At 66.6% G+C, this 56,537-nt stretch carries 50 protein-coding genes (2 of these 50 only partly in view); 23 read left to right on the plus strand and 27 right to left on the minus strand.

Translation table 11 applies throughout. The features are described 5' to 3' along the window. Together BLR75_RS20760 and BLR75_RS20765 are read left to right on the plus strand one after the other, a co-directional pair. Positions 1-110: the 3' portion of a PilC/PilY family type IV pilus protein gene (locus BLR75_RS20760; RefSeq protein ID WP_084313559.1), read on the plus strand. The gene continues 4,543 nt to the left of window position 1, outside the view; the window shows 110 of its 4,653 coding nt (coding positions 4,544-4,653); the start codon falls outside the window, past its left edge; the stop codon is at positions 108-110. 66 nt (positions 111-176) lie between these two features. After that, positions 177-590 (plus strand): type IV pilin protein, encoded by a 414-nt coding sequence (locus tag BLR75_RS20765; RefSeq protein ID WP_084313557.1) that lies wholly within the window; start codon positions 177-179, stop codon positions 588-590. 51 nt (positions 591-641) lie between these two features. Here the strand turns inward: BLR75_RS20765 and ispH are convergent, their stop codons facing one another. The 6 genes from ispH to murJ form a co-directional block, all read right to left on the minus strand. Continuing rightward, positions 642-1,586, minus strand: coding sequence for a 4-hydroxy-3-methylbut-2-enyl diphosphate reductase (gene ispH, locus BLR75_RS20770; protein WP_084313555.1), 945 nt, complete (start codon positions 1,584-1,586; stop codon positions 642-644). Positions 1,587-1,679: 93 nt separating this feature from the next. Continuing rightward, positions 1,680-2,132, minus strand: a complete 453-nt coding sequence (gene fkpB, locus BLR75_RS20775; RefSeq protein WP_084313553.1) for an FKBP-type peptidyl-prolyl cis-trans isomerase — start codon at positions 2,130-2,132, stop codon at positions 1,680-1,682. Then, positions 2,125-2,634 (minus strand): signal peptidase II, encoded by a 510-nt coding sequence (gene lspA, locus BLR75_RS20780; protein ID WP_084313551.1) that lies wholly within the window; start codon positions 2,632-2,634, stop codon positions 2,125-2,127. Before lspA ends, fkpB begins: the two co-directional genes overlap by 8 nt. Next, the gene (gene ileS / locus BLR75_RS20785; protein WP_084313550.1) at positions 2,627-5,461 is read right to left on the minus strand and encodes an isoleucine--tRNA ligase; all 2,835 of its coding nucleotides are present in this window, start codon (positions 5,459-5,461) and stop codon (positions 2,627-2,629) included. The genes lspA and ileS overlap by 8 nt, the downstream gene beginning before the upstream one ends. Positions 5,462-5,484: 23 nt before the next feature. Beyond that, positions 5,485-6,423, minus strand: coding sequence for a bifunctional riboflavin kinase/FAD synthetase (ribF, locus tag BLR75_RS20790; RefSeq protein ID WP_084313548.1), 939 nt, complete (start codon positions 6,421-6,423; stop codon positions 5,485-5,487). Positions 6,424-6,507: 84 nt separating this feature from the next. Then, positions 6,508-8,046: a murein biosynthesis integral membrane protein MurJ gene (gene murJ, locus BLR75_RS20795; RefSeq protein ID WP_084313546.1), complete on the minus strand. Its 1,539-nt coding sequence runs from the start codon at positions 8,044-8,046 to the stop codon at positions 6,508-6,510. 240 nt (positions 8,047-8,286) lie between these two features. Between murJ and rpsT the strand changes: the two genes are divergently transcribed. Further along, the gene (gene rpsT, locus BLR75_RS20800; protein ID WP_009617555.1) at positions 8,287-8,556 is read left to right on the plus strand and encodes a 30S ribosomal protein S20; all 270 of its coding nucleotides are present in this window, start codon (positions 8,287-8,289) and stop codon (positions 8,554-8,556) included. A gap of 168 nt (positions 8,557-8,724) precedes the next feature. On the opposite strand, the gene BLR75_RS20805 is transcribed toward rpsT, so the two are convergent. The 5 genes from BLR75_RS20805 to rplU all read right to left on the minus strand — a co-directional run bounded on the left by BLR75_RS20805 (position 8,725) and on the right by rplU (position 12,338). Then, the gene (locus BLR75_RS20805) at positions 8,725-9,186 is read right to left on the minus strand and encodes a CreA family protein (RefSeq protein ID WP_084313544.1); all 462 of its coding nucleotides are present in this window, start codon (positions 9,184-9,186) and stop codon (positions 8,725-8,727) included. 12 nt (positions 9,187-9,198) lie between these two features. Beyond that, positions 9,199-10,317, minus strand: a complete 1,119-nt coding sequence (gene proB / locus BLR75_RS20810) for a glutamate 5-kinase (RefSeq protein WP_084313542.1) — start codon at positions 10,315-10,317, stop codon at positions 9,199-9,201. A gap of 53 nt (positions 10,318-10,370) precedes the next feature. Further along, a complete protein-coding gene (gene cgtA / locus BLR75_RS20815; RefSeq protein WP_084313540.1) occupies positions 10,371-11,591 on the minus strand; it encodes an Obg family GTPase CgtA in 1,221 nt (406 codons plus the stop codon). Between the two features lie 153 nt (positions 11,592-11,744). Further along, positions 11,745-12,002 carry a 50S ribosomal protein L27 gene (rpmA, locus tag BLR75_RS20820; RefSeq protein ID WP_009617551.1) on the minus strand — a complete coding sequence of 86 codons (258 nt, stop codon included), beginning with the start codon at positions 12,000-12,002 and terminating at the stop codon, positions 11,745-11,747. A 24-nt stretch (positions 12,003-12,026) separates the two neighbouring features. Further along, positions 12,027-12,338 carry a 50S ribosomal protein L21 gene (gene rplU, locus BLR75_RS20825; protein WP_084313538.1) on the minus strand — a complete coding sequence of 104 codons (312 nt, stop codon included), beginning with the start codon at positions 12,336-12,338 and terminating at the stop codon, positions 12,027-12,029. A 242-nt stretch (positions 12,339-12,580) separates the two neighbouring features. Here rplU and BLR75_RS20830 point away from each other — a divergent pair, with 242 nt between their 5' ends. Both BLR75_RS20830 and BLR75_RS20835 read left to right on the plus strand, forming a co-directional pair. Then, entirely contained in the window at positions 12,581-13,549 is a 969-nt protein-coding gene (locus tag BLR75_RS20830; protein ID WP_084313536.1) for a polyprenyl synthetase family protein, read from the plus strand. A 175-nt stretch (positions 13,550-13,724) separates the two neighbouring features. Then, positions 13,725-13,949 (plus strand): PA4570 family protein, encoded by a 225-nt coding sequence (locus BLR75_RS20835; RefSeq protein ID WP_084313535.1) that lies wholly within the window; start codon positions 13,725-13,727, stop codon positions 13,947-13,949. Positions 13,950-14,269: 320 nt separating this feature from the next. On the opposite strand, the gene bamJ is transcribed toward BLR75_RS20835, so the two are convergent. The 6 genes from bamJ to BLR75_RS20865 form a co-directional block, all read right to left on the minus strand. Then, positions 14,270-14,887, minus strand: coding sequence for a BamJ family beta-barrel-assembly machinery protein (gene bamJ, locus BLR75_RS20840; RefSeq protein WP_084313533.1), 618 nt, complete (start codon positions 14,885-14,887; stop codon positions 14,270-14,272). Positions 14,888-14,960: 73 nt separating this feature from the next. Further along, positions 14,961-15,254, minus strand: a complete 294-nt coding sequence (locus BLR75_RS20845) for a DUF6482 family protein (protein WP_084313531.1) — start codon at positions 15,252-15,254, stop codon at positions 14,961-14,963. A gap of 104 nt (positions 15,255-15,358) precedes the next feature. After that, positions 15,359-15,853, minus strand: a complete 495-nt coding sequence (locus BLR75_RS20850; RefSeq protein WP_084313529.1) for a TIGR00645 family protein — start codon at positions 15,851-15,853, stop codon at positions 15,359-15,361. Between the two features lie 164 nt (positions 15,854-16,017). Then, positions 16,018-16,359: a PA4575 family protein gene (locus BLR75_RS20855; RefSeq protein WP_084313527.1), complete on the minus strand. Its 342-nt coding sequence runs from the start codon at positions 16,357-16,359 to the stop codon at positions 16,018-16,020. Positions 16,360-16,547: 188 nt separating this feature from the next. Then, positions 16,548-19,025: a Lon protease family protein gene (locus tag BLR75_RS20860; RefSeq protein ID WP_084313525.1), complete on the minus strand. Its 2,478-nt coding sequence runs from the start codon at positions 19,023-19,025 to the stop codon at positions 16,548-16,550. A gap of 99 nt (positions 19,026-19,124) precedes the next feature. After that, positions 19,125-19,448 (minus strand): TraR/DksA family transcriptional regulator, encoded by a 324-nt coding sequence (locus BLR75_RS20865; RefSeq protein ID WP_084313523.1) that lies wholly within the window; start codon positions 19,446-19,448, stop codon positions 19,125-19,127. 227 nt (positions 19,449-19,675) lie between these two features. Here BLR75_RS20865 and BLR75_RS20870 point away from each other — a divergent pair, with 227 nt between their 5' ends. The 3 genes from BLR75_RS20870 to BLR75_RS20880 all read left to right on the plus strand — a co-directional run bounded on the left by BLR75_RS20870 (position 19,676) and on the right by BLR75_RS20880 (position 23,353). After that, positions 19,676-20,164 (plus strand): DUF3015 domain-containing protein, encoded by a 489-nt coding sequence (locus BLR75_RS20870; protein WP_084313521.1) that lies wholly within the window; start codon positions 19,676-19,678, stop codon positions 20,162-20,164. A gap of 64 nt (positions 20,165-20,228) precedes the next feature. After that, entirely contained in the window at positions 20,229-22,094 is a 1,866-nt protein-coding gene (locus tag BLR75_RS20875; protein WP_084313519.1) for an Lnb N-terminal periplasmic domain-containing protein, read from the plus strand. 44 nt (positions 22,095-22,138) lie between these two features. After that, complete coding sequence (locus BLR75_RS20880) at positions 22,139-23,353, plus strand: RtcB family protein (RefSeq protein ID WP_084313517.1); 1,215 nt, start codon at positions 22,139-22,141, stop codon at positions 23,351-23,353. Positions 23,354-23,538: 185 nt separating this feature from the next. On the opposite strand, the gene gdhA is transcribed toward BLR75_RS20880, so the two are convergent. Then, positions 23,539-24,876 carry an NADP-specific glutamate dehydrogenase gene (gene gdhA / locus BLR75_RS20885; RefSeq protein WP_084313515.1) on the minus strand — a complete coding sequence of 446 codons (1,338 nt, stop codon included), beginning with the start codon at positions 24,874-24,876 and terminating at the stop codon, positions 23,539-23,541. A 243-nt stretch (positions 24,877-25,119) separates the two neighbouring features. Further along, entirely contained in the window at positions 25,120-26,784 is a 1,665-nt protein-coding gene (ettA, locus tag BLR75_RS20890) for an energy-dependent translational throttle protein EttA (protein WP_084313513.1), read from the minus strand. A 284-nt stretch (positions 26,785-27,068) separates the two neighbouring features. On the opposite strand from ettA, the gene BLR75_RS20895 reads away from it, so the two are divergent. The 4 genes from BLR75_RS20895 (at position 27,069) to trmA (ending at position 35,155) form a co-directional block, all read left to right on the plus strand. Continuing rightward, positions 27,069-30,932 (plus strand): bifunctional diguanylate cyclase/phosphodiesterase, encoded by a 3,864-nt coding sequence (locus tag BLR75_RS20895; protein WP_084313511.1) that lies wholly within the window; start codon positions 27,069-27,071, stop codon positions 30,930-30,932. Positions 30,933-31,059: 127 nt separating this feature from the next. Continuing rightward, positions 31,060-32,313, plus strand: a complete 1,254-nt coding sequence (gene glyA / locus BLR75_RS20900; protein WP_084313509.1) for a serine hydroxymethyltransferase — start codon at positions 31,060-31,062, stop codon at positions 32,311-32,313. 330 nt (positions 32,314-32,643) lie between these two features. Continuing rightward, a complete protein-coding gene (locus BLR75_RS20905; RefSeq protein ID WP_084313508.1) occupies positions 32,644-33,939 on the plus strand; it encodes an NCS2 family permease in 1,296 nt (431 codons plus the stop codon). A gap of 130 nt (positions 33,940-34,069) precedes the next feature. Next, the gene (gene trmA / locus BLR75_RS20910) at positions 34,070-35,155 is read left to right on the plus strand and encodes a tRNA (uridine(54)-C5)-methyltransferase TrmA (protein ID WP_084313507.1); all 1,086 of its coding nucleotides are present in this window, start codon (positions 34,070-34,072) and stop codon (positions 35,153-35,155) included. Between the two features lie 147 nt (positions 35,156-35,302). On the opposite strand, the gene BLR75_RS20915 is transcribed toward trmA, so the two are convergent. Both BLR75_RS20915 and norR read right to left on the minus strand, forming a co-directional pair. Then, a complete protein-coding gene (locus tag BLR75_RS20915) occupies positions 35,303-35,587 on the minus strand; it encodes a DUF1883 domain-containing protein (protein ID WP_084313505.1) in 285 nt (94 codons plus the stop codon). 53 nt (positions 35,588-35,640) lie between these two features. Beyond that, complete coding sequence (gene norR / locus BLR75_RS20920) at positions 35,641-37,164, minus strand: nitric oxide reductase transcriptional regulator NorR (RefSeq protein ID WP_084313503.1); 1,524 nt, start codon at positions 37,162-37,164, stop codon at positions 35,641-35,643. A 151-nt stretch (positions 37,165-37,315) separates the two neighbouring features. On the opposite strand from norR, the gene ytfE reads away from it, so the two are divergent. After that, positions 37,316-38,002, plus strand: a complete 687-nt coding sequence (gene ytfE, locus BLR75_RS20925; protein WP_084313501.1) for an iron-sulfur cluster repair protein YtfE — start codon at positions 37,316-37,318, stop codon at positions 38,000-38,002. Next, positions 37,995-40,274 (plus strand): nitric-oxide reductase large subunit, encoded by a 2,280-nt coding sequence (locus BLR75_RS20930; RefSeq protein ID WP_084313499.1) that lies wholly within the window; start codon positions 37,995-37,997, stop codon positions 40,272-40,274. Before ytfE ends, BLR75_RS20930 begins: the two co-directional genes overlap by 8 nt. Positions 40,275-40,797: 523 nt before the next feature. Here the strand turns inward: BLR75_RS20930 and BLR75_RS20935 are convergent. Together BLR75_RS20935 and BLR75_RS20940 are read right to left on the minus strand one after the other, a co-directional pair. Next, positions 40,798-41,148 carry a hypothetical protein gene (locus BLR75_RS20935; RefSeq protein ID WP_084313497.1) on the minus strand — a complete coding sequence of 117 codons (351 nt, stop codon included), beginning with the start codon at positions 41,146-41,148 and terminating at the stop codon, positions 40,798-40,800. 157 nt (positions 41,149-41,305) lie between these two features. Further along, a complete protein-coding gene (locus BLR75_RS20940) occupies positions 41,306-41,758 on the minus strand; it encodes a DUF4345 family protein (RefSeq protein ID WP_084313495.1) in 453 nt (150 codons plus the stop codon). A 218-nt stretch (positions 41,759-41,976) separates the two neighbouring features. Here BLR75_RS20940 and BLR75_RS20945 point away from each other — a divergent pair, with 218 nt between their 5' ends. Next, entirely contained in the window at positions 41,977-42,411 is a 435-nt protein-coding gene (locus BLR75_RS20945; protein ID WP_084313493.1) for a DUF411 domain-containing protein, read from the plus strand. Positions 42,412-42,587: 176 nt separating this feature from the next. Here the strand turns inward: BLR75_RS20945 and alaC are convergent, their stop codons facing one another. Next, positions 42,588-43,805: an alanine transaminase gene (gene alaC, locus BLR75_RS20950; RefSeq protein WP_084313491.1), complete on the minus strand. Its 1,218-nt coding sequence runs from the start codon at positions 43,803-43,805 to the stop codon at positions 42,588-42,590. A gap of 215 nt (positions 43,806-44,020) precedes the next feature. Here alaC and ypfJ point away from each other — a divergent pair, with 215 nt between their 5' ends. From ypfJ to BLR75_RS20965, 3 genes are all read left to right on the plus strand, one after another. Then, a complete protein-coding gene (ypfJ, locus tag BLR75_RS20955; protein WP_084313489.1) occupies positions 44,021-44,923 on the plus strand; it encodes a KPN_02809 family neutral zinc metallopeptidase in 903 nt (300 codons plus the stop codon). A gap of 103 nt (positions 44,924-45,026) precedes the next feature. After that, a complete protein-coding gene (locus BLR75_RS20960; protein ID WP_084313487.1) occupies positions 45,027-45,650 on the plus strand; it encodes a Crp/Fnr family transcriptional regulator in 624 nt (207 codons plus the stop codon). A gap of 68 nt (positions 45,651-45,718) precedes the next feature. Next, entirely contained in the window at positions 45,719-45,907 is a 189-nt protein-coding gene (locus BLR75_RS20965) for a YgaP family membrane protein (RefSeq protein WP_174688576.1), read from the plus strand. A 114-nt stretch (positions 45,908-46,021) separates the two neighbouring features. Here BLR75_RS20965 and BLR75_RS20970 read toward each other — a convergent pair whose 3' ends face one another. Beyond that, positions 46,022-47,917 (minus strand): propionyl-CoA synthetase, encoded by a 1,896-nt coding sequence (locus BLR75_RS20970; RefSeq protein ID WP_084313485.1) that lies wholly within the window; start codon positions 47,915-47,917, stop codon positions 46,022-46,024. A gap of 251 nt (positions 47,918-48,168) precedes the next feature. On the opposite strand from BLR75_RS20970, the gene BLR75_RS20975 reads away from it, so the two are divergent. Next, positions 48,169-49,053, plus strand: a complete 885-nt coding sequence (locus BLR75_RS20975) for an AraC family transcriptional regulator (RefSeq protein WP_084313483.1) — start codon at positions 48,169-48,171, stop codon at positions 49,051-49,053. 118 nt (positions 49,054-49,171) lie between these two features. Beyond that, positions 49,172-49,351 carry a hypothetical protein gene (locus BLR75_RS20980; protein ID WP_084313481.1) on the plus strand — a complete coding sequence of 60 codons (180 nt, stop codon included), beginning with the start codon at positions 49,172-49,174 and terminating at the stop codon, positions 49,349-49,351. A gap of 5 nt (positions 49,352-49,356) precedes the next feature. Here the strand turns inward: BLR75_RS20980 and BLR75_RS20985 are convergent, their stop codons facing one another. Next, positions 49,357-50,532, minus strand: a complete 1,176-nt coding sequence (locus tag BLR75_RS20985; RefSeq protein WP_084313479.1) for a multidrug effflux MFS transporter — start codon at positions 50,530-50,532, stop codon at positions 49,357-49,359. A gap of 269 nt (positions 50,533-50,801) precedes the next feature. Between BLR75_RS20985 and BLR75_RS20990 the strand changes: the two genes are divergently transcribed. The 3 genes from BLR75_RS20990 to BLR75_RS21000 are packed head-to-tail and all read left to right on the plus strand — an operon-like array spanning position 50,802 to position 53,662. Then, entirely contained in the window at positions 50,802-52,280 is a 1,479-nt protein-coding gene (locus BLR75_RS20990; protein ID WP_084313478.1) for a glucosyltransferase domain-containing protein, read from the plus strand. Continuing rightward, entirely contained in the window at positions 52,267-53,259 is a 993-nt protein-coding gene (locus BLR75_RS20995; RefSeq protein ID WP_084313476.1) for a glycosyltransferase family 2 protein, read from the plus strand. Before BLR75_RS20990 ends, BLR75_RS20995 begins: the two co-directional genes overlap by 14 nt. Beyond that, positions 53,246-53,662, plus strand: a complete 417-nt coding sequence (locus BLR75_RS21000; RefSeq protein ID WP_084313474.1) for a GtrA family protein — start codon at positions 53,246-53,248, stop codon at positions 53,660-53,662. The genes BLR75_RS20995 and BLR75_RS21000 overlap by 14 nt, the downstream gene beginning before the upstream one ends. Positions 53,663-53,708: 46 nt before the next feature. Here BLR75_RS21000 and BLR75_RS21005 read toward each other — a convergent pair whose 3' ends face one another. Beyond that, positions 53,709-56,537: the 3' portion of an efflux RND transporter permease subunit gene (locus BLR75_RS21005; RefSeq protein ID WP_084313472.1), read on the minus strand. 318 nt of this gene lie beyond the right edge of the window; the window shows 2,829 of its 3,147 coding nt (coding positions 319-3,147); the start codon falls outside the window, past its right edge; the stop codon is at positions 53,709-53,711.

Here is a 56,537-nt window from a genome sequence, read left to right on the forward strand (position 1 = left end):
GTACCGGCGACAATTGCTGGATATTGCCGGACCCGGCAATCGACCCTGTGCGGGCAGAAAGTCCACCGCTTGGAAAAACATACTGGATAGACAGCCCCGACGCCGACTGAGCGGGGGGAACAGAAGAAAGGCGGGGTCTACCTGCCTTTCCAAACGATGCCAAGAGTCAGAACCACATGGAAAGACAGACCGGTTTTACGCTGCTCGAACTGATGATCACGGTAGTGATCGTCGGCATACTCGCCGCCATCGCCATACCGAGTTACCAATCCTACGTCCGCCGCTCCGCCTGCGAGGACGCCAAGGCGGTGCTGGTCGGCGCGGCCAATGTGATGGAGCGCTTCCGCGCGCAGAACAACACCTACGAAGACGCATCGCTGGGCGCCTACGACGCCAGCCCGGTCGATGGCGCCAGCAAGCAGACGGACATCGCAATCAGCGCTTCCACCGCCACCACCTACACGCTGACAGCGACGCCTCGTGATAGCGGCCTGCTCAAGGGCAAGGGCACCCTGACCCTGGATTCCACCGGTGCACGCGGCGGCACTGGCGCGCTGGCCAACGCCTGGGACAGTTGCAGCGGTATCTGAAAACGAAAAAGCCCGATCGACCGATCGGGCTTTTTCATTACCGGGGCAGGCTCAGACCGCCTTCACCCGCAGTTCCTTCGGCATCGAGAAGGTGATGTTCTCTTCCCGGCCATCCAGCTCGACTTCCGGCTTCGCGCCCCATTTGCGCAGTTGTTCGATCACGCCGCGCACCAGCACTTCCGGGGCGGAGGCGCCGGCGGTGATGCCGATGCTGCGCACGCCGTCGAACCACTCGCGGCGCATGTCTTCGGCGCCGTCGATCAGGTAGCCGGGGGTGCCCATGCGTTCGGCCAGTTCGCGCAGGCGGTTGGAGTTGGAGCTGTTCGGGCTGCCCACCACCAGCACCAGGTCGCACTGGTCGGCCAGTTCCTTCACCGCGTCCTGGCGGTTCTGGGTGGCATAGCAGATGTCGTTCTTGCGCGGGCCTTTGATGTGCGGGAACTTGGCGCGCAGGGCGTCGATCACCTTGGAGGTGTCGTCCATCGACAGGGTAGTCTGGGTCACGTAGTGCAGCTTCTCGGGGTTGCGTACCTCGAGGGCGGCGACGTCTTCCTCGTCTTCAACCAGGTAGATGTCGCCGCCATTGGCCGTGTTGTACTGGCCCATGGTGCCTTCCACTTCCGGGTGACCTTCGTGGCCGATGAGGATGCACTCGTCGCCGTCGCGGCTGTAGCGCACCACTTCCATGTGCACCTTGGTCACCAGCGGGCAGGTGGCGTCGAACACCTTGAGGCCGCGGTTCTCGGCCTCCGTGCGTACCGCCTGGGACACGCCATGGGCGCTGAAGATGACGATGGTGTCGTCCGGCACCTGGTCCAGCTCTTCGACGAAGATGGCGCCACGGTTGCGCAGGTTCTCCACCACGAACTTGTTGTGCACCACTTCATGGCGCACGTAGATCGGCGGGCCGAACACGTCCAGCGCGCGGTTGACGATCTCGATCGCGCGGTCGACGCCGGCGCAGAAGCCGCGGGGGTTGGCGAGTTTGATTTGCATGGCGGGGAATCTCGACGCGCGAAAACAGGGGCCAATGGGCTGCAGGGAGACGATGGGTATCGCTGCGCTCAACCCATCCTACGCCCCACGCTCCTAGAGCGCTTTAACTTCGATGATGTCGACTTCGAAGGCCAGGCTCTTGCCGGCCAGCGGGTGGTTGAAGTCGATGGTGACGTGCTGGTCGTCGAACGCCTTGACGATGCCGGGCAGCTCGGTTTTGGCGGCGTCGTTGAAGATCACCAGCAGGCCCTCGGCGAGCTCCATGTCCTGGAACTGCTCGCGCGGCATCACCTGCACGTTGGCCGGGTTCGGCTGGCCGAAGCCCTGCTCCGGCTCGATCTGCAGGGTGCGCTTGTCGCCGGCCTTGAGACCGAACAGCGCCTGCTCGAAGCCCGGCAGCAGGTTGCCGTCGCCGACCCTGAAGGTGGCCGGCTGCTTGTCGAGGGTGCTGTCGACGACGCTGCCGTCTTCCAGCTTGAGGGTGAAGTGCAGGGTGACTTCCGTATCCGCGCCGATGCGCTGCATGTTTTCAGAAGACTCAGCCATGGGCGGTCTCTCCGGATTTTTTCGATTTGAACATGTCCAGCGCCAGCATGATGGCACCGACGGTGATGGCGCTGTCGGCCAGGTTGAACGCCGGGAAGTACCAGCGGTTCTGCCAGTGCACCAGGATGAAGTCGACCACGTGGCCGAGCACGATGCGGTCGTACAGGTTGCCCAGCGCCCCGCCCAGGACCAGGGCGAGGGCGATGGCCAGCCAGGTTTCGCTGGCCTTCAGACGCTTCAGCCAGACTACCAGCACGACGCTGACGACGATGGCGATCAGGGCGAACAGCCAGCGCTGCCAGCCCGAGCCGTCCGCCAGGAAGCTGAACGCCGCGCCAGTGTTGTAGGCCAGCGTCCAGCTGAACAGATCGGGGATCACCACGATCTGCTGGTACAGCGTCAGCTCGCTCTGGAAGAACGCCTTGCTGGCCTGGTCGAGGACGAACACCAGCACGGTGAGCCACAACCAGGCCAGGCGGCCAAGACGACCGGCGTCAGGCATAGTGACGAACCTCGCCAGCGCCTTCGATGTTTTCCACGCAACGACCGCACAGCTCCGGATGCGCAGCATTGCTGCCGACATCGGCGCGGTGGTGCCAGCAGCGGCCGCACTTGGCATCGGCGGTCTTCACCACCTTCAGCTTGAGCCCCGGCAGCTCGCTGTCAACCGCTTCGGCCGGCGCTTCGGCCAGCGGTGCGACCCTGGCGCTGGAGGTGATCAGCACGAAGCGCAGCTCGTTGCCCAGCTTGTTCAGGCGTGCGGACAGGGAATCGTCGGCGAACAGGGTGACTTCGGCCTGCAGGTTGCCGCCGATGGCCTTGGCGGCGCGCTGGTTCTCCAGCTCCTTGTTGACCGCGGCCTTGGCCGCCATCACGTCGTCCCAGTAGGCGCGATCCAGCTCGGCGTCAGCCGGCAGTTCGGAAAGGCCGTCGTACCAGGTGCTCAGCATCACCGACTCGGCGCGCTCGCCCGGCAGGTACTTCCAGATTTCCTCGGCGGTGAACGCCAGGATCGGCGCGATCCAGCGCACCAGCGCCTCGGCGATGTGGAACAGCGCAGTCTGGCAGGAACGGCGGGCGACGCTGTCGGCCTGGGTGGTGTACTGGCGGTCCTTGATGATGTCGAGGTAGAAGCCGCCCAGCTCCTGCACGCAGAAGTTGTGCACGCGGGAGTAGACGTTCCAGAAGCGGTAGTCGCGGTAGGCTTCTTCCAGCTCGCGCTGCAGCTGCAGGGCGCGGTCGATGGCCCAGCGGTCCAGGGCCAGCAGCTGGTCGTTCGGCAGCAGGTCCTTCGCCGGGTCGAAGCCGCTCAGGTTGGAGAGCAGGAAGCGCGCGGTGTTGCGGATGCGGCGGTAGGCATCGGCGCTGCGCTGCAGGATGGTCTGGGAAACGGCCATCTCGCCGGAGTAGTCGGTGGCGGCGACCCACAGGCGCAGGATGTCGGCGCCGAGGCTGTCGGTGACCTGCTGCGGGGCGATCACGTTGCCGAGCGACTTGGACATCTTGCGGCCGGACTCGTCCACGGTGAAGCCGTGGGTCAGCAGCTGGCGGTACGGCGCGTGGCCGTCGATGGCGCAGCCGGTCAGCAGCGAGGAGTGGAACCAGCCGCGGTGCTGGTCGGAGCCTTCCAGGTAGAGGTCGGCGGCCGGGCCGCTGGCGTGGCCCAGTTCGGCGTGGGAGCCGCGCAGCACGTGCCAGTGGGTGGTGCCGGAGTCGAACCAGACGTCCAGGGTGTCGCTGATCTTGTCGTACTGCGCGGCCTCGTCACCGAGCAGCTCGGCGGCGTCCAGCTTGAACCAGGCTTCGATGCCTTCCTTCTCGACGCGCTGGGCGACGGCTTCCATCAGCTCGACGGTGCGCGGGTGCAGATCGCCGCTTTCCCTGTTCAGGAAGAACGGGATCGGTACGCCCCAGTTGCGCTGGCGCGAGATGCACCAGTCCGGACGGCCGGCGATCATGCCGTGCAGGCGCGCCTGGCCCCAGGCCGGGACGAAATCGGTCTGCTCGATGGCGGAGACGGCGCGCTCGCGCAGGGTGGCGCCCTGCTCCGGCTGCTTGTCCATGCCGACGAACCACTGCGCGGTGGCGCGGTAGATCAGCGGGGTCTTGTGCCGCCAGCAGTGCATGTAGCTGTGGTTGACCGACTCGTGGGCGAGCAGGCAGCCGACTTCTTCCAGCTTGGCGACGATGTTCGGGTTGGCCTTCCAGATGAACTGGCCGCCGAAGAACGGCAGCGACTCGACGTACACCCCGTTGCTCTGCACCGGAGTGAGGATCTCGTCGTTGTGCATGCCGTAGCGCTTGCAGGTGTGGAAGTCGTCCTCACCGTAGGCCGGGGCCGAGTGGACCACACCGGTACCGGCGTCCAGCGCCACGTAGTCGGCCAGGTACACCGGCGAGAAGCGCTCGTAGAACGGATGGCGGAAGCGGATGTGCTCCAGCGCCTCACCCTTGGCGGTGGCGACCACCTGGCCTTCCAGCTTGTAGCGGGCCAGGCAGGACTCGGCCAGGGCCTCGGCGACCAGCAGCAGCTTGTCGCCCACGTCGACCAGCACGTAGTCGATTTCCGGATGGACGTTCAGCGCCTGGTTGGCCGGGATGGTCCAGGGGGTGGTGGTCCAGATGACGATGTAGGCGGTCTTCGCCAGGCCCGGCAGGCCGAAGGCGGCGGCCAGCTTGTCGGCGTCCTCGATGGGGAAACCGACGTCGATGGTCGGCGACTTCTTGTCGGCGTACTCGACTTCCGCCTCGGCCAGCGCCGAGCCGCAGTCGAAGCACCAGTTCACCGGCTTCAGGCCCTTGAACACGAAGCCCTGCTTGACCATTTCGGCCAGGGCGCGGATCTCGCCGGCCTCGTTGGCGAACTCCATGGTCTTGTACGGGTTGTCCCATTCGCCGAGCACGCCCAGGCGGATGAAGTCGGCCTTCTGCCCTTCGATCTGCTCGGCCGCGTATTCACGGCACAGCTCGCGGGTCTTGTCCGCCGGCAGGTTCTTGCCGTGGGTGGTCTCGACCTTGTGCTCGATCGGCAGGCCGTGGCAGTCCCAGCCCGGCACGTAGGGGGCGTCGTAGCCGGCCAGGGTCTTGGAACGGACGATGATGTCCTTGAGAATCTTGTTGACCGCGTGACCGATGTGAATGCTGCCGTTGGCGTAGGGCGGGCCGTCGTGCAGGATGAATTTCGGGCGACCTTCGCCAATCTTCCGCAGCTTCTGGTACAGGCCGATGTCGTTCCAGAATTTCAGGGTTTCCGGCTCGCGCTGCGGCAGGCCGGCTTTCATCGGGAAGTCGGTTTCGGGAAGGTTCAGCGTCGGTTTGTAGTCGGTCATCTCAGGGCCTGTTCAGGATCTCTTCAATCAAGCGGTTGGCCCAGCCAGTAGGCCCGGGCGGCGGCGATGTCCGCGAGGATCGCCGCCTTCAGCTCCTCGAGGGAAGCGAAGCGCTGCTCATCACGCAGCTTGTGGTGGAAGGTCACATCCAGGTGGCGGCCATACAGGTCGCCGGAAAACTCCAGCAGATGCACTTCCAGGTGGGGGCGGCCGTCGCCTTTCACCGACGGTCGCGTGCCGATATTGGCGACGCCGGGGCAGCGCTGGCCATCGACCAGGGTGCTGACCAGGAATACGCCATTCAGCGGCGCCTTGCGGCGCTTCAATTGGATGTTCGCGGTGGGCGAACCGAGCGTGCGGCCCAGCTTCTGCCCGTGCAGCACGCGGCCGCTCAGACTGAAGGGGCGTCCGAGCAGGCGCCCGGCGGTATGCAGGTCGCCCTCGGCCAGCACTTCGCGGATGCGCGAACTGCTCACCCGGATGCCGTCGATCTCCACCGTGGTGGCGGCTTCGACGCTGAAACCCTGGGCCTCGCCGGCGACGGCGAGGAAGGCGAAGTCGCCGGAACGGTCGCAGCCGAAGCGGAAATCGTCGCCGACCTCCAGATGCTGCACCTTCAGCCCGTCCACCAGCACCTGGCGGACGAACTCGTCGGCGGACAGCTCACGCAGCCGGCGGTTGAACGGCAGGCAGAGGACGAAGTCGACGCCCTGCTCGCGCAGCAGTTCGAGCTTCTCGCGCAGGCGGGTCAGGCGCACCGGCGCGGCGTCCGGGGCGAAGAACTCGCGCGGCTGCGGCTCGAAGATCACCACGCAGCTCGGCACGCCGAGCTCCAGCGAGCGCTCGTGCAGACGCCCCAGGATCGCCTGGTGGCCAAGATGGACGCCGTCGAAATTGCCGATGGTGGCGACGCAGCCCCCGGAGAAGGGCCGCAGGTTATGTAAGCCTCGAAGCAGCTGCATGGTGCGCGTATTGCTCAGAAAGTGGTCGATTATACCTGTACCCGCCGTCCTGCGACAGGCTCAAACCCCGACCGCGACGGCGGATCAGGATATCGAGCGCCGTGAAAAGTCGCGGATGCGGAAGCCCAGCAGCGCCAGCATGCCGAAGTAGGCGATCACCCCGGCCATCACCAGCAGCCCCAGGCGCGTCAGCCTGATCGGCATCTCGCCCTGGTCCCAGGCCGGCATGTAATGCATCAGCGCCAGCAGCACCGCGGCCATCACCAGCACGGCGGCGACCAGCTTGGCGAGGAACTTCAGCCAGCCCGGCTGCGGCTCGAACAGGCGCTTGCTGCGCAGCTGCCAGTACAGCAGCCCGGCGTTCAGGCAGGCGGCAAGGCTGATGGCGAGGGCCAGGCCGACGTGCTTGAGCGGGCCGATGAAGGCGATGTTCATCAACTGGGTCGAAGCCAGGGTGAACAGCGCGATCTTCACCGGCGTCCTGATGTTCTGCCGCGCGTAGAAGCCCGGCGCCAGCACCTTCACCAGGATGATGCCGAGCAGGCCGACGGCGTAGGCGATCAGCGCGCGCTGGGTCATCAGCGCGTCATGGGCGCCGAACTTGCCGTACTGGAACAGGGAAACCGTCAGCGGCTCGGAAATCAGCGCCAGCGCCAGCGAACAGGGCAGCGCCAGCATGAAGCACAGGCGCAGCCCCCAGTCCATCAGGCGCGAATACTCGTGGCGATCGTCGCTGGCGTAGGTCTTGGCCAGCGACGGCAGCAGGATGGTGCCCAGCGCCACGCCGAGCACGCCGGACGGCAGCTCCATCAGGCGGTCGGCGTAGTACATCCAGGACACCGAGCCGGCGACCAGGAAGGAGGCGAAGATGGTGTTGATGATCAGCGAGATCTGGCTCACCGAGACCCCGAGGATCGCCGGCCCCATCTGCTTCAGCACGCGCCAGACGCCGGTGTCGCGCAGGTTCAGGCGCGGCAGCACGAGCATGCCGATCTTCTTCAGGTGCGGCAGCTGGTAGAGCAGCTGCGCCAGGCCGCCGACCAGCACCGCCCAGCCCAGCGCCATTACCGGCGGGTCGAAGTACGGGGTGAGGAACAGCGAGAACACGATCATGCTGACGTTCAGCAGGGTCGGCACGAAGGCCGGCACCGAGAAGCGATTCCAGGTATTGAGGATCGCCCCGGCCAGCGAGGCCAGCGAGATCAGCAGGATGTAGGGGAAGGTCACCCGCAGCAGGTCGGCGGTGAGGTCGAACTTCTCCGGCGTGTCGGCGAAGCCCGGCGCGGTCACCCAGATCACCCAGGGCGCGGCGAGGATGCCCAGCGCGGTGACCACGGCGAGGACCAGGGTCAGCAGGCCGGAAACGTAGGCGATGAAGGTGCGCGTGGCCTCCTCGCCCTGCTGGGTCTTGTACTCCGCCAGGATCGGCACGAACGCCTGGGAAAAGGCGCCCTCGGCGAAGATGCGGCGCAGCAGGTTGGGCAGCTTGAAGGCCACGAAGAAGGCGTCGGTGGCCATGCCCGCGCCGAACATGCGCGCCACGATGGTGTCCCGGACGAAGCCGAGCACACGCGAAATCATGGTCATGGAACTGACCGCAGCCAGTGACTTGAGTAGATTCATACCGTCCGTACGTCCGCTTCCTGTGGGCGCCGCCGCCCGGACGCGCGCCTCGCCGCCATGCCCGGCGGCAAACGAAAGCCGTGGAGTTTAGGGCTGCGGCGCGAATAAATCATCCTGTCGCAGGCCGCGGCGCCGCTCGTCGGCGGGCGCGTATACGCTTGACAAGCCCCCCATGCGACGGCATCATTCGCGGCCTTAATTTATTCGCTACATCCCAAGTTTTTCTCGAGGAGCTCGACGGTGGCCAACACACCTTCCGCCAAAAAACGCGCCAAACAGGCTGAGAAGCGTCGCAGCCACAACGCCAGCCTGCGTTCCATGGTTCGCACCTACATCAAGAACGTAGTCAAGGCTGTCGATGCCAAAGACCTGCCGAAAGCCCAGGCCGCCCTGGTTGCTGCCGTACCGGTCATCGATCGCATGGCTGACAAAGGCATCATCCACAAGAACAAGGCCGCTCGTCACAAGAGCCGCCTGAACGCCCACGTGAAGGCCCTGGCCACCGCATAAGCGTTCCGTTCTTGAAAAACCGGCCCCAGGGCCGGTTTTTTATTGCCCGCGAAACACGCTCTTCGTAGGAGCGAGCTTGCTCGCGAATGGTGCCTTCCGTCAGTCGAAAGGTGTCCGGAGGCTTTTTTCGCGAGCAAGCTCGCTCCTACAGAAAAGCTTCCAGAAGGCTTATTTCACCGGCCACGGCATAATCGGAATGGCCGTCACCGCATTCTGCGGACTGCCCTCGATCACCCGGTCGCTGTAGACCAGATAGACCAGCGAATTGCGCTTCTCGTCGAAGAAGCGCACCACCTGCATGGTCTTGAACACCAGCGAGGTGCGCTGCTGGAACACTTCCTCGCCATCCTTCAGCTCGCGCTTGAAGCGGATCGGCCCGATCTGGCGACAGGCGATGGAAGCCTCGGCGCGATCCTCGGCCAGGCCCAACCCGCCCTTCACGCCGCCGGTCTTGGCCCGCGACAGGTAGCAGGTCACGCCTTCCACCTGCGGATCATCGAAAGCCTCGACGACTATCTTGTCGTTCGGCCCGACCCACTTGAACACAGTGGAAACCTCGCCGATCTCCTCCGCCCCGGCCAGCGCCGGAAGCAGCAGCAACGCCCCGACCAGTCCCTTGAATGCACGCATCGCCGCCCTCCCCTACACCAAAACCAGATTGTCGCGATGCACCAGCTCGGGCCCGTCGACATAGCCGAGCAGACTGGCGATGGCGTCGGTCGGCTGACCGATGATCTTCTGCGCCTCGGCCGCGCTGTAGTTGGCCAGGCCGCGGGCGACCTCGCGCCCCTGCAGGTCGACGCAGACCACCATCTCGCCGCGGCGGAAGCTGCCCTGCAGCGCCTTCACACCCACCGGCAGCAGGCTCTTGTGAGACTGCACCAGCGCCTTGACCGCGCCATCGTCCAGCACCAGGGTGCCGCGCATCTGCAGGTGACCGGCCAGCCACTGCTTGCGCGCGGCCTTGCGGCTCCGCTCGGGGGTCAGCAGGGTGCCGAGGCGCTCGCCGGCGCGCAGACGGTCGAGCACGCGCTCGATGCGTCCGCCCACGATCACCGTGTGCGCACCGGAACGCGCCGCCAGCCGCGCCGCGCGCAGCTTGGTCTGCATGCCGCCGCGACCGAGCGCACCGGCGCTGCCGCCAGCCACTTCGTCCAGCTGCGGGTCGTCGGCACGGGCTTCGTAGATCAGCTGGGCATCGGGATTGTTGCGCGGGTCGGCGTCGAACATGCCATCGCGATCGGTGAGGATCACCAGCAGGTCCGCCTCCACCAGGTTGGCGACCAGCGCCGCCAGGGTATCGTTGTCGCCGAAGCGGATCTCGTCGGTGACCACGGTGTCGTTCTCGTTGATCACCGGGATCACGCCGAGATCGACCAGGGTGCGCAGGGTATTGCGGGCGTTCAGGTAGCGCTTGCGGTCGGAGAGGTCGTCATGGGTCAGCAGCACCTGGGCGGTCTGCAGGCCGTGGGTCGCGAAGCTGGACTCCCACGCCTGCACCAGCCCCATCTGCCCGACCGCCGCGGCAGCCTGCAGCTCGTGCATGTCGCCCGGCCGGGAAACCCAGCCCAGGCGGCTCATGCCCGCCGCCACCGCGCCGGAGGACACCAGCACCAGCTCGACGCCGGCGCAGTGCAGGGCGACCATCTGCTCGACCCATACCGCCATCGCATCGCGATCCAGCCCCCGGCCGTCGGCCGTGAGCAGGGCGCTGCCGATCTTCACCACCCAGCGCCGCGCGCCGGTCACTTTCTCACGCATACATCAACCTTACGAAGTCAGCTGTTGCATCGGACCGGCGCCCGCAGCGCCGATCAGGGTACGTAGAAGATTTCCGGCCCGTCGCCGTCGTCCTCGTCGTCGAAATCATCGTCGTCGTCGAGGTCGTCGGCACTCTTCAGACCGGCACGGCGCAACGCGCGCGCGTCATCCAGGGCCTGCAGGCGCGCCCGCGCCTCATCCTCGATGCGCTGATCCAGCTCGGCCAGCGCCTCGGCATATGCCGGGTCCTCTTCCATGCGCAGCGCACGCTCGTCCAGGTACTTCATGATGTCCTGGCTGAGCGCCTCGGTGCCTTCGCGCTCCAGGGCGGAGATCACGTAGACCGGGCCTTCCCAGCCCAGGCGCTCGATCACCGCCCGCTTGCGCCGCTCGCACTCTTCCGGCTCGAGGATCTGGTCCATCTTGTTCAGCACCAGCCAGCGGTCGCGATCGGCCAGCGCCGGGCTGAACTTGCCCAGCTCGTTGACGATGGTTTCCGCCGCATCGGCCGGATCGCTCTCGTCCAGCGGCGCCATGTCCACGAGGTGCAGCAGCAGGCGGGTGCGCGCCAGGTGCTTGAGGAAGCGGATGCCGAGGCCGGCGCCTTCCGAGGCCCCCTCGATCAGACCGGGAATGTCCGCGACCACGAAGCTCTTGAAGCGGCCGACGCTGACCACGCCAAGGTTCGGCACCAGGGTGGTGAAGGGATAGTCCGCCACCTTCGGCTTGGCCGCCGAGACCGCGCGGATGAAGGTGCTCTTGCCGGCATTCGGCAGGCCGAGCAGGCCGACGTCGGCCAGCACCTTCAGCTCCAGCTTGAGGTCGCGCGCCTCGCCCGGCTTGCCCGGGGTGGTCTGGCGCGGCGCACGGTTGGTGCTGGACTTGAAGCGGGTGTTGCCGAGACCGTGCCAGCCGCCCTGGGCGACCATCAGGCGCTGCCCCGGCCGGGTCAGGTCACCGATGATTTCCTGGGTAGCGGCATCGATAATCGTGGTTCCGACCGGCACCGGCAGGACCAGGTCATCGCCCTTGGCGCCGGTGCAGTCCTTGCTGCCGCCGTTCTGGCCGCGCTGCGCATCGAAGCGGCGGGTATAGCGATAGTCCACCAGGGTGTTCAGGTTCTCGTCGGCCTCGAGGAATATCGAGCCGCCGTCGCCACCGTCACCGCCGTTGGGGCCACCTTTTTCGATGAACTTCTCGCGGCGAAAGCTCATGAGGCCATTGCCGCCGTCACCGGCTTTCACGTGAATGGATACTTCATCGACGAATTTCATGGGAACGCCTCCCGCCGCACGGCGGGTTGAATAAGAAAAGGAGCATAGGATACAGGCAAGGCCGCGCAAACGCAGTTCTCTGCGGCCCGCCGAATAAACGCCAGAAACAAAAAAGCCCTGTCGCGAGACAGGGCTTCTTCGGTGAACGCTCGCTTAGGCAGCGACGACGCTTACATAGCGACGGCCAAAGGCGCCTTTCACTTCGAACTTGATCACGCCGTCGATCTTGGCGAACAGGGTGTGATCCTTGCCCATGCCAACGCCGTAGCCAGCGTGGAACTGGGTGCCGCGCTGACGCACGATGATGTTGCCTGCTTTAACAGCCTGGCTGCCGAACAGTTTCACGCCAAGGCGTTTACTTTCGGAATCGCGGCCGTTGCGGGTACTACCGCCAGCTTTCTTGTGTGCCATGAGTCAAATCCTCCAAAAAAGGAATTAGGCCTGGATGCCGGTGATCTTGATTTCAGTGAACCACTGGCGGTGGCCCTGACGCTTCATGTGGTGCTTACGACGGCGGAACTTGATGATGCTCACTTTGTCGTGACGGCCGTGGGATACCACTTCAGCGGTCACTTTCGCACCTTCTACCACCGGCAGGCCGATCTTGACGTCGTCGCCATTGGCAACCAGCAGAACGCGGTCGAAGTCGATGGCTTCGCCGGTCGCTACGTCGAGCTTCTCGACCTTGAGGAATTCGCCTTCGGTGACTTTGTGCTGCTTGCCACCGGTAACAATAACTGCGTACATCTGGATGTCTCCGTTAGACCTGCTCACCCGACGCTTTATAGGAAGAGGAATCGGTCGGCATGGCTGCTCGGGGCCGGAAGCGGACGCCCTTGCAATTGCGTAAGGCAGGATGTGCCATGGAAGTTCGGGGCCGCGATTGTACGGAAAGCGCCGGCCCGAGGCAAGGCCCCGCGGGGCTTTCCTTGACAGCCCACCCCCTGCCACCTAGCATGCCGCGCAATCTAAGAGGAGCGCTGTCCTTGATGCAACCCCAGGCTTTCTATCGCGTGGTCGCGGACGATTTCACCGCCGTCGACGGCATCATCCGCCAACAACTCTCTTCCCGCGTCCCCCTGGTGGAAAAGATCGGCGACTACATCATCTCCGCCGGCGGCAAGCGCCTGCGCCCCCTGCTGGTGCTGCTCTCCGGCAAGGCTCTTGGCTACTCCAACGACGACCTGCGCCTGCTCGCCGCGATCATCGAATTCCTGCACACCTCCACCCTGCTGCATGACGACGTGGTCGACGCCTCCGGCCTGCGCCGCGGCCGCGCCACCGCCAATGCCCAGTGGGGCAATGCGCCGAGCGTGCTGGTCGGCGACTTCCTCTATGCACGTTCCTTCGAAATGATGGTGGCGCTGGGCTCCATGCCGGTCATGCAGATCATCTCCCAGGCCACCCGGGTGATCGCCGAGGGCGAAGTGCTGCAGCTGACCAAGATCCGCGACGCCAGCACCACCGAAGAAACCTATATGGAAGTCATCCGCGGCAAGACCGCGATGCTCTTCGAAGCCTCCACCCACGGCGCCGCGGTTCTGGCCCATGCCTCCGCGGAACAGGCCGAAGCGCTGCGCCAGTTCGGTGACGCGCTGGGCATCGCCTTCCAGCTGGTCGACGACCTGCTCGACTACCGCGGCGACGCCGCCAGCATGGGCAAGAACGTCGGCGACGACCTCGCCGAAGGCAAGCCGACCCTGCCGCTGATCGTCACCATGCGCGACGGCACGCCGGAACAGGCCACCCTGGTGCGCAAGGCCATCCAGCAGGGCGGCAGCCAGGACCTGGAAGGCATCCGCGCCGCGGTGGAAGCGGCCGGCGCCCTGGACTACACCGCCCGCCTGGCGCGCGAGTATTCCGCCCGCGCCATCGACTGCCTGAAGGTGCTGCCGGACAACGAGTACCGCGCCGCACTGATCGAACTCTGCGAGTTCGCCGTGGCCCGTACCCACTGATCCCGGCCTCGCGCCATACGACGCCCGCCCGGCCCTGCCGCGGCGGGCGTCGTACTTTTCGGGGCGGTGACTTCTGGCAGGTGGCTGCAATTTTTTTCAGGAAAGGTGCAATCAAGGCTTGCTATTAAGATAATAAGAATTATTCTCATTAAAGCCTTGTCACGGAGAATGCACCATGACCTACATGATCGATGCCTGGCTGGACCGCCCCCACCCCTATCTGCGCATCCTCAACCGCTCCACCGGCGAAGTCTGCGCCGTGCTGGAGGAAGACGCCCTGGACGAACTGCGCGAACAGGGCGGGCTGGACATGGCCGAACTCGGCACCAGCGAGCCGCAGGTGCTGAAGGAGCTGGTACGCAGCCTGTTCCTGTTCTGCTATGCGCGGGCGCTGCGCTGAAGCGGGATTGCCGGCGGGTTGTAGCCGCCCTGCGCTGTCGCGGGCATGGCCCGCTCCTGCTCGCGAACAAAATGCGCTGAGATTCCAAGACAGTTGCGCCTACGCGGTTTCGCTGGAATGTCCGGATAGGGTGCATAACGCGCCAGCGTTATCCACCATCCCATCGGCACGGCCTTTCGGCGCATGAAGCGTTCCGCTTCATGCGCCCTACACCAGCGGTTGGCCACGGCGCGAACTTTTTGCCCGCGAACCGCAGCAGCGCGCATGAACGCCATGAACGACAAGGGGGCGCGAACGCCCCCTTGCCGGCTAGCGGGAAATCAGAGGATTTCCAGCAGCTCGACGTCGAACACCAGCACGCTGTGCGGCGGGATGCTGCCGACGGACTGGCCGCCGTAGGCCAGTTCGCTCGGCACGTGCAGGCGCCATTTGCTGCCGGTGTTCATCAGCTGCAGGGCCTCGATCCAGCCGGCGATCACGCCGCCAACCGGGAATTCGGCCGGCTCGCCGCGCTGGTAGGAGCTGTCGAACACGGTGCCGTCGATCAGGGTGCCGTGGTAGTGGGTGCGCACGGTGTCCTCGCGGGACGGCTTGGCGCCCTCGCCCGCCACCAGCACTTCGTACTGCAGGCCGGACGGCAGGGTGGTCACGCCTTCGCGCTTGGCGTTGTCGGCCAGGTAGGCCTTGCCGGCGCCGGCGGCCGCTTCGGCCTTGGCCTGGGCTTCGGCCTGCATGCGCTGGCGCAATACCTGGAAGCTGGCGGACAGCGCGTCGGCAGCGACACGGCTTTCAGCACCGGCGAAGGCATCGGCGAGGCCTGCCAGGACGGCATCCAGGCTCATGCCCGGCACGGGATTGGCGCGCAGTTGATCGCCCAGCTGGCGGCCGATGCCATAGCTGACACGGGCTTCGTCGGTGGAAAGGTTGAGTTCGCTCATGGCGGGGCTCCGCAGGGTGAAAAGGGCGGCCAGCCTAGCATAGAAGGCCGCCTGCTCTTCAACCCGCGCCCCCTCAGTGCAGCGGAATCGGCATCCCCTGGTCCGCCTCGGTACTTTCCATGCCGCACATCTCGTCATGCACCACCGCATGCACCAGATGGAAAGGCAGGGTCGGCAGGCCGGAGAGCAGCTGGCGGGCATGCTCCACCGAGCGGATGGTCAGGATATGCCCGACCCGGTCCTGGATCGGGTGGTAACGCTGGCCGATGCGCGCTTCCAGCACGTAGATGTCGCCTTCCATGGAAACCAGGCGCAACTCGTCTACATCTCCCGCCCGGGAGCGGCTGGTCAACTCGTTGAGATTCATGGGCGCACCTCCGCAGTCTTCGCTGAAAGTCTCGTACAGCAGGCGCAGGGTGCAAGGCCGCCCGTCCGTTTTGCGGCGGGCGGGCGGCGCGGGTACTGGCGGGATCAGTGGTCGTGGCGGGTCAGCTTGTCCAGGTAACCCATGGCGAACGCCGACAGCACGAAGGTGAGGTGGATGATCACGTACCACATCAGCTTGTTGTCCGGGACGTTCTTCGCATCCATGAAGATGCGCAGCAGATGGATCGAGGAGATCGCCACGATGGAGGCCGCCACCTTGTTCTTCAGCGAACCGGCGTCCATCTTGCCCAGCCAGTTGAGCTTGTCCTTGCTCTCGTCGATGTCCAGCTGCGACACGAAGTTCTCGTAGCCGGAGAACATCACCATCACCAGCAGGCCGCCCACCAGCGCCATGTCGATCAGCGAGAGGATGACCAGCACCAGGTCCGCCTCGGCGATGCTGAAGACGCTGGGCAGCACATGGACGATTTCCTGGAAGAACTTGAGGGTCAGCGCCAGCAGGGCCAGCGACAGACCGATGTAGATGGGCGCCAGCAGCCAGCGCGCGGCGTACAGGCCATTTTCGATGAAGCGTTCCATAGCACTCGCAAGGTTGGTCGAAAGTCCGCGAGTATATCCGAACAGGTGCTGCGAGTTATCCAGCGAAACTGTGGATAAATATGTGAACGATGGCAGGATGGATGCCTGTCACCGAGGCGTCATGCGGCCTGCAGCGGGTTGGGCAAAGTCTGTGCAGGGCCGGATCAGGGTTCCGGATGGAACTGGTAGTCGCCGATATTACGCACGCGCTCGCCATTCAACCGTCGCAGTTCCGCCTGCAGGTGGAGCTGCCAGATCTGCGGGTCGTCCGCAACGATGTAACCCTGCTGGGCCAGGCAATCGGCGATCGCCTCGAGCACCCCTTCCGCCACGAAAGGCCCGGGAAACGGGCCCTGCGCCTTGATCGCAGTGGGTTGCGCACCCGCCATCCCGGCGGCGCAGAGCAGTGTCCAGAGTCCCTTCTCTCCGGCCAGCGGCCTGATCTCGCATTCGATTCGCGTGGTCAGCCCCAGGCAGGGGCGGATAAGGCAGAGGTTACGCGGCATGGCGGCACCCTCGCGGTTGGCTGATTTGAGCCTACACCCAGCCTAGCACGTGAGAAAGCGCCGAACTTGTCCAGCCGTTCTGTGGATAACCCTGTGGAGAGGATTTGGAGAAGCGCAGCGGAACAGCGCCGCTGCGCGGTTCCGGGGCGCTGCTCGGCGACTGCCCAGCCACGCCCCGGAGAGGCCGGTCAGTCAGCGTCCTTCTTCTTGCGCGCGCGTTCCTTTTCCACCGGCGCCCTGGATTTGGCGACCTTGGCCGCCAGCTCCTTCAGCGGCTTGTCCTTGTCCTCGTCTTCCACGTCCATCTCGGCGATTTCCCGCAGGCGCTCGACGACCCGCGCATTCACGCTGCCGGCCGGGAAGTTGCCCTTCTCGTCCGGCTCTCCGGCCGGCTGGCCGACCAGCAGGCTCAGCGCCTCGTCGACCTGGCGCACGGCGTAGACGTGGAACAGGCCGTTGCGCACCGCCTGCAGCACGCGCTCGTCGAGCATCAGGGTGGTGATGTTGGCGTGCGGGATGATCACTCCCTGCTCGCCGGTCAGGCCGCGCGCCTCGCAGAGGCGGAAGAAGCCCTCGATCTTCTCGTTGACCCCGCCGACCGCCTGCACTTCGCCGAACTGGTTGATCGAGCCGGTGATGGCGAAGCACTGCCGCAGCGGCGTGCGCGACAGCGCCGAGATCAGCGTGCAGACCTCGCCCAGCGAGGCGCTGTCGCCATCGACGTAGCCGTAGGACTGCTCCAGGGCGATGCTGGCGGAAATCTCCAGGGGGAATTCCTGGGCGTAGCGGCTGCCGAGGTAGCCGGTGAGGATCATCACGCCCTTGGAGTGGATCGGCTGGCCGAGGTTGACCTCGCGCTCGATGTCGACGATGCCGCTGCTGCCCGGGTAGACCGTGGCGGAAATCCGCGCCGGCACGCCGAAGGCGGTATCGCCCACTTCCAGCACCGTCAGGCCGTTGCACTTGCCCACCGCGGCGCCTTCGGTATCGATCAGGATGATCCCCGCCAGCATGTCGTCCAGCACCCGCGCGGAAACGCGGCCGGTGCGGGTTTCCTTGGCCTTCAGGGCGCGTTCGATATGGCCGAGGTCGGTGACCTCCTCGTTGGCCAGCTGGCGGATGAAATCGGCCTCGCTGACCAGTTGGAACAGGTCGCTGATCCGCGCCGACAGCCGCCCCTGGTGCTCGGCCAGGCGCGCGCTGTAGGTCGCCAGGCGCGCCACCGCGGCGGACGTCAGCGGCGCCAGGCCCTCTTCCGAGGTGCGCGTCTTCAGCAGCTGGGAGAACTGCTCCAGGGTGTCGTCGCCCAGCGGGATGTCTTCGTCGAAGTCCACCAGCACGCGGAACATTTCCTGGAAGTCCGGATCGAGGTCCTGCAGCGTGTAGTAGATCTGCCGCGAGCCGATGATGATCACCTTCAGCTGCAGCGGGATCACCTGCGGCGTCAGGGTCATGGCGGCCAGGCGGCCCAGTTCGGCCAGCGGCGATTCCATCTTCAGCTGGCGCGACTGCAGGGCGCGCTTGAGCGCATCCCAGACGAAGGGCTCGCCGAGCAGCTTCTCCGCCTCCAGCACCAGGAAGCCGCCGTTGGCGCGGTGCAGCGCGCCCGGGCGCAGCTGGCGGTAGCTGGTGTACAGCGCGCCCTGGTCGGAGGAGTACTCGATGCGGCCGAACAGGTTGTCGTAGGTCGGGTGCGACTCGAACACCACCGGCGCGCCACTGGTGGTGTGGTGGCCGATCACCTGGTTCGGCGCGTACTGTTCCACCAGCATCAGCTTGCGCTGCGGGTCGGCGCGGCCCTCGTCGCCCAGCTGGTCGACGACGGTCTTCAGCAGGTTGAGCTGCATCGCCTGCAGATAGGCGCAGATCCCGGAGTTGTTGTTGTACTTCTCCACCAGCGGCGCCAGCAGCGGCTGCAGCGCCAGGGCGATGGTTTCCTCGTTGAGCTGGCGCAGCTGGTTGCTCGACTCGCGCTTCCATTGCGGCAGGCCGACGAGTTCCTCGTTCAGCTGTTCCTCGAGGTCGGCGATGTCGGCGTGGAAGCGCTCGCGCTCGGCTTCCGGCAACTGCGCGAACTCGGCCTCGTCGAGGGCCTTGCCGTCCTTCATCGGGGTGAAGGCGATGTTCGCGCTGTCGCGGTACAGCGCCACCTCCTTCTCCAGGGCGCGGCGCTCGATGGCGTCCAGGGCCTTGTCATAGCGCTGGTTGAAGGCGCGGTCGATGGCGCTCTTCTTCTGCTGGTAGGCCGGGCTCTCGAACACCGAGGGGAAGGTCGACAGCAGGTTGTCGATCAGTTGGTCGATATCCTCGCCGAAATCCGCGGCGTTGCCCGGCGGCAGCTCGATGGCCCGGGGCTCGCGCGATTCATCGAAATTGTTGACGTAGACCCAGTCGGCCGGAGTGGCCAGGCGCTTGCCCTCGGCCTTCAGGTAGCGCTGGACGAAGGAGAAGCGGCCGGTGCCCGGCTCGCCCATGACGAAGACGTTGTAGCCCGGACGCGGCATGGCCACGCCGAACTGCAGGGCCTGCACCGCGCGCTCCTGGCCGAGCACGCCGCGGAAGGGCTCCAGCTCGTCGGTGGTGGCGAAGGGAAACTGCTCGGGCGAGAAGGGGCGGGTCAGTTCATCGGGCGCCAGGCGCAGGCCGGCGGCAATGGATTCGGGCATCGGGAGTCCTTGCATCGAGCGGCGCGACGCCGCGGAGAGTTGTCCGCATTCTCGCGCTGCCCGAATGCCACTGGCAAGGCGCTCCGCCGATGTCCGGGGTCAGTGCTGCAGATCGGCGCAGCGCAGGCAGTATTCCGCCGCCGGCAGGGCTTCCAGGCGCCTGCTTTCGATCGCTTCGCCACAGCGTTCGCAGTAGCCGTAGTTGCCCTCGGCCAGGCGCAGGCGGGCCAGCCCGACCTGGCGCATGCCCGCCTCCGCCTCGGCCAGCAGGGCGCGCAATACGTCGTCGTTCTGTCGTTGCTGGGCCTGTTCGGCGAAGTCCGGGGAATGGGTTCGCCCGAGATCCCGGCGGATCGCTTCCGCGCGCTTGGAATACTCGGCAGCCAGCGCATCCAGCGCGGCACGGGGATCGAATGCGGACATGAAAGCCCTCCACGAAAAGGGAACTGTTCTGCAGTGTGGCTGGTTCCAGGCGAGTCGCTGCTGATGTCGATCAAACGGCCGGACCTCGTGCGGCAGACGGCTTTCCTGCGGGGGCCTGACCGGCAGCGCGCCTTGACACCCTCAAGGCATTCCGAAAAGCTCTGGCAGGCGCTGCCTGCTGTCAGCAGTTAATTATGATCCCGAACCGGAAAAAGAGAGATACGACGATGAAAAGGATTCTGCTCGGAACCCTCCTGGCCACGGCCTCGCTCAGCGCCCTCGCCGATGCGCCCGGCAGCGACGGCTGCGGCTGGGGCAACCTGCTGTTCAAGGGACAGCGCGGCGTCGCCACCCACGTGCTGGCCGCCACCACCAACGGCAGTTCCGGCAACAACACCTTCGGCATGACCACCGGCACCAACGGCTGCCGCACCAACGGCGCGCTGACCTATGGCGGCAAGTCGATGGTCGTCCTCGGCAGCATCATGGACGAACTCTCCGAAGACATGGCCAAGGGCGACGGCGAAGCCCTCACCACCTACGCCGTGGTACTCGGCGTGCAGCCGGAGGACCGCGCCCACTTCGCCGAGGTCGCCCATGAGCACTTCGCGCAGATCTTCGACCGGGCCGACGTCACCGCCGCCGACGTCTACGCCAACACCCAGCAGATCCTGAAGCAGGACGCCCGCCTGGCCAAGTACGCCGAGCAGGCCTGATCCAGCGAACAGCAACAGCCCGCCTTCCGGCGGGCTTTCTCTTTCCATCCGGCTCCGGTCCCGAATGCTCAAACGCCTGATGCCCTGGCTGGCGCTGTGCGCCTGCGCCACCTCCATCGCCGCCCCCGAGATCAGCGCCGAACGCGCCCGGGAGCTGGCCGCCCAGCCTTACTGGATCGCTCTCGGCCACTACCAGCCGGCCCGGCTCGGCGGCTGGACCAGCTTCGTCGACGATCCGGACTTCTTCCTCGCGCCCGATGGCGCCGAGCATCCGCAGGCCGAACTGGCCGCCACGCTGAAGGCGCTCTACGCGCCGCCCGGCCTCGGCGACAGGCACGCCCAGTGCGTCTACCCGGCGCGCACCCGCTGGCTGCGCGACCAGTTGCAGCTCGACGACCTGCCGCAGGTCGAGTGTCCGGAATTCCAGGCCTGGTACCGCGACATCAACCCGCACAGCGCGGTGCTGGTGTTCCCCGCCGCGTACCTGAACAGCCCGTCGTCGATGTTCGGCCACACCCTGCTGCGCATCGACCAGGCCGACGTCGACTCGAACAACACCGCCCTGCTCAGCTACGCACTGAACTTCGGCGCCTTCATCGAGGGCATGGACAACAGCATCCTCTACGCCTGGAAGGGCCTGATGGGCGGCTATCCCGGCCTCTTCGCGCTGGTGCCCTACCGCGAGAAGCTCTCCGAATACAGCCGGCTGGAGAACCGCGACCTGTGGGAATACCGGCTGAACCTGACGCCCGAGGAAACCGGGCGCATGGTCGAGCACGTCTGGGAGCTCAAGCAGATCCGCTTCAAGTACTACTTCTTCGACGAGAACTGCTCGTTCCGCCTGCTCGAACTGCTGGAGATCGCCCGCCCCGGCGTCGAGCTGACCGACGACTTCCCGATCACCGCGATCCCCACCGACACCGTGCGCGCGGTGAAGAACGCCGGGATGATCGAGCAGATCGACTACCGCCCCTCCCGCGAGCGCGAACTGCTGGCCCGCGGCGCCCCGCTGGACCACGCCGAGAAACGCCTGGCCCGCGACCTGGCCGACGACGACAGCCTGCTCGACGGCGGCGAATTCCGCCGCCTGCCCACCGCCCGCCAGGCGCTGGTGCAGGACACCGCCTTCCGCCTGGTGCGCTACCGCGCCACCGGCCAGGAGCGCGACAGCACCATCGCCTCGCGCAGCTACAACCTGCTGCGGGCGATCAACCGCAACCCACCGCCGCCGCTGCACATCGAGCGCCCCGGCCAGCCGGAAGACGGCCACCAGTCGCGCACCTGGCAGCTCGGCCTCGGCAGCCGCGACGACCGGGCCTTCGCCGAATACGGCCTGCGCATGGCCTACCACGACCTCGACGACAACGCCTACGGCTTCCCGCTCGGCGCGCAGATCGAGATCGGCCAGCTCAAGCTGCGCCAGTACGAGGAAAACCGCTGGCAGCTGCAGCAGCTCGACCTGGTCACCATCCGCTCGCTGACGCCGCGCAACGAGCTGCTGCAGCCGCTGTCCTGGCGCGTCGCCGGCGGCTGGGAGCGGGTGCTCGGCAAGGACAGCGACGACGGCCACGACACCCTCGCCGGCCACCTCGACGGCGGCGCCGGCGGCAGCTGGAAGCTGGGCGACGACCTGCAGCTCTACGCCCTCGGCACCGGGCGCCTGGAGAACAACCAGGACTTCGCCGCCACCGTCGCCCCGGCGCTCGGTTTCGATTCCGGCCTGCTCTGGCGCAACGGTCTCGGCAACCTGACCCTGGAAGCCAGGGGCGACTACTTCCACAACGGCGAGGTGCGCCGCAGCCTCGCCTTCGCCCAGCAGGTCGAACTCGGCCGCAACCTCGGCCTGCGCCTGTCGGCGCAGCGGGAGTTCAGCCACCTCGCAGGTCCCGTCAACGAAGTCATGCTGCAACTGCGCTGGTACCATTACTGAGCCCCTCCTCCAAGCCCGCCGCAACGGCGGGCAGGAAGCACGACATGTCCGGCCCGACCATTCTCGAAGCCCCCGGCGGCAAACCGATCAAGCTCTGGACCCGGGGCGTCCCGGTGGAAGACGAAGCCCGCCAGCAACTGCTCAATACGGCGAAGATGCCGTTCATCTTCAAGCACCTGGCGGTGATGCCCGACGTCCACCTGGGCAAGGGCTCGACCATCGGCAGCGTGATCCCCACGCTCGGCGCCATCATCCCGGCGGCGGTCGGCGTCGACATCGGCTGCGGCATGATCGCCGCGCGCACCTCGCTGAACGCCCGCGACCTGCCGGACAACCTGCACGGCCTGCGCAGCGCCATCGAGAAGGCCGTGCCCCACGGCAAGACCTTCGGCCGCCACGACCAGGGTGCCTGGAGCGACGTGCCGCAGGCCGCCGATGACGCCTGGAAGACCCTGGCCGGGCGCTTCCGGGCGATCACCGCGAAGTATCCGCAGCTGGAGAGGACCAACAACCGCCAGCACCTCGGCACCCTCGGCACCGGCAACCACTTCATCGAGGTCTGCCTGGACGAGGCCGACCGCGTCTGGTTCATGCTGCACAGCGGCTCGCGCGGGGTGGGCAACGCCATCGGCTGCCTGTTCATCGAACTGGCCCAGGCCGACATGCGCCAGCACATGGCCAACCTGCCGGACCGCGACCTGGCCTACTTCGAGGAAGGCAGCCGGCATTTCGCCGACTACGTGGAAGCGGTCGGCTGGGCCCAGGACTTCGCCCGGCAGAACCGCGCGCTGATGATGCAGACGGTGATCCGGGCCGCACGCAGGGCCATCGGCAAGCCGTTCGAGGCCAGCCTGGAGGCGGTCAACTGCCACCACAACTACGTGCAGAAGGAACGCCACTTCGGCCGCGAGGTGCTGGTCACGCGCAAGGGCGCGGTGTCGGCGCAGAAGGGCGAGCTGGGCATCATCCCCGGCTCCATGGGGGCGAAGAGCTTCATCGTCCGCGGACTCGGCAACGAGGAGGCGTTCTGCTCCTGCAGCCATGGCGCCGGCCGGGTGATGAGCCGCACCCAGGCGAAGAAGCGCTTCAGCGTGGAAGACCAGGCCCGCGCCACCGCCCACGTCGAATGCCGCAAGGACAAGGACGTGATCGACGAGATTCCCATGGCCTACAAGGACATCGACCGCGTGATGCAGGCGCAGAGCGACCTGGTCGAGGTGGTGCATACGCTGCGCCAGGTGGTGTGCGTGAAGGGCTGACAAGCCCCCTGTCGAGCGGAGACTCCGGACCTGCAGGAGCGAGCTTGCTCGCGAACGCCCGGCTCGAACCGCGTGCCGATCGCCCAAATGAAAAACGGGCCGCAATCCTGCGACTGCGGCCCGTTCGGGGATGCTTCGCGAGCAAGCTCGCTCCTACGGGAAGCGAGCCTGCTGCGGGCGGCGGATCAGACCACGCCCTGGGCCAGCATGGCGTCGGCGACCTTGACGAAGCCGGCGATGTTGGCGCCCTTGACGTAGTTGATGCGGCCGTTTTCCTCGCCGTAGTGCACGCAGGCGTGGTGGATGTTCTGCATGATGCCGTGCAGACGCTGGTCCACTTCACCGGCGGTCCAGTGCAGGCGCATGGCGTTCTGGCTCATTTCCAGGCCGCTGGTGGCCACGCCGCCGGCGTTGGAGGCCTTGCCCGGGGCGTAGTGGATGCCCGCCTCGATGAACAGGTCCACCGCTTCCAGGGTCGACGGCATGTTGGCGCCTTCGGCGACGCAGATGCAGCCGTTCTTCAGCAGGGTGCGCGCGTCTTCGGCGTCCAGTTCGTTCTGGGTGGCGCACGGCAGGGCGATGTCGCACGGCAGGTGCCACGGACGCTGGCCGGCACGGAATTCCAGGCCGAAGTGGGCGGCCATCTCGCTGATGCGGCCGCGACGGACGTTCTTCAGGTCCATCAGGTATTCCCACTGCTCGGCGGTCAGGCCACCCTCGGCGTACAGGGTGCCTTCGGAGTCGGACAGCGAGATCACCTTGCCGCCCAGTTCCATGACCTTCTGCGCGGCGTACTGCGCCACGTTGCCGGAACCGGAGATGGTCACGCGCTTGCCGTCGAAGTCCTGGCCGCTGCGCTTGAGCATTTCCTGGGCGAAGTACACGCAGCCGTAGCCGGTGGCTTCCGGACGGATCAGGCTGCCGCCGTAGCTCAGGCCCTTGCCGGTCAGCACCGAGGAGAACTCGTTGGCCAGGCGCTTGTACTGGCCGAACAGGTAGCCGATCTCGCGGCCGCCGACGCCGATGTCGCCGGCCGGCACGTCCAGGTCAGCGCCGACGTGGCGGTACAGTTCGCTCATGAACGACTGGCAGAAGCGCATCACTTCGGCGTCGCTCTTGCCCTTCGGATCGAAGTCCGAACCGCCCTTGCCGCCGCCCATGGGCAGCGAGGTCAGCGAGTTCTTGAACACCTGCTCGAAGGCGAGGAACTTCAGCACGCCGAGGTTCACCGACGGGTGGAAGCGCAGGCCGCCCTTGTACGGGCCGATGGCGCTGCTCATCTGCACGCGGAAGCCGCGGTTGACCTGCACGCGGCCCTTGTCGTCGACCCACGGTACCCGGAACAGGATGGCGCGCTCGGGCTCGACGATACGCTCGACGATGCCTGCCTCGATGTAATGCGGGTTGGCTTCGAGGAACGGCCACAGGGTTCGCAGCACCTCTTCCACCGCCTGGTGGAATTCGGGCTGGTCGGGATCGCGCCGCTTCAGGCGCTCGAGGAAGGAGTCGACAGACTGGATCATTGCTTCACCGGTAGTTCTATTTTTTGGATGATGCTTTATAGGGTCGCGAACTGTAGCAATTTGAGCGCGCCCCTCGATAGTGCAATCTGTCGTTTTAATGAAAGTTTTTGGTGCAAAAATGTAAAAGGCGCCGCAGTTATGGCCGAAATGCCCAAAGACAATTGCACCAAATCAGGGCTGGTACGCACCAAAAAAAACGGGACCCGCAGATGCCCGCAGGTCCCGTTTTTATCGAGCCGGCTGTCAGGCCAGCTTCTTGTAGCGCACGCGGTGCGGCTGGGCGGCAGCATCGCCGAGGCGCTTCCTGCGGTCCGCCTCGAACTCGGTGTAGTTGCCTTCGAAGAAGGTCACCTGGCCGTCGTCCTCGTAGGAGAGGATGTGGGTGGCGATCCGGTCGAGGAACCAGCGGTCGTGGGAAATCACGATGGCCGAGCCGGGGAAGTCCAGCAGCGCCTCTTCCAGCGCGCGCAGGGTTTCCACGTCGAGGTCGTTGGACGGTTCGTCGAGCAGCAGCACGTTGCCGCCCTGCTTCAGGGTCAGCGCCAGGTGCAGGCGGCCGCGCTCACCGCCGGAGAGGTCCTTGACGAACTTCTGCTGGTCACCGCCCTTGAAGTTGAAGCGGCCGACATAGCTGCGCGACGGAACTTCGTAGTTGCCGATCCTGATCTGCTCGAAACCGTCGGAGACCTGCTCCCACACGGTCTTGTTGCCTTCCAGGCTGTCGCGGCTCTGGTCGACGCTGGCGATCTGCACGGTTTCGCCGATGTCGATGGTGCCGGAATCCGGCTGCTCCTTGCCCATGAGCATGCGGAACAGGGTCGACTTGCCCGCGCCGTTGCCGCCGATCACGCCGACGATGGCGCCCTTGGGAATGCTCAGCGACAGGTTGTCGATCAGCACGCGATCGCCGTAGCCCTTGCAGACGTTGTGCAGCTCGATGACCTTGTCGCCCAGGCGCGGACCGGCCGGGATGTAGATCTCGTTGGTCTCGCTGCGCTTCTGGAATTCCTGCGATTGCAGCTCCTCGAAGCGTTGCAGACGGGCCTTGGACTTGGCCTGGCGACCCTTGGCGCCCTGGCGCACCCATTCCAGCTCGGCCTTCATGGCCTTGGCGTGGGAGGCTTCCTGCTTGGCTTCCTGGGCCAGGCGGGCGGCCTTGGATTCCAGCCAGCCGGAGTAGTTGCCTTCGAACGGGATGCCGTGGCCACGGTCCAGTTCGAGAATCCAGCCGGCGACGTTGTCGAGGAAGTAGCGGTCGTGGGTGATCGCCACCACGGTGCCGGGGAAGTCGTGGAGGAAGTGCTCCAGCCAGGCCACCGAGTCGGCGTCCAGGTGGTTGGTCGGTTCGTCCAGCAGCAGCATGTCCGGTGCCGACAGCAGCAGGCGGCACAGCGCCACGCGGCGCTTCTCGCCACCGGAGAGGTGCTCGATCTTCGCTTCCCACGGCGGCAGGCGCAGGGCGTCAGCGGCGACTTCCAGCTGGCGCTCAAGGTTGTGGCCGTCGGAGGCGTGGATGATGGCTTCCAGCTTGGCCTGCTCGGCGGCCAGGGCGTCGAAGTCGGCGTCCGGCTCGGCGTAGGCGGCGTAGACCTCGTCCAGGCGCGCCTGGGCAGCCTTGATCTGGCCTACGGCTTCCTCGACCACTTCACGCACGGTGGCCTGCGGGTCGAGCTTGGGCTCCTGCGGCAGGTAGCCGACATTGATGCCCGGCATGGGGCGGGCTTCGCCTTCGATCTCGGTGTCGACGCCGGCCATGATGCGCAGCAGGGTGGATTTACCCGCGCCGTTCAGGCCGAGCACGCCGATCTTGGCGCCGGGGAAGAACGACAGGGAGATGTCCTTGAGGATTTCACGCTTGGGCGGAACGATCTTGCCGACCCTATGCATGGTGTAGACGTATTGAGCCATGGATACCTGACTTCTGGATGAAAAAATGACCTGGAAATTGACGCCGGATTGCTGACGATATCCGGCTTTCGGCGATGTGACCGGCGGCTGCAATTCGCCGCCAGTTGACGCGAGCGCTCTCGCGTGAACAATGCGCGGCGTCTTTCGCCCGCGCGCGTGCGGCAAAGCTACCGGAATGGTCGCGGAAGGGCAAACCACGCTCGTCGGCCTACTGGCACTTCGCCTCGCTTCCGGGCATCCTAATCGGGAAGAAATTCGCGCATCTCTCCCCAGGTAGCCGGCTCTTGTCCAAACCCGTTGATCCTCCATCGGCCCACCTGGCCGCAACAGGCAAACTGGCCTCGCGAAGCGCCATCCTGTTGCTCGTTCTGCTGCTTCTCAGCCTGGCCGGCTGGCATCTCCTGGACGAATTCCGCAACCACGAGCGCAACGAGCGCCAACGCACCATGCTGCACGTCGAGCAGCTGGCGCAGAACCTGACCCTGACGCTCAAGCTCAAGGCCCTCGCCGCGCAGACGCTGATCGAACAGCACGGCACCCTGGCCGCCGGCTCGGCCGACCAGCGCGAGGCCCTGCGCGGCCTCTTCCCCTACCTGCACAGCCAGGTCTGGCTGGACGCCAGCGGCCAGCGCCTGCTCGACACCAGCGCCGCGATCATGGACCAGCAGTTCATCACCGCGCTGCGCCAGCGCGCCGCCGGCGAGCCCTACTACTACGCCTTCAGCGAGGACCACGGCGGGCTGCTCTACCTGCTCCTGCGCCCGCGCGACGGCAGCGGCGAGCGGATCATCCGCTTCGACGGCGACGCCGCGCGCCGCGCCTGGACCGAGGACATGCGCACGAATGTCGCCTGGCTGCTCGAAGACCACGACAAGAACAAGGTGCTCAGCCGCTCCAGCGGCCTGCCGGGCACCCCGCTGAGCGCCGCCACGCCGCGCGAGCAGGCGCAGAGCCTGGGCCTGCTGCCGATCCCCAACACCGACTGGCAGCTGCGCCCGCTGCTTGACAGCCACACGCTGTACCAGGCCGTGCTGCCCCGGCTCGCCAGCGAACTGGCGCTCCTGCTGCTGGTCGGCGGTATCGCCGGCGCGGCCCTGTGGCGCCTGTACCGCCGGCAGGACCCCGCCCTGGTGGTGCAACTGGCCCCTCCGGTGCAGCCGCCGGCCGAGGCCATCCGCAGCAGCCAGCAGGCCATGTTCGAGGATGCCGGCGTGGCGCTGTGCGTGGTCGACCTCGCCGAGCTGCGCCACAGCCTGCTCGAACAGGGCCTGCACAACGCCGAGGACCTGGGCGCCTGGCTGGCGGAGAAGCCCGAGCGCCAGGCCTGGATGCTGCGCAAGATCCGCATCCGCGAGATCAACAGCATCGCCCGCCGCCTGCTCGGCGTGCACACGGTCGAGCAGGCCTGGGAACAGATGATCGGCGCCGCGCGCATGCGTCCCGAAGGCGCGCGCAGCAAGGTCATCGCGGCGGTGCTCGGCGGCCACGGGATGATCGAGCTGGAAACCGTCATCCGCACCCCGCAGGGCGAGAAGCGCCATGTCTGGCTGCAGATGCGCATTCCCGAGCAACTGGAAGAACTGCGCGCGGTGACCATCAGCCTGGCGGACATCACCCAGCGCAAGCAGATGGAACTGTCCCTGCTGGAGCGCGAGAAGTTCTGGTCGGACGTGGTCCGCGCGGTGCCGGACACCCTCTACATCCAGGACCTGGCGAGCCGCAAGCTGCTGTTCAGCAACCACCGCCTGGGCGCCAAGCTCGGCTACAGCAGCGCCGACCTGCAGCGCATCGGCGAGAGCAACTGGCACACCCTGGTGCACCCCGACGACCAGGAATACTACTGGCGCATCCGCAACCTGCAGCAGGTGATCGGCGACAACCTGCTGCTCGAATGCCAGCTGCGCTGGCGCCATCACGACGGCAGCTGGCGCTGGCTGAACATCCGCGAACAGGCCTTCGGCCGCGATCCCTCGGGGCGCGTGAGCAAGGTGCTGGGCGTGGTCAAGGACATCACCGCCACGGTGGAATCCCACGACTCGCTGCACGAGAGCAACCGCCGCTACCGCGTGCTGGCGGAAAGCATCAGCGACGTGATCTTCTCCACCGACGCCGAGCTGAACCTCAACTACATCAGCCCTTCGCTGCAGCAGAACCTCGGCTACAGCCCGGAATGGGCGCTGCAGTACGGCTTCCAGCAGATCGTCACCAACCCGTCGCAGCTCGACCGGCTCAACGCCCTGCTCGCCCGCGCCCGCGAGACCATCGGCAATCCGCAGCTGGCGGTGGAACTGCGCGAGTCCAGCGCGCCGCACCTGTTCCACCTCGACTGCCTGCGCGCCGACGGCCGCAAGGTGCCGATCGAGCTGCGCATCGCCCTGATGTGGGACGAACAGGGACGCTTCGAGGGCCTGCTCGGCGTGGCCCGCGACATTTCCCAGCAGCGCCGCGCGGAGCGCGAGATGCGCATGTCGGCGACGGTGTTCGAGCATTCCTCCACGGCGATCATGGTCACCGACCCGGCCGGCTACATCGTCCAGGTCAACAGCGCCTTCTCGCGCCTGACCGGCTATTCGGCGAGCGAGGTGCTGGACCAGCAGACGCGCATGCTCACCGCCGAGAACCAGGGCGGCAACCAGTTCATGCACGTGCTGGACAGCCTGCAGAACAACGGCAACTGGGAGGGGGAAATCCTCCTCAAGCGCCGCGGCGGCGGGCTCTATCCGTCCTGGGTCGGCATCACCGCGGTGTACGACGAGGACGGCGACCTGGTCAGCTTCGTCTGCTTCTTCAGCGACATCAGCGAGCGCAAGGCCAGCGAACGGCGCATCCACCGCCTGGCCTACTACGACGCCCTCACCCACCTGCCCAACCGCACGCTGTTCCAGGACCGCCTGCACACCGCTCTGCTGCACGCCGAGCGGCACGGCCAGTGGGTGGTGCTGATGTTCCTCGACCTCGACCGCTTCAAGCCAATCAACGACTCCCTCGGCCACGCCGCCGGCGACCGCATGCTCAAGGAAGTGGCCGAGCGCCTGACCCGTTGCGTGAGCGACGACGACACCGTGGCGCGCATGGGCGGCGACGAGTTCACCCTGTTGCTGCCGAGCCAGGGCAACCGCGAACAGGCGCTGATGCGGGCGATCCAGGTCGCCGAGCAGATCCTCGCCAGCCTGGCCCGGCCGTTCACCCTGGAAGGCCGCGAGTTCTTCGTCACCGCCAGCATCGGCGTGGCGCTGTCGCCGCAGGACGGCGCCGAGCTGAACAAGCTGATGAAGAACGCCGACACGGCGATGTACCACGCCAAGGAAGTGGGCAAGAACAACTACCAGTTCTACCAGGCGGAAATGAACGCCCGCGCGCTGGAGCGCCTGGAACTGGAAAGCGACCTGCGCCGCGCCATCGAGCAGAACGAGTTCACCCTGCACTACCAGCCGCAGTTCACCGGCGACGGCCGCCGCCTGACCGGCGCCGAGGCGCTGCTGCGCTGGCAGCACCCGCGCCGCGGGCTGATCGCCCCGGCGGAGTTCGTGCCGGTGCTGGAGGAGCTCGGCCTGATCGCCCAGGTCGGCGACTGGCTGCTGCGCGAGGCCTGCCGCCAGCTCAAGGTCTGGCACCGGGAGAAGGTGCGGGTGCCGAAGATCTCGGTGAACCTGTCGGCGCGCCAGTTCGCCGACGGCCAGTTGGGCACGCGCATCGCCCACATCCTCGACGAGACCGGCACGCCGCCGGCCTGCCTGGAGCTGGAGCTGACCGAAAGCATCCTGATGAGCGACGTCTCCCAGGCGATGCAGACCCTCTCCGGGTTGAAGCGCCTCGGCCTGGCGGTGGCGGTGGACGACTTCGGCACCGGCTATTCCTCGCTCAACTACCTCAAGCAGTTCCCCATCGACGTGCTGAAGATCGACCGCAGCTTCGTCGACGGCCTGCCCCACGGCGAACAGGACGCGCAGATCGCCCGCGCCATCATCGCCATGGCCCACAGCCTGAACCTGATGGTGATCGCCGAGGGCGTGGAGAGCCAGGAACAGCTGGACTTCCTCCGCGAACACTCGTGCGACGAGGTGCAGGGCTTCCTCTTCGGCCGGCCGATGCCGGCGGACCAGTTCGCCGCGCTGTACGTCAACCACGCGCTGCTGCTGATCGAATGAAGGCCGCAGGGTCGGCGGCAAACTGAGCGCCGCTTATCCGTCACTTGACCGCCTTTCATATGCCAGCGCGGCGCGCATGGGTTAGAATGCGCGCCTTTTCCTTTGCACCGATCCTTAGAGGACCGCCATGTTCAGCCGTGATTTGACCATTGCCCGCTACGATGCCGAACTCTTCGCCGCGATGGAGCAGGAAGCCCTGCGCCAGGAAGAGCACATCGAGCTGATCGCCTCCGAGAACTACACCAGCCCGGCGGTGATGGAAGCCCAGGGCTCGGTGCTGACCAACAAGTACGCCGAAGGCTATCCGGGCAAGCGCTACTACGGCGGTTGCGAGTACGTCGACGTCGTCGAGCAGCTGGCCATCGACCGCGCCAAGCAGCTGTTCGGCGCCGACTACGCCAACGTCCAGCCGCACGCCGGCTCCCAGGCCAACTCGGCCGTCTACCTGGCCCTGCTCAACGCCGGTGACACCATCCTCGGCATGAGCCTGGCCCACGGCGGTCACCTGACCCACGGCGCCGCCGTCAGCTCCTCCGGCAAGCTGTACCACGCCGTGCAGTACGGCATCGACGACAACGGCCTGATCGACTACGACGAAGTCGAGCGCCTGGCCGTCGAGCACAAGCCGAAGATGATCGTCGCCGGCTTCTCCGCCTACTCCCAGGTTCTGGACTTCGCCCGCTTCCGCGAAATCGCCGACAAGGTCGGTGCCTACCTGTTCGTCGACATGGCCCACGTGGCCGGTCTGGTCGCCGCTGGCGTCTACCCGAACCCGGTTCCGTTCGCCGACGTGGTCACCACCACCACTCATAAGACCCTGCGCGGCCCGCGCGGCGGCCTGATCCTCGCGCGCAAGAACGAGGAGATCGAGAAGAAGCTGAACTCCGCCGTCTTCCCGGGCGCCCAGGGTGGTCCGCTGGAGCACGTGATCGCCGCCAAGGCCGTGTGCTTCAAGGAAGCCCTGCAGCCCGAGTTCAAGGAATACCAGCAGCAGGTGCTGAAGAACGCCCAGACCATGGCCGGCGTGTTCATCGAGCGCGGCTTCGACGTGGTTTCCGGCGGCACCCAGAACCACCTGTTCCTGCTCTCCCTGATCAAGCAGGACATCACCGGCAAGGACGCTGACGCCGCCCTCGGCCGCGCGTTCATCACCGTGAACAAGAACTCGGTACCGAACGACCCGCGCTCCCCGTTCGTCACCTCCGGCCTGCGCATCGGCACCCCGGCCGTCACCACCCGCGGCTTCAAGGAAGCAGAGTGCCGCGAGCTGGCTGGCTGGATCTGCGACATCCTGACCAACATGGGCGACGAGTCCGTGGTGGACAGCGTGCGCGAGAAGGTCAAGGCCATCTGCGCCAGGTTCCCGGTGTACGGCAAGTAAGCCGAACCCCGCGCGATGAAGGAGCCCGGCACATGCCGGGCTTTTTCTTGCGTGCCGGGAGCCCATCCGAGGCCGCATACGCAACCTGTAGGAGCGCGCCATGCGCGCGATTCGCGGGCATGGCCCGCTCCTACAGAATATTCGGCGCTCGATCCGGGCAAAGGGAGACCTTTCCCGGCCATCCGGTCAGAAATTTTCCCGCGCAAACCAAGCTGGTATCATCCGCGGCTTTTTTCCGGCCCAAAGAAAAGCGCGCGCTCCCCTGCGGCCTGTGCTTTGCTTTTTTCGGCCGGACATGAATGGCGCATGAAGCGCCTTGGGGAGCCAGTCATGCTGGAAAAGCTGTTCCAACTGCAGGCGCACAACACCAATGTGCGCACCGAGATCCTCGCGGGGGTCACCACCTTCCTGACCATGGCCTACATCCTGTTCGTCAACCCGAGCATCCTCGGCGCGACCGGCATGGACAAGGGCGCGGTGTTCGTCGCCACCTGCCTGGCGGCGGCGATCGGCTCGGTGATCATGGGCCTGATCGCCAACTACCCGATCGCCCTGGCGCCGGGGATGGGCCTGAACGCCTTCTTCACCTACACCGTGGTGCTGCACATGGGCCACACCTGGCAGGTGGCGCTGGGCGCGGTGTTCCTCTCGGCGTGCATGTTCTTCCTGATCTCGATCTTCCGCATCCGCGAATGGATCATCAACAGCATCCCCCTGGCGCTGCGCTCGGCCATCGCCGCCGGCATCGGCCTGTTCCTCGCGCTGATCGCGCTGAAGGAAGCCATGATCGTGGTGGACAACCCGGCGACCCTGGTCGGCCTCGGCGACCTGAGCAAGCCGGAACCGATCCTCGCGGTGCTCGGCTTCTTCATCATCGTCGGCCTGGAAGCCCGCCGCGTGACCGGCGCGGTGATGATCGGCATCCTCGCCGTGACCTTCGCCGCCATCGGCCTCGGCATCACCCAGTTCGGCGGCGTGATGTCCACCCCGCCGTCGCTGGCGCCGACCTTCCTCCAGCTGGACATCAAGGGCGCGCTGGACATCGGCCTGTTCAGCGTGATCTTCGCCTTCCTCTTCGTCGACCTGTTCGACAACTCCGGCACCCTGATCGGCGTCGCCAAGCGCGCCGGCCTGATGGGCAAGGACGGGCACATGCCGAAGATGGGCCGCGCGCTGATCGCCGACAGTACCGCGGCGATGTTCGGTTCGCTGCTCGGCACCTCGACCACCACCAGCTACATCGAATCCGCCGCGGGCGTCAGCGCCGGCGGGCGTACCGGCCTGACCGCCGTGGTGGTCGCCGTGCTGTTCCTGCTGGCGCTGTTCTTCGCCCCGCTGGCGGGCAACGTGCCGGCCTTCGCCACCGCCCCGGCGCTGTTCTTCGTCGCCGTGCTGATGGCTTCGGGCCTGGCCGAGATCGACTGGGACGACCTCACCGTCGCCGCGCCGGTGGTGGTCACCGCCCTGGCCATGCCGCTGACCTTCTCCATCGCCAACGGCATCGCCTTCGGCTTCATCGCCTGGACCGCCGCCAAGCTGCTGGCCGGCCGCTGGCGCGAGCTGAATCCGGCGCTGGTGATCCTGTCCATCCTGTTCATCATCAAGCTGGGCTGGTTCAACGCTTGAGCAGGCATAATGGGGCGGCCACACCGGCCCGCCCCTTGCGTGCAGGAGCGGTCCATGACCGCGACCCTCTCGACACATTTCGCGGGCATGGCCCGCTCCTACAATTCACCCTGTCGCCCTCGAGTTGCCCATGAGTAGTCCGCGTTTCGATCCCTCCCAGTACGACGCCCAACTGCAAGACAAGGCCGAACGCCTGCGCGCGCTGCTGGCGCCGTTCGGTGCGCCGGAGCCGGAAGTCTTCGACTCGCCACGCGAGCACTACCGCCTGCGCGCCGAATTCCGCCTGTGGCGCGAGGGCGAGGCGCGGCACTACGCGATGTTCGAACAGGGCGACAAGCACACGCCGATCCTGCTCGACGACTTCCCCATCGCCAGCCAGCGCATCAACCAGCTGATGCCGCGCCTGAAGGCCGCCTGGGCCGATCCGGCGCTGGGCCACAAGCTGTTCCAGGTGGAATTCCTCACCACCCTGGCCGGCGACGCGCTGATCACCCTCTGCTACCACCGCCCGCTGGACGATGCCTGGCAGGCCGACGCCGGGAAGGCCGCCGCCGAGCTGGGCGTGAGCCTGGTCGGCCGTTCGCGCGGCAAGCGCATCGTCATCGGCCGCGACTACGTGAACGAGGAACTGGTGGTAGCTGGCCGCAGCTTCCGCTATCGGCAGCCGGAAGGCGCCTTCACCCAGCCCAACGGCGCGGTGTGCCAGAGGATGCTCGGCTGGGCCTACGAATCGCTCGGCCAGCGCGACGACGATCTGCTGGAGCTGTACTGCGGCAACGGCAACTTCACCCTGCCGCTGGCCACCCGCGTGCGCAAGGCGCTGGCCACCGAGATCAGCAAGACCTCGGTGAACGCCGCCCTGGCCAACCTGGCCGACAACGCCGTGGATAACGTGACCCTGGTGCGCCTCTCCGCCGAGGAGCTGACCCAGGCGCTCAACGAGGTGCGGCCGTTCCGTCGCCTGGCCGGGATCGACCTGAAGAGCTACGAGTTCGGCAGCGTCTTCGTCGACCCGCCGCGCGCCGGCATGGACCCGGACACCTGCGAGCTGACCCGCCGCTTCGAGCGCATCCTCTACATCTCCTGCAACCCGGAGACCCTGGCGCAGAACATCGCCCAGCTGCACGACACCCACCGCATCAGCCGCTGCGCGCTGTTCGACCAGTTCCCCTATACCCACCACATGGAAGCGGGCGTTCTGCTGGAGCGCCGTTAGGCCCATCGGCGGATAACGCTGGCGCGTTATGCGCCCTACCCGGATGCCCCACCGGAACCGTAGGAGCGGGCCATGCCCGCGACCCGCCGGCAGTGCCGATGTCGCACGCATGGCGCGCTCCTGCACGAGCAGTTTTCAGCCCCCGCGCTAGCGGCGCACGATCCTGATCGAGTGGGTGAAGTTCGGCTTGCGGGTCACGCTGATCGGCCGGCGGGTGACGGTGTCGATGGTGATGTTCCAGAAGCCGGTGCTGGGCACCACGATCTTCGCCGGGAAGCGGTCGAAGGCGCCGCCGTGGTAGCTGTGCCGCCCGCCATTCTTGAAGCTGCGGAAGTTCGCATCGTTCATCAGGCGGATGTTGCACATGCGCGAGCATTCGATGATCACGAGGTCGCCCTCGTTCAGATGTTCCCGCTGGTGAATGAACTTCATCGCCGACTCCGCAGAATTTTTTACCAACCAAATCAGAACGATAGCACGCCGCGCTATTTCATCCGCAGCCGTTTGGCGAGCTTGTGCAGGTTGCTCGGGTCGAGATCGAGCAGGCGCGCGGCGTTCGCCCAGTTGTTCTCGGAAGCGGCCAGCGCCTGCTGGATCGCCTGGCGCTGGCAGTCGTCGACGCTGTCGCGCAGCGGCCGCAGCCTGCCCTCCGCCGTCTGCACCGGGACCGTCACCGCGCTGGCGGCCGGACTGGCGCCGCTGTCCAGGTCGAGCTGCTCGGGCTCCAGGGTGAGGATCTCGTTGCGGTTGGCGCCGCGGCTGAGCAGCTTGAGCGCCGCGCGGCTGATCACGTGCTCCAGCTCGCGCACGTTGCCCGGCCAGGCATAGCCCAGCAGCGCGCGCTCCGCCGCCGGCGACAGGCGCACGCTGCGCAGGCCCAGGCGGGCGCGGTTGAGTTCGAGGAAATGTCCGGCCAGCAGCAGCACGTCGTTGTCGCGCTCGCGCAGCGGCGGGATCGGCACCGGGTAGACGGACAGGCGATGGTAGAGGTCGGCGCGGAAGTGCCCGTCGCGGATGCTGTCCGGCAGCTTGCGGTTGGTCGCGGCGATGATGCGCACGTCGACGTGGCGCGGCTTGTCCTCGCCGAGGCGCTGGATCTCGCCGTTCTGCAGGGTGCGCAGCAGCTTGGCCTGCAGGCTCAGCGGCAGCTCGCCGACCTCGTCGAGGAACAGCGTGCCGCCGTTGGCCGCCTCGAAGCGCCCGCGGCGATCCGCGGTGGCGCCGGAGAAGGCGCCCTTGATGTGGCCGAACAGCTCGCTTTCGGCCAGCGACTCCGGCAGCGCGGCGCAGTTGACCTGCACCATCGGCTTGTTGCGCCGCCGCGACTTGCGGTGCAGGCGGCGGGCGAAGAGTTCCTTGCCCACGCCGGTCTCGCCGAGCAGCAGCACCGGCAGCTCCGAGTCGGCGACGATGTCCAGCTCGCCGAGCAGCTGATGGATGACCTGGCTGTGGCCGAGGATGTCGCTGTCCTCCTCCGGCAGGCTGACGCCCTGCACGTCGCTGCGCGCCAGGCGCAGGCCGCGGTTCTCCTGCTCCAGGCGGGTCAGCCGCACCGCCGCCTCGACCAGCAGCGCGTAGCTCTGCAGCTCGCGCCGCGCCGCCTCGCCGAAGGTGCCGGCATGCAGCGCGTCGAGGGTCAGCGCGCCCCACAGCTGGCCTTCCACGTAGAGGCTGATGCCCATGCAGTCATGCACCGGCAGCGGCTCGCCGGCGTGGTCCTCGAGCAGGCCGTCATAGGGGTCGGGCAGGCGGCTGTCCGGCTCGAACCAGGTGGGCTCGCGGGAGGCCATGATCGCCGCCAGCCGCGGATGCTGGCCGACCAGGAAGCGCCGGCCGAGCGCCTCGTGCACCAGCCCGGAGGCGGCCACCGGACGCAGGCAGTCGTCCTCCAGGCGCAGCAGCCCTACCGCGCCGCAGTGGAATTGTTCGCGCAGGGCCTGCACCAGGCGCTGCAGGCGGACGGCGCTGGGCAGTTCGGCCGCCAGGTCGGGAAGAACGAAGGCATACATGGTCAAATCAACCCTTAAAGGTTTTTTAAACCCTATCCGCTCAGGGTATTAAATACAACACAAAAATAAAAATCCTTATTTTTCAAATAGATAAAAACGGCACGCGGGCTGCAATAGGAATCCTGACTACTGACCATACAAGGAGCCCACCGTGAACCTGAGCTATCTCGACTGGACCCTCGGCGATCTCGCCTGCTCGATCCCCGGCGCCACCCGCATCTTCCACGGACACCGCCTCGACTTCTGCTGCGGCGGCCAGAAGAGCCTGCGCGACGCCGCGCAGCGCAAGGGCCTCGACGCCGAAGCGATCGCCACCGAACTGGCCGCGCTGCTGGCGCAGGGCAACGGTGAGCAGGACTGGCGCGACGCGCCGAACGAGAAACTGATCGCGCACATCCTCGAGCGCTACCACGAGCGACACCGCGACCAGTTGCCGGAGCTGATCCGCCTCGCTGCCCGCGTCGAGCACGTGCACGGCGACCGCAGCGACTGCCCCCATGGCCTGACCGAGCACCTGCGCGTCATGCAGCAGGAACTGGAAAGCCACATGCTGAAGGAGGAGCAGGTGCTCTTCCCGATGCTGCTCAGCGGCTTCGGCATCCAGGCCGGCGGGCCGATCTCGGTGATGCGCTTCGAACATGACCAGCATGGCGAGGCGCTGGAACACCTGCTCGAACTCACCGACCACATCACCCCGCCGCCCGGCGCCTGCAATACCTGGCAGGCGCTCTACCGCGGACTGGACGAGCTGCGCAACGACCTGATGCAGCACATCCATCTGGAAAACAACATCCTCTTCGTCCAGGCCATGCAGCCGCAGGAGTCGAATCATGGGTGAATACCGCAAATACTGGTGGACCCTGATCCTGGTCCTCGGCGTCACCTTCACCCTGCTCGGCTGGTTCGGCCGCGAGGTCTACCGCCAGGCGCCGCCGATCCCGCAACAGGTGCTCGACGCCAGCGGCCAGGTGCTGTTCACCGAGAGCGACATCCTCGACGGCCAGCAGGCCTGGCAGAGCGTCGGCGGCATGCAGCTCGGCTCGATCTGGGGCCACGGCGCCTACCAGGCGCCGGACTGGAGCGCCGACTGGCTGCACCGCGAACTGACCGCCTGGCTCGACATCGCCGCGCGCGAGGAATTCGGCCCGCACTATGCCGAGCTGGATGAAGCGTCCCAGGCGCAACTGCGCTTCCAGCTGAAGAAGGAGTACCGCGGCAACCAGGTCGACGACAAGGGCCGGCTGCATCTCTCGGCGCGCCGCGTCGAGGCGATGCAACAGACCGCCGCCTACTACGACAAGCTGTTCAGCGCCGATCCGCAATTGCAGTCGAGCCGCGAAAGCTTCGCCATGAAGGAAGACACCCTGCCGGACCCGAAACACCGGGCGCAGCTCAGCGAGTTCTTCTTCTGGACCGCCTGGGTCACCGCCACCGAACGTCCGGGCAGCGACGCGACCTACAGCAACAACTGGCCGCACGAGCCGCTGATCGACAACCACCCGACCGCGGAGAACGTGCTCTGGTCGATCGCCAGCGTGGTCCTGCTGGTCGCCGGCATCGGCCTGCTGGTCTGGGCCTGGGCCTTCCTGCGCAGGCATGACGAGGAGGAACCTCCGGCGCCGGCCCGCGACCCGTTGACCCTGGTCGCCCTGACGCCGTCGCAGAAGGCGCTGGGCAAGTACCTGTTCCTGGTGGTGGCGCTGTTCAGCTTCCAGGTCATGCTCGGCGGCTTCACCGCGCACTACACGGTGGAAGGCCAGAAGTTCTACGGCTTCGACCTGTCGCAGTGGTTCCCCTACTCCCTCGTGCGCACCTGGCACCTGCAGAGCGCGCTGTTCTGGATCGCCACCGGCTTCCTCGCCGCCGGCCTGTTCCTGGCGCCGCTGATCAACGGCGGCAAGGACCCGAAATACCAGAAGCTCGGCGTCGACATCCTGTTCTGGGCGCTGGTCGTGGTGGTGGTCGGTTCGTACGCCGGCAACTACCTGGCGATCGCCCAGGTGATGCCGCCGGAGCTGAACTTCTGGCTCGGCCACCAGGGCTACGAGTATGTCGACCTTGGCCGCCTGTGGCAGATCGGCAAGTTCCTCGGCGTGGCCTTCTGGCTGGTGCTGATGCTGCGCGGCGTGGTTCCCGCCCTGCGCAAGCCGGGCGACAAGAACCTGCTGGCGCTGCTCACCGCCTCTGTCGTGGCCATCGGCCTGTTCTACGGCGCCGGCCTGTTCTACGGCGCGCGTACCCACCTGTCGGTGATGGAGTACTGGCGCTGGTGGGTGGTGCACCTGTGGGTGGAAGGCTTCTTCGAAGTGTTCGCCACCACCGCGCTGGCCTTCATCTTCGTCACCATGGGCCTGGTCGGGAAACGCACCGCTTCGGCAGCCTCCCTCGCTTCCGCCTCGCTGTTCATGCTCGGCGGCGTGCCGGGAACCTTCCACCACCTGTACTTCTCCGGCACCACCACGCCGGTGATGGCGGTGGGCGCCACCTTCAGCGCGCTGGAAGTGGTACCGCTGATCGTGCTCGGCTACGAGGCCTGGGAAAACTGGCGCCTGAAGCAGCGCGCTCCCTGGATGGAACAGGTGAAGTGGCCGCTGATGTGCTTCGTCGCCGTGGCCTTCTGGAACATGTTCGGCGCCGGGGTGTTCGGCTTCATGATCAACCCGCCGGTCTCGCTGTACTACGTGCAGGGCCTGAACACCACGGCAACGCACGCCCACGCGGCGCTGTTCGGGGTCTACGGCTTCCTCGCCCTCGGCTTCACCCTGCTGGTGCTGCGCTACGTGCGGCCTGACGCGGCGTTCAGCGAGCGGCTGATGCGCACCGGCTTCTGGGGCCTGAACGCCGGCCTGGTGCTGATGATCGCCACCAGCCTGCTGCCGATCGGCATCCTGCAGTTCCACGCCAGCGTCAGCCAGGGCATGTGGTACGCCCGCAGCGAAGCCTTCATGCAGCAGGACCTGCTGGAAACCCTGCGCTGGGTACGGACCTTCGGCGACGTGGTATTCATCGTCGCAGCCCTGTCGATCGCGGCGCAGGTGGTGAAGAACCTCCTGCCGCAGCGTGAGACCGCAGGCGAACTGGTGGAGGTGCGGGTCCGCAACGACCGCTGATACCCTGAAGCGATGAAGCCGCGGCGTCCCGGTGGACGCCGCGGCTTTTTCTTTTCATCTGATGGTGGACGTAAAAAACGACGTCCACCCTACGTGGGTTCGGTGTTCCTGCAACGGCATCCACCCCACGATCCCGCGTGGGAATGCATCCACGAAAGCTCCTGCATCCGGCTCCGGAAGAGGCAGAGGCAGCCCCAACGCCGAACCGCTGTAGGAGCGGGCCATGCCCGCGACACGCCGTGCCGAGCCAGGTCGCGGGCAAGGCTCTACAGGCTTATACGCACGGCACAAACCGTAGGGTGGATCACGCTCTATCGATCCACCATTCCCGCGTGCCAACGCCTGGATGGTGGACGTAAAAAGCGACGTCCACCCTACGTATTTCGACCTGCAGGCGCGCCATGCGCGCGATTCGCGGGCATGGCCCGCTCCTACAGGGGTTATCTATCGGTGGACGTTCCCGCGCGCACAAAAAAGCGAGGCCCCTTTCGGGGCCTCGCTTGTCTGGAGCGGGAAGAAAAACTCAGTTCCCCGCCCGCAACCGAATGCCATCCTTCTCGACCACCTGGCCTACCTGGAACTCCCCGTTCGGCGACCGCACGCGGCTCTCGCTGCCGTCCGCCGCCTTCACCACATAGGCGTTCTGGCTCAATCCGCTGGCATCCTGCACGCCCCAGCCGGTCAGCGCGCCGACGCCGGCGCCGAGCAGCGCACCGGCCGGGCCGCCCAGCGCACCGCCAAGCAGAACCCCGATGCCGCCGCCAAAGCCCGCGCCGACCGTGTTGTCCGCCTTCTCGGCGACCACTTCGTCGGCACTCGCTGCCAGACTGGCCAGCACCAGACCTCCCGCAGCCAACAGCCTCGCAACCTTCATGTCTTTCTCCTTTGGCATTGAAACGACATCATGGTCACTACATAAAACGTGCCAAAGGTTATTTCCTTTACTTTCAGTCAGTTACGAAACAAGGCGGTCATTTGGACCGCGAGCCGGCACGGTCAAATGAACCCTCCGAGGTGATAAATACACCCCGTCACAACCCGTCGAAATCCGACTCGCGCGGCTTCTCCGGTTCGGGCGCGATGACCGGCTGCGGTTCGGAGGATTTTTCCAGCCAGTACAGCGCGAGGATCGCCAGCAGCGAGATGACGCCGCGATAGATCACGCCGAACAGCTGCGCATCCGCCGCCATGCCGCCTTCGTTCCAGGCGATCAGCAGGCGCGACAGGGTCAGGGTGAGCTGCACCAGCACCACCAGGATCAGCGCCGGCCGCAGCAACTGGCTGCGACGCAGGGCGAACAGCAGGAACAGCGCCAGGGCGAACTGGTGCCCGCCGTAGAACACCCGCGCATCGCTGACCGAGGCCGGCTCCATCAGCAGCATGCCGCTGAGGTTGGCCATTTCGTAGGGGCGCACCCAGTAGAGCAGGCCGAGGCCGCCCCACACCAGGGCCTGGACCGACAGAACGAGACGGGCGAACAGCATGCGGATTCTCCTTGGGGCCACGCGGGCCGCCTGCCAGCGCCCGCCTCCGGCCTCCTGGCCGCGTCCGGGCATGCCAATAACCCATTACTGACCGGTCGAACCCGCGACAAGTTCGCCCCGATCGCCGAGCGGCGTCACATGCGGAAACAGGCATCGGTTTGGGCACCCCGGCGCGGCGGCGTATGCTCGGCGGATTCCAGCTTCCGGGAGCATCCGCCATGCGCACGTTCGTCCTTCTCACCGCCCTGTTCGCCGGCGCCGTCCAGGCCGCCGAACCGCTGTCCATCGACGTCCACCGCGACGCCAACTGCGGCTGCTGCAAGGACTGGATCAAACACCTGGAGGACAACGGCTTCAGCGTGCGCGACCACGTCGAGCCGAACATGAGCGAGGTGAAGACCCGCCTCGGCGTCCCCTACTCCATGGGCTCCTGTCACACCGGGGTGATCGACGGGAAGTTCGTCGAAGGCCATGTGCCGGCCGCCGACATCCTCAAACTGCGCGAACGCAGCGACCTGGTCGGCGCCGCGGTGCCGGGCATGCCGGTGGGGTCGCCGGGTATGGAGATGGGCAGCCGCCACGATGCCTACCAGGTGGTGGGATTGGGCAAGGGCGGCGAGCGGGTGGTGCTGGCGGACTATCCGGCGCACTGAGTTCCACCCGCCCAGTCCGGGGCCGCCTGCGCGGCCATGGTGGATCGGTGGAACGTGATCCACCCTACGCTCGGCCCCAACGCAGGAATGTCCCGAAACGTAGGGTGGATGGGGCTTTTTCCATCCACCATTCCGGGGGCGCCTGCGTGATCGAGATCGTTGGAGCCTGGCCCGCCCTACCCCTTCGCCGCCGGCAACAAGCCATCGGCGCGGAACATCGCCTTGATCCCGCGCACCGCCTGGCGCAGGCGGTCGCGGTTCTCGATCAGGGCGAAGCGCACGTGGTCGTCGCCGTAGTCGCCGAAGCCGATGCCCGGCGACACGGATACCTTGGCGTCCTGCAGCAGCTTCTTGGCGAACTCCAGCGAGCCCAGGTGCGCATAGGGCTCGGGAATCTTCGCCCAGATGTACATCGATGCCTTGGGATTCTCGACCATCCAGCCCGCCTCATGCAGGCCCTTCACCAGTACGTCGCGGCGCTTCTGGTACTGCTCGGCGATGTCGCGCACGCACTGCTGGTCGCCTTCCAGCGCGGCGATGGCGGCCACCTGCAGCGGGGTGAAGGTGCCGTAGTCGTGGTAGCTCTTGATCCGCGCCAGGGCGCTGACCAGCTCCGGGTTGCCGACCATGAAGCCGATGCGCCAGCCGGCCATGTTGTAGCTCTTCGACAGGGTGAAGAACTCCACGGCGATGTCCTTGGCGCCCGGCACCTGCATGATCGACGGCGCCTTCCAGCCGTCGAAGGTGATGTCGGCGTAGGCCAGGTCGTGCACCACCAGCACGTCGTAGCGCCTGGCGAGTTCGACCACGCGCTCGAAGAAGTCCAGCTCCACGCACTGCGCGGTGGGGTTCGAGGGGAAGCCGAGGATCATCATCTTCGGCTTCGGGATCGACTCGCGGATCGCCCGCTCCAGCTCGTTGAAGAAATCGATGCCCGGCACCAGCGGCACCGAGCGCACCTGGGCGCCGGCGATCACCGCGCCGTAGATGTGGATCGGGTAGCTCGGGTTCGGCACCAGGATGGTGTCGCCATGGTCGAGGGTGGCGAGCATCAGGTGCGCCAGGCCTTCCTTGGAACCGATGGTGACGATGGCTTCGCTTTCCGGATCGATCTCCACGGCGTAGCGGTCGCGATACCAGTGCGAGATGGCCCGGCGCAGGCGCGGAATGCCGCGCGAGGTGGAGTAGCCGTGGGTGTCCTCGCGCTGGGCGACGGTGCAGAGCTTGTCGACGATGTGCTGCGGAGTCGCGCCGTCGGGGTTGCCCATGCTGAGGTCGATGATGTCCTCGCCGCGGCGGCGGGCGGCCATCTTCAGTTCGGCGGTGATGTTGAAAACGTAGGGGGGAAGGCGGTCGATGCGCGCAAAGCGGCGCGCTGAACGTTGTTCAGCCATGCTGTCCTCGATGTAACGTAAGCGCCCGGAACCGTCCGAGCGACGCCGGCCACTGCGGTGGCCTGGAAAGCACCTTGGCTTTCCTGCGGCCGAACATAACGGCTCGGGTAGGCTTGCGTCCAGCCCGGCGTAGGAATTTTCGCCGGACGACCGGGCTGGCGGCGCGGCCGGCTGGGGTCGACACTGATTCAACGTTTCCGAGAGGAGGAGCCGTCATGCTCTGGCAGAAAGGAAGGCGCAGCGACAACGTGGTCGATGCGCGTGGCGAATCCGGCGCCGGCGGCGGGTTCCCCGGAGGCGGCCGGCGCATCGGCGGACGCGGACTGGGCCTCGGCGGCATCGCCATCGTCGTGGTGGTCGGCCTGCTGATGGGCCAGGACCCGATGCAGATCCTCGGCAACATCATCGGCCAGATGGACACCGGCCAGGCGCCCGCGACCACCCCGACCCAGGGCCGCCCGGCCACCGGCGCCGATCCGCAGGTGGACTTCGTGCGCTCGATCCTCGGCGACACCGAGGACACCTGGGGGCAGATCTTCACCGCCAGCAACGCGCAGTACGAACAGCCGAAGCTGATCCTGTTCAACGGCGGGGTGAACTCGGCCTGCGGCTTCGCCTCCTCCGCGGTCGGACCGTTCTATTGCCCCGGCGACCGCCGGGTCTACCTCGATCTCGGCTTCTTCCGCGAGATGGAGCAGAAGTTCTCCGCCGCCGGCGATTTCGCCCAGGCCTACGTGATCGCCCACGAGGTCGGCCACCACGTGCAGAACCTGCTCGGCATCAACGGCAAGATCCAGGCCGCCCGCCAGCGCGGCATGCACATGGAAGGCGCCAATGGCCTGCTGGTGCGCCAGGAGCTGCAGGCCGACTGCTTCGCCGGCGTCTGGGCCAACCACGCCCAGCAGCGCCTGAACTGGCTGGAGCCGGGCGACGTGGAGGAAGCGCTGAACGCCGCCAACGCCATCGGCGACGACACCCTGCAACGCCAGGCGCGCGGCACGGTGATGCCGGACTCCTTCACCCACGGCAGCTCGGCGCAGCGCGTGCGCTGGTTCAAGATGGGCTTCGAGAGCGGCTCGCCGGGCAAGTGCGATACGTTCAGGGCGCAGACGCTGTGAACCGCACGGACTGACCTGGCTCAGGCCGCACGGCCGAGGCTTCGGGTATAGAACATCGGCGCGCGCCGCTCCCGGCGCGCCCGCTATCCCTCGTGGAGCGCCGATGGCCCAGCTCGACCCTCGCACCGCCAGTGAATTCTCCCGGCTTGCCCACACCCGGCAGGTGCCGGCCGGCACCCGCCTGTTCGCCCACGGCGCGGACTGCACGCATTTCGTGCGGCTGCGGGCCGGACGGGTGCGGGTCCAGACCGTCTCGCCCCAGGGCCGCGAAATCGTTCTCTACCGCGTGCATCCGGGCGAAAGCTGCATCATGACCAACGCATGCCTGATGTCCGGCCGCGCCTACGCCGCCGAGGGCATCGCGGAAGCCGACTGCACGCTGGAAGTGCTGGCGCACGGCGACTTCGACCGGCTCATGGAGCAATCCGCGGCCTTTCGGCAGTGGCTGTTCGCCAGTTGCGGCGAGCGCCTGGTGGAGTTGATGCTGCTCTTCGAGAACGTCGCCTTCCAGCGCATCGACATACGCCTGGCCGCGCGCCTGCTGGAGCCCGGCCAGAACAGCCTGGCCCTGACCCACCAGCAGCTGGCCGCCGAGCTGGGCAGCTCCCGCGAGGTCATCAGCCGGCAGCTCAAGGAGTTCGAGCGGCGCGGCTGGGTACGCCTGGGCCGCGCGAGCCTGGAGATACTCCAGGCGCAGGCCCTGCGGGCACTGGCCAGCGCTGTGTGACCAAGTCACTGAAGTGCGGTGCGCTCCCGCCGTACAACTGGCGCTCCATATCCCCGGAGGACAGCCTCATGTTGTGCAGGAACATCCGTACGCCGGAACGTATCGTCCGCATCATTCTCGGCCTGGGGCTGCTCGCCCTGGTCTTCGTCGGCCCGCAGACGCCCTGGGGCTGGCTCGGCCTGGTCCCGCTGGTCACCGGCGCGCTCGGCAGTTGCCCGATCTACCGGCTTTTCGGCCGCAACAGCTGTACCCGCTAGGCGCCACGGGGCAAAGCGCCGGGCCTGTCGCCGGTCGCGCCGGATGCACGTCCTAAAAAGGGCCGCACATGTGCGGCCCAGGCAATACGCCGGCAGAACCGGCGGCGTGGGGTTTCAACCAGCCTTGGCCAACCCGGTCTGGCCGAGGCGCTCGGCGATCTCGCCGAGGATGGCCGGGTCGTCGATGGTCGATGGCGGGGTGTATTCCTCGCCGTCGGCGATCTTGCGCAGCACCGCGCGGAGGATCTTGCCGGAGCGGGTCTTCGGCAGGCGCTTGACCACCACCACGCGCTGGAAGCAGGCCAGCGCGCCGATGCGCTCGCGGACCAGAGCGACCAGTTCGCGCTGCAGCTCTTCCTCGCCGACCTGCACGCTGTCCTTGAGCACCACCAGGCCGAGCGGCACGTGGCCCTTCAGGCTGTCCTGCACGGCGATCACCGCACATTCGGCCACGGCCTCGTGCAGCGCCAGCAGCTCCTCCATCTCGCCGGTGGAGAGGCGGTGGCCGGAGACGTTAATCACGTCGTCGGTGCGGCCCATGATGTAGACGAAGCCTTCCTCGTCGACATAGCCGCCGTCGCCGGTGTGGTAGTAGCCGGGGAAGGTCCGCAGGTAGGACTGCAGGTAGCGCGGATGGTCGTTCCACAGGGTCTGCGCGCAACCGGGCGGCAGCGGCAGGGCGATGGCGATGGAGCCCTGCTGGTTCGGTCCGAGCGGGTGGCCCTCCTCGTCCAGCACCTGCACGTTGTAGCCGGGCACCGGGCGGTTGGTGGAGCCGAAACGCATGGCATGGCCGTCCAGGCCGGTGCAGGGCGCGGTCACCGGCCAGCCGGTCTCGGTCTGCCACCAGTGGTCGTACACCGGCTTGCCGGTCAGCTCCTCCAGCCAGTTCTGGGTGCTGCTGTCGAGCTTCTCGCCGGCGAGGAACAGCTTGCGCAGCGAGCCCAGGTCGTACTTGCGGCACAGCCCGCCGTCCGGGTCTTCCTTGCGGATCGCGCGGAACGCGGTGGGCGCGCAGAACAGGGCATTGACCTTGTGCTCTTCGATCATCCGCCAGTAGCTGCCGGCGTCCGGCGTGCGCACCGGCTTGCCTTCGTAGAACACCGTGGTACAGCCGTTCATCAGCGGTCCGTAGACGATCAGCGAGTGGCCGACCACCCAGCCGACGTCGGAAACGCCCCACCAGACGTCGCCGGCCTGCATGCCGAAGATGTTGCGCAGCGTGTAGTGCAGCGCCACCGCGTGGCCGCCGTTGTCGCGCACGATGCCCTTGGGTTTTCCGGTGGTGCCGGAGGTGTACATGATGTACAGCGGATCGCCGCCGGCCAGCTCCACCGGATCGACCGGCTGCGCATGGGCCACCGTCTCGCGCCAGTCGAGGTCGCGGCCGGCCTGCAGTTCGGCCATCGCCTGCGGGCGCTGCAGCACCATGACATGGGCCGGCTTGTGCTGCGCCAGTTCCAGTGCCTTGTCCACCAGCGGCTTGTATTCGATGACGCGCTCGAACTCCAGGCCGCAGGACGCGGTGAGCACCAGCTTCGGCCTGGCGTCGTCGATGCGCAGCGCCAGCTCGTAGGGCGCGAAGCCGCCGAACACCACCGAGTGCACCGCGCCGATCCGCGCGCAGGCGAGCATCGCCATCGCCGCCTGCGGCACCATCGGCATGTAGATGATCACCCCGTCGCCCTTCTCCACCCCCAGCGCGCGCAGGGCGCCGGCCAGGCGGGCGACCTCGTCGCGCAGCTGCTCGAAGGTGAAGCGCTGCTGGGTGCCGGTCACCGGGGAGTCGTAGATCAGTGCGGTCTGCGCGCCGCGGCCCAGTTCGATCTGGCGGTCGAGGGCGAGGTAGCAGCTGTTCAGCCGGCCATCGGCGAACCAGCGGTGGCTGCCATCCGGCAGCGCTTCGAGGGAGGTCTGCGGGGCGCGGTACCAGGCCACGGATTCGGCCTGTTCGGCCCAGAAGCTGGCTGGGTCCGCGATGGAACGGTCGTAGCACTGCCGGTAATTCATTATCTGACCCTCTGAATTGTTTTTATGGACGGTCGAACAACGAGTATGGACGGGACCTGCGGGTCCACCATCAATCTTTGGTATAAATCCGCCAGCACGGCTGCGAACGGCTGGTCGACTTATATTGCTGGGGCGCCGGACAGGCAGATCATCGGCAGCCTCATGACCAGCAAAGCTATCACCGGGTCGGCCGGGCAAAGATCGACTAAATTGTGCTCTTGCTGGATTAAATTGCTGAGCGAGCTACCCGTATGTCGAGAACCTCGGACTGGCCCCTGCCGAGCGGCAGCCTGCGCCTGCTGCTACCGCCGGCGCTGCGGCAGAAACTCGCCAACCACCCGCTGAGCCGCGACCTCTACCCCACCTCGCTGGGCCATTACCGCCGCGCGCTGCACCACCAGATGAGCCGCGAGCAGCACGACGACCACCTGCTGATCTACTGCAGCGAAGGCCGCGGCGTGCTGCAGGTGGAGGGCGGGCAGGAATGGCCGGTCGGCTGCGGCGACCTGATCTGGCTGCCGCCGGGCATGGCCCACGCCTACCGCGCCGACGAGCAGGCGCCCTGGACCATTTCCTGGGTGCACCTGTGCGGCGACAGCGCCGCCTGGCTGCGCCGCGCCGCCGGCTACGACGAGGCGCCGCTGCGCCATTGGGGCGTGCAGCACGCGCTGCTCAACGGCTTCGCCCAACTGCTCGAGGCGCGCCACAGCGGCTATCGCTTCCAGCCCTTCCTGCTCGCCGCCAGCCGGCTGCGCAGCCTGCTCTGCCAGCTGCCGCTGCTGCGCCCGCTGCGCGAGGGCGGACTGGACCTCGACGGCCTGCACGCGCACATGCGCGAGAACCTCCACGCGCGTCTCGACCTGGCGCAACTGGCGGCGTTCTGCAACCTGTCGAAGTTCCACTTCGTCAACCGCTACCGCGCCGCCACCGGGCGCACGCCGATCCAGCACTTCCTGCACCTGAAGATCGAATACGCCTGCCAGTTGCTGGACAGCAGCGGGCACAGCATCGCCCAGGTCGCAGAGGCCCTCGGCTATGACGACAGCTATTACTTTTCAAGACTTTTCAGCAAGGTCATGGGCATGTCGCCCAGCGCCTACCGGCAGCGCCTGGGACAGGGCAAGGGCGGCGCCTGAACGCGGCAGGCGAAGCGGCGGACCGATTGTCGGCATGCGCGCCTGCAGCCGGCCCGGCCCATGGGGCGGGGCTAAACTTTAGCTCCCTCCCCCGTCCCGCCGAGCAGGGTGCCGAACCATGAAGATCGTCGTCCGTCCACTCGACCGTTCGAAAGGCGAACGCTGGCAGGTCTGCCTCGACCGGCAGACCGTGAACTTCCGCAACGAGCAGGAAGCCCGGCACTTCGTCGCCACCCTGGAAGCACGCCTGCAGGCACCTCACCAGTTGCCGCGCCTGGAGTCGGAACTGAGGCCCTGAACGCCTCAGGCCGTCCGTTCGCTGATCTGCCCGGTCATCCAGCCGAATAGCACCGTCGCCACGCCGCACAGGGTGATCACCAGCGCCATGGGCAGCGCAGTGCCGTCGTGCAGCACGCCGACCAGCGCCGAAGCGCAGGCGGCGACGGTGAACTGCAGGCTGCCCATCATCGCCGAGGCGCTGCCGGCGTGGCTGCCCTGCCCGGCCAGGGCGCAGGCCGCCGAGTTGGGCATCAGCAGGCCGAGGCTGGAGATGCAGCCGAACAGCGGCAGCAGCAGCGGCCACAGCACCGGCGGGCGAGCCAGCGCGGCGAGCAGCAGGGCCAGGCCGCAGACCAGGTAGACCCACACCGCGCGGCGCAGCCAGAAGCCGGGGCCGCGATAGCGCAGCAGCCGGGCGTTGACCTGCCCCATGAGCACGAACCCCGCGGCGTTGCTGCCGAACACCCAGCCGTAATGCTCGGGCGGCACGCCGTAGAGCTGGATCAGCACGAAGGGCGAGCCGGCGATGTAGGCGAACATCCCGGCCATGGCCACGCCGCCGGTCAGCGCATAGCAGATGAAACTGCGGTCGCGCAGCAGGCCGAGGTACTGCCTGAGCGCGCCGTTCAGTTGCGGACGCGGTCCGGCGGGAATGGTTTCCGGCAGCCAGAGGGCGATCGCCAGGCCGACCAGCGCGCTGAACAGCGCCAGGCAATGGAAGATCGACTGCCAGCCGGAAATCCCCAGCAGCACCCCGCCGGCCAGCGGCGCCAGGATCGGCGCCAGCCCCATCACCAGCATCAGCTGCGAGAACGCCCGCGCCGCGCCGATCGGATCGCACAGGTCGCGCACCACCGCCCGCGACACCACCATCCCGGCGCAGCCGCCGAGCGCCTGGACGAAACGCGCAGCGATCAGCCACTCCAGGTTCGGCGCGAAGGCACAGGCCACCGAGGCCAGGGTGAAGATGACCACCCCGAGCAGCAGCGGCATGCGCCGGCCGTAGCGGTCGGCCAGCGGGCCATAGAGCAGCTGGCCGATGGCCAGGCCGGCGAAGTACACCGAAAGGCTGAGCTGGACATGCTCGACGTCGGTGCCGAACACCTCCGCCAGGGTCGGGAAGCTGGGCAGGTAGAAATCGACGGCCATCGGACCGAAGGCGCTCAGGGCGCCAAGGATCAGCAGGATGCGGAGGGTCATGAGGTCTCGAACGATCTCGCGCCACGACCAGACGATCTGGCTGTGACCTTGTCGGAGGGGACAGAAAGTAGGGAAGGATACCCTCAACCGCCTCCGGACGCCGGGAAATATCCACATCGCGACGCCGGGTGCCGGTTCGCCGCCACAGCCCAGGTCGTACTTCGAAGCACCCTGCAGCTCAGGGAAACAGCCCTGCCCCATTGAGGAAATTTCCCCATTGGCATTCCAGGAAAATCGGGCCTCGATCTGTCAAGGAAGAGACCCCCGATATGTATGAATCAGACAAGGAAGCGGAGCGATACGCCCCCTTCATGATCGTCCTGACCTGCGTCCTGCTCTGTCTGCTGGTAAGCAAAGGCAACGCCCTGCTTCCAGGCTACTCGGTAGACGACTACCTGCTTACCTACGCCGACGCTGACCCCGGCATGTACCTCAGCCAGGGGCGCTATACGGAGGTCGCGCTTCAATGGCTGACGCGCCAGTTGGGGTTGCGCTGGAGCGATATCTACTTCCCCAACATCGTCCTTCTGCTTCTCGCCTATGGAGCCCTCATCAGCCTGGCTGTCCTGGCCGTGCGCCCAGCGCGAACCTCGCTCGCGATTCCGTGCATTGGCGGCGCGATCATCGCCTGCCATCCCTTCTTCAGCGCCCTGCTGGCCTTCCGCGAGGCCGCGCTGAATAGCCTTTGTTGCATCGTCCTGCTGGTCGTCTTCCTGCATGCGTGGCTGCACCTCACCCACAACCAGCCTCTGCGCCAATGTTGGAGCACGCATTTGCTGGCAGCGCTCGCCCTGGCGGGTGCGCTTGGCTGCTACCAGCCAGCGCTCGGCATCGCACTCTGCATCACGCTGCCGATCGTCATGCAGCGCGCCTTCAGCATGGCGCAGCGGCCGCTTCGGGAAATCGGCCGGCAATGGCGGCTCGGCATTCCGATGTTGCTGGCTGTCGCCTTCTATATCCTGCTCAACAGGTTTCTGACCTGGCATCCGGACGTCGTGGTCGACCCGCGAAGCCAGATCGTCGGCTGGGCTGAATTGCCGCAGCGCCTTCGCCAGTTTGCCGAACTGCTGTACCAGCTGCTGCTTGGCGGCACCGCTCTCGAGTCGGCGCTCCTGATCAAGGCCCAAGGGCTTCTGCTTCTACTCGGATTGATATCGATTGGCTGGCGTACTCCCCTGAAGGCCACAGCATTTCTCATCCTCTATCTCTTTCTGGTCGTGCTGTCGGTCGCGCCTCTGGCGCTTTCCAGCATCTGGTGGCCAGCCTTGAGGGCAGCCATCGCCTCGGGTTTCGCCCTCGGCATGCTGGCGACCATGACCCTGGCCTGCGCCGGGCGACTCACCCGCCCGCTGGCGGCCGGCTGGCTGTTCGTCTGCTGGGGGCTGGCCCTGCACAGCTCCGCCCTGCTGCTGGACCAGGCGCGCCTGAACCGCTGGGACATCAGCCAGGCGCAACTCCTGGTGCAGGACATCCGCCGGCAGTTCCCGGACCTCACCCGCCCGCGCATCAGCCTGGTACCGGGTCAGTGGCGCTATCCGGCCACCCTGCAATCGGCCATGCATGACCACGGCGAATCCGCCTTCGCGACCCCATGGGCGATACAGGGCCTGCTGCGCGAGGCCACCGGCCAGGAGCTGGAATGGGTCTATCCGGAAGAGGCCGACAAGGAGCGCTGCACGCACTCGCCACACTGGCCGGGCGAGGGCTCGCTGCTGCGCAAGGAGGACGTCATCCATGTCTGCCTCTAGGCGCCATGCGCCATTCATCTCGCTGGTGGTGCCCTGCTACAACGAGAGCGCCGTGCTCGGCCTGTTCCACGAAACCGTCTCCCGGCACATGCGCGACCTGGACTGCGTCGGCTACGAGTTCGTCTTCATCAACGACGGCAGCCGGGACCGGACGCTCGACTGCCTGCGCGACCTGGCCATTGGTGATCCACGTGTCGTGGTGATCGATCTGGCGCGCAACTTCGGCAAGGAAGCGGCGCTGACGGCCGGCCTGTTCGAAGCGGTCGGCGACGTGCTGGTGCCGATGGACGCCGACCTGCAGGACCCGCCGGAACTGCTCGCGGATTTCCTGGAAAACTGGCGGAACGGTTACGACGTGGTGCTGGCCCGGCGGGTGGACCGCAGTTCCGATGGATTGCTCAAGCGCACCACTGCGCGCTGGTTCTACAAGTTCCACAGCCGCCTGTGCGACGTTCACCTGCCGGAAAACGTGGGGGATTATCGACTCATGGACCGCAAGGTGGTCGATGCGCTGAAGGCTCTGCCCGAGCGCCACCGGTTCATGAAGGGCCTGTTCGCCTGGGTCGGCCACCGCACCGCCATCGTCGACTATGTGCGCTGCCCGAGGGCCGCGGGAACCAGCAAGTTCTCCGGCTGGAAGCTGTGGAACCTGGCGTTGGAGGGCATCACCAGCTTCAGCACGCTGCCGCTGCGCATATGGACCTACCTGGGGGCGCTGATCGCCTCGGCCTCCATCCTCTATGCCGCCTTCATCGTGCTGCGCACCCTGCTGTCGGGGGTCGATGTGCCCGGCTACGCCTCGCTCCTGACCTCCGTGCTCCTGCTGTCGGGTATCCAACTGATCGGCATCGGCGTGGTCGGCGAGTACGTCGGTCGGATCTACATGGAGTCCAAGCAGCGTCCCCTGTACCTGATCCAGGCCCGCTACGGCCGAAGCCCGGGCTGCCGGACCGAAAGCGAGCGTCATGAGCAAGCCTGAAGCGCCATCCCGGACCGGCCGGCTTTTCCTGTTCGCCATCGGTGGGACCCTGGGCTTCCTGGTCGATGCGACGGTGCTCGCCTGCCTGTCATCGCTGGGCGTGAATCTCTATGGGGGGCGGGTGCTGTCGTTCCTTTGCGCCGTGTTCGCGACCTGGCGATTCAATCGCCGGCGCACCTTCGGGGAGCGCCGGCGGGAGAATGGCCAACTGCTGGAAGCCCTGCGCTATCTGGCGGCAATGAGCCTGGGCGGCGCGGCCAACTACCTGGGCTTCGTCCTGCTGCTGGAGCACTGGAGATTGGCCGGAGAATGGCCGGTGGTCGCGGTCGCCGCCGGTTGTCTGCTGGGGATGGTCGTCAACTACTCCACTTCGTCGCGCTGGGTATTCCGCAAGCGCAACTGACGGGACGTCCGGCGGGGTGCCCCTGGGGAGCACCCCGCCGGCCCACTCAATGCCCCGTCGGCTCCGCCGCTTCCGGCCTGGCCTTGCGCTTGCCGAGCTTGTCCGCGGCGGATTCCACCAGCATGTAGAACATCGGGATGAGGAAGGTCGCCAGCACGGTGGCGGCGAGCATCCCGCCGATCACCCCGGTGCCGATCGAGTGGCGGCTCGCCGAGCCGGCGCCGGTGCTGATCGCCAGCGGCACGCAGCCGAGGATGAAGGCCAGCGAGGTCATCACGATCGGGCGGAAGCGCAGCTTGGCCGCTTGCAGCGCCGCCTCCACGGGTCCCAGGCCCTGTTCCTCGCGGATCATCACGGCGAACTCGATGATCAGGATGGCGTTCTTCGCCGCCAGGCCGATCAGGGTCACCAGGCCGACCTGGAAGTACACGTCGTTGTCCAGCCCGCGCAGCCAGATCGCCAGGATCGCGCCGAACACCGCGAAGGGCACGGCGGTGACCACGGCGATCGGCAGGGTCCAGCGTTCGTACTGGGCGGCGAGGATGAGGAACACCAGGATCAGGCCGAAGATGAACGCGGTGCTGCCCGAGCCCTGGGTCGCCAGTTCCTGGTAGGCGGAGCCGATCCAGGCGAGCTGGTAGTCCTGGCCGAGCGTCTCGTTGGCCACTTCCTGCATGGCCGCCAGCGCCTGGCCCGAACTGTAGCCGGGCGCCGGACCGCCGATCAGCTTGGCCGCCGGGAACACGTTGAAGCGCGCATAGGAGGCCGGGCCGAGGATGCGCTGCACCGTCACCAGCGACGACAGCGGCACCAGGTCGCCGCTGGACGAACGCACGTAGACCTGGCTGAGATCCTCCGGCTTGCGGCGGAAGTCCGCTTCCGACTCCAGGCTCACCTGCCAGGTGCGGCCGTAGAGCGAGAAGTCGTTGACGTAGTAGCTGCCGAAGGTGGCCTGCATGGCGGTGAACACGTCGTTGATCGCCACGCCCAGCGAGCGCGCCTTGGTGCGGTCGAGGTTGATGTAGTACTGCGGCACGTTGGGGTTGAAGGTGCTGTTCACCCCGGCCAATTCCGGACGCTTGGCCGCGGCGGCGACGAACTTCTGGACGATCTCGCCCAGCTGCTGGCTGGTGCCGCCGCTGCGGTCCTGGATGTACGCCTCGAAGCCGCCGGTGGTGCTCATGCCGGTGATGGGCGGCGGGTTGAACGACAGCACCACGCCATCCTGGTAGGCCGCGCCCATGCCCATGAAGGTGTGGGTCAGGTTGCGCGCGTCCAGTTCCGGCGTGGTGCGCTCCTTCCAGTCCTTCAGCGGCACGAACGACACGCCGGCGTTGCTGATGGTGCTGTTGGTGAGGATGTCGAGACCGGCGAAGGTCAGCACGTCCTGCACCGCCGGATGCTTCATCAGCTTCTGGGTGACGTCGCCGGTCAGTTCCTCGGTGCGGGTGACCGATGCCGCCGGCGGCAGGAAGTAGGCGTTGATGACGTAGCCCTGGTCCTCGTCGGGCACCAGCGAGCCGGGCACGCGGCCGAACAGCACGACCATCAGGCCGATCATCCCGGCGAACAGGATCAGGCCGAGCGCGGCGCGCTTGAGGAAGAACTGCACGCCCGCGCCATAGCCGGCGGTGGCCTTGTCGAACATGCGGTTGAACCAGCGGAACGGCGCCAGCGGTTCCTTGTGCCCGGGCTTGAGGATCAGCGCGCAGAGCGCGGGTGACAGGGTCAGCGCGACGATGCCGGAGATCACCACCGACACCGCGATGGTTATCGCGAACTGCTTGTACATCTGCCCCGCCAGGCCACCGAGGAAGCCGACCGGGATGAACACCGCGCAGAGCACCAGCACGATGGCGATGATCGGCCCCGTCACCTCCTCCATCGCCTTGATCGCCGCCTCGCGCGGGCCGAGCTTCTCGGTACTCATCACCCGCTCGACGTTCTCCAGCACCACGATGGCATCGTCCACCACGATGCCGATCGCCAGCACCAGGCCGAACAGGGTCAGCAGGTTGATCGAGAAGCCCAGCGCGTACATCCCGGCGAAGGTGCCGATCAGCGACACCGGGATCGCCAGGATCGGGATCAGCGTGGCGCGCAGGTTCTGCAGGAAGATGAAGACCACCAGCATCACCAGGATCAGCGCCTCGACGAAGGTGTGCACCACCTCCTCGATGGATACCTTGACGAACACCGTGGTGTCGTAGGGGATCTTGTAGGCCATGCCCTCGGGGAATTTCTTCGCCAGGCGCTCCATGGTGTCGCGCACCGCCTGGGCGGTGTCCAGCGCATTGGCGCCGGGCTGCAGGTAGATGCCGAACGAGGCGTTCTGCTGCCCGTTCAGCGTGGTGACCATCGAGTAGTCCAGGGCGCCCAGCTCGACCCGCGCGACGTCCTTCAGCAGCAGGCTGGCGCCGGTGGCGTCGCTGCGCAGGATGACGCTCTCGAATTCCTTGGGATCGGTGAAGCGGCCCTGGGTGGTCACCGTATAGGTGAAGTCCTGCGGCTGGTTCAGCGGTTGCTGGCCGAAGCTGCCGGCGGCGAACTGCGAGTTCTGCTCGCGGATCGCGTTGACCACGTCGGTCGGCGTCAGGTTGTACTGCGCCAGCTTGTCCGGACGCAGCCAGATGCGCATCGCGTAGTCCTTCGAGCCGAACTGGCTGGCATCGCCCATACCGGGAATCCGCTTCAGTTCGTCGATGACGTTGATCAGCGCATAGTTGCTGATGAACACCGGGTCGCGGGAATCGTCCGGCGAGTACAGCGCCACCACCTGGAGGATGTCGGACGACTTCTTCTCCACCTTCACGCCCTGCCGGCGCACTTCCTCCGGCAGCTTGGCCAGCGCGGCCTGCACCTTGTTGTTGACGTT

The sequence above is a fragment of the Pseudomonas jinjuensis genome (genome assembly GCF_900103845.1).
In the GTDB taxonomy this organism is placed as follows: domain Bacteria; phylum Pseudomonadota; class Gammaproteobacteria; order Pseudomonadales; family Pseudomonadaceae; genus Pseudomonas; species Pseudomonas jinjuensis.

Excerpts from the sequence above, each read along its gene's own strand:
- BLR75_RS20835 (WP_084313535.1), top strand. The coding sequence starts at position 13,725 with ATGACCTACATGATCGATGCCTGGCTGGACCGCCCCCACCCCTATCTG.
- BLR75_RS20860 (WP_084313525.1), bottom strand. The coding sequence starts at position 19,025 with ATGCCCGAATCCATTGCCGCCGGCCTGCGCCTGGCGCCCGATGAACTG.
- BLR75_RS20830 (WP_084313536.1), top strand. The coding sequence starts at position 12,581 with ATGCAACCCCAGGCTTTCTATCGCGTGGTCGCGGACGATTTCACCGCC.
- ispH (WP_084313555.1), bottom strand. The coding sequence starts at position 1,586 with ATGCAAATCAAACTCGCCAACCCCCGCGGCTTCTGCGCCGGCGTCGAC.
- BLR75_RS20915 (WP_084313505.1), bottom strand. The coding sequence starts at position 35,587 with ATGAAGTTCATTCACCAGCGGGAACATCTGAACGAGGGCGACCTCGTG.
- BLR75_RS20765 (WP_084313557.1), top strand. The coding sequence starts at position 177 with ATGGAAAGACAGACCGGTTTTACGCTGCTCGAACTGATGATCACGGTA.
- rpmA (WP_009617551.1), bottom strand. The coding sequence starts at position 12,002 with ATGGCACACAAGAAAGCTGGCGGTAGTACCCGCAACGGCCGCGATTCC.
- BLR75_RS20995 (WP_084313476.1), top strand. The coding sequence starts at position 52,267 with ATGTCTGCCTCTAGGCGCCATGCGCCATTCATCTCGCTGGTGGTGCCC.
- BLR75_RS20965 (WP_174688576.1), top strand. The coding sequence starts at position 45,719 with ATGTTGTGCAGGAACATCCGTACGCCGGAACGTATCGTCCGCATCATT.
- cgtA (WP_084313540.1), bottom strand. The coding sequence starts at position 11,591 with ATGAAATTCGTCGATGAAGTATCCATTCACGTGAAAGCCGGTGACGGC.
- BLR75_RS20945 (WP_084313493.1), top strand. The coding sequence starts at position 41,977 with ATGCGCACGTTCGTCCTTCTCACCGCCCTGTTCGCCGGCGCCGTCCAG.
- murJ (WP_084313546.1), bottom strand. The coding sequence starts at position 8,046 with ATGAATCTACTCAAGTCACTGGCTGCGGTCAGTTCCATGACCATGATT.
- BLR75_RS20940 (WP_084313495.1), bottom strand. The coding sequence starts at position 41,758 with ATGCTGTTCGCCCGTCTCGTTCTGTCGGTCCAGGCCCTGGTGTGGGGC.
- lspA (WP_084313551.1), bottom strand. The coding sequence starts at position 2,634 with ATGCCTGACGCCGGTCGTCTTGGCCGCCTGGCCTGGTTGTGGCTCACC.
- BLR75_RS20970 (WP_084313485.1), bottom strand. The coding sequence starts at position 47,917 with ATGAATTACCGGCAGTGCTACGACCGTTCCATCGCGGACCCAGCCAGC.
- BLR75_RS20855 (WP_084313527.1), bottom strand. The coding sequence starts at position 16,359 with ATGCCGCGTAACCTCTGCCTTATCCGCCCCTGCCTGGGGCTGACCACG.
- BLR75_RS21000 (WP_084313474.1), top strand. The coding sequence starts at position 53,246 with ATGAGCAAGCCTGAAGCGCCATCCCGGACCGGCCGGCTTTTCCTGTTC.
- norR (WP_084313503.1), bottom strand. The coding sequence starts at position 37,164 with ATGTATGCCTTCGTTCTTCCCGACCTGGCGGCCGAACTGCCCAGCGCC.
- BLR75_RS20905 (WP_084313508.1), top strand. The coding sequence starts at position 32,644 with ATGCTGGAAAAGCTGTTCCAACTGCAGGCGCACAACACCAATGTGCGC.
- BLR75_RS20870 (WP_084313521.1), top strand. The coding sequence starts at position 19,676 with ATGAAAAGGATTCTGCTCGGAACCCTCCTGGCCACGGCCTCGCTCAGC.
- BLR75_RS20930 (WP_084313499.1), top strand. The coding sequence starts at position 37,995 with ATGGGTGAATACCGCAAATACTGGTGGACCCTGATCCTGGTCCTCGGC.
- BLR75_RS20805 (WP_084313544.1), bottom strand. The coding sequence starts at position 9,186 with ATGCGTGCATTCAAGGGACTGGTCGGGGCGTTGCTGCTGCTTCCGGCG.
- fkpB (WP_084313553.1), bottom strand. The coding sequence starts at position 2,132 with ATGGCTGAGTCTTCTGAAAACATGCAGCGCATCGGCGCGGATACGGAA.
- alaC (WP_084313491.1), bottom strand. The coding sequence starts at position 43,805 with ATGGCTGAACAACGTTCAGCGCGCCGCTTTGCGCGCATCGACCGCCTT.
- BLR75_RS20990 (WP_084313478.1), top strand. The coding sequence starts at position 50,802 with ATGTATGAATCAGACAAGGAAGCGGAGCGATACGCCCCCTTCATGATC.
- gdhA (WP_084313515.1), bottom strand. The coding sequence starts at position 24,876 with ATGATCCAGTCTGTCGACTCCTTCCTCGAGCGCCTGAAGCGGCGCGAT.
- ileS (WP_084313550.1), bottom strand. The coding sequence starts at position 5,461 with ATGACCGACTACAAACCGACGCTGAACCTTCCCGAAACCGACTTCCCG.
- BLR75_RS20985 (WP_084313479.1), bottom strand. The coding sequence starts at position 50,532 with ATGACCCTCCGCATCCTGCTGATCCTTGGCGCCCTGAGCGCCTTCGGT.
- ypfJ (WP_084313489.1), top strand. The coding sequence starts at position 44,021 with ATGCTCTGGCAGAAAGGAAGGCGCAGCGACAACGTGGTCGATGCGCGT.
- bamJ (WP_084313533.1), bottom strand. The coding sequence starts at position 14,887 with ATGAGCGAACTCAACCTTTCCACCGACGAAGCCCGTGTCAGCTATGGC.
- BLR75_RS20875 (WP_084313519.1), top strand. The coding sequence starts at position 20,229 with ATGCTCAAACGCCTGATGCCCTGGCTGGCGCTGTGCGCCTGCGCCACC.
- glyA (WP_084313509.1), top strand. The coding sequence starts at position 31,060 with ATGTTCAGCCGTGATTTGACCATTGCCCGCTACGATGCCGAACTCTTC.
- proB (WP_084313542.1), bottom strand. The coding sequence starts at position 10,317 with ATGCGTGAGAAAGTGACCGGCGCGCGGCGCTGGGTGGTGAAGATCGGC.
- trmA (WP_084313507.1), top strand. The coding sequence starts at position 34,070 with ATGAGTAGTCCGCGTTTCGATCCCTCCCAGTACGACGCCCAACTGCAA.
- BLR75_RS20960 (WP_084313487.1), top strand. The coding sequence starts at position 45,027 with ATGGCCCAGCTCGACCCTCGCACCGCCAGTGAATTCTCCCGGCTTGCC.
- BLR75_RS20850 (WP_084313529.1), bottom strand. The coding sequence starts at position 15,853 with ATGGAACGCTTCATCGAAAATGGCCTGTACGCCGCGCGCTGGCTGCTG.
- ribF (WP_084313548.1), bottom strand. The coding sequence starts at position 6,423 with ATGCAGCTGCTTCGAGGCTTACATAACCTGCGGCCCTTCTCCGGGGGC.
- BLR75_RS20845 (WP_084313531.1), bottom strand. The coding sequence starts at position 15,254 with ATGAATCTCAACGAGTTGACCAGCCGCTCCCGGGCGGGAGATGTAGAC.
- BLR75_RS20865 (WP_084313523.1), bottom strand. The coding sequence starts at position 19,448 with ATGTCCGCATTCGATCCCCGTGCCGCGCTGGATGCGCTGGCTGCCGAG.
- BLR75_RS20880 (WP_084313517.1), top strand. The coding sequence starts at position 22,139 with ATGTCCGGCCCGACCATTCTCGAAGCCCCCGGCGGCAAACCGATCAAG.
- BLR75_RS20980 (WP_084313481.1), top strand. The coding sequence starts at position 49,172 with ATGAAGATCGTCGTCCGTCCACTCGACCGTTCGAAAGGCGAACGCTGG.
- rplU (WP_084313538.1), bottom strand. The coding sequence starts at position 12,338 with ATGTACGCAGTTATTGTTACCGGTGGCAAGCAGCACAAAGTCACCGAA.
- BLR75_RS20975 (WP_084313483.1), top strand. The coding sequence starts at position 48,169 with ATGTCGAGAACCTCGGACTGGCCCCTGCCGAGCGGCAGCCTGCGCCTG.
- ettA (WP_084313513.1), bottom strand. The coding sequence starts at position 26,784 with ATGGCTCAATACGTCTACACCATGCATAGGGTCGGCAAGATCGTTCCG.
- BLR75_RS20935 (WP_084313497.1), bottom strand. The coding sequence starts at position 41,148 with ATGAAGGTTGCGAGGCTGTTGGCTGCGGGAGGTCTGGTGCTGGCCAGT.